This is a genomic window from Flavobacterium flevense, from assembly GCF_900142775.1.
In the GTDB taxonomy this organism is placed as follows: Bacteria; Bacteroidota; Bacteroidia; order Flavobacteriales; family Flavobacteriaceae; genus Flavobacterium; species Flavobacterium flevense.
The window spans coordinates 57,672-115,342 of the sequence record NZ_FRCC01000002.1; the positions used below are offsets into that span (position 1 = coordinate 57,672).

The window sequence follows — 57,671 nt, forward strand, 5'->3', positions numbered from 1 at the left end:
GTAGGTTCAGCCGAATAATTGATTAATGCACCTGTAGAAAGTGGTCCGTTAGGGATGATAACCAGTTTTTTATCAGGAGTGTTCAGCATTGTTGAAAAAATAGTAATTTCTTTTACGGTTCCTGTAAATCCCTGAGCTTCGATAAAATCACCCAATCTAAAAGGCTTTAGAATTAAAATAATAACTCCTCCGGCAAAATTTTGAAGGGTTCCTGATAATGCCAGACCAACAGCTAAACCAGCAGCACCCAAAATAGCAACAAAAGAAGTCATCTGAATACCTATCATTCCCATAACGGTAACAGCAACGAGTGCTTTAAGAACAATATTAGTGACACTTTTTAAAAATGGAATTAAAGAAAGGTCAATTTTTGATTTTTCTAATGAGTTCCCAACTGCTTTAGTAATGATTCGGGTTACCCATAAACCTACTACCAGAACGATTATTCCGCCAAGCAGTTTAGGTGCATATTCAAAACCAAAATCTATTGTTTTATCGATATATTTGTTTACAAGAGTTACCTGTTGATCTAGTGCCATTATTGTTGTTTTTGTTTTCTACTCTTCAGGCTTTTCGATTTCGCCCCGTTTTTTTTTAGTGGTTGCTGGACTCCACTTTCAAGAAATAAATAAACCAGATTAGTTGTCCTCTGCTTCATCCAGATGATCTAAAACATCAATTTTGGGTTCGATAAATTCCTGTTCATTAGCCAATGATTTGTTTAATGTTAAAACTAAACAAGGCAATAACATTAAATTTGAAAGCATCCCGAAAGCTAATGTTATGGCAATTAATCCTCCAAGAGCTACTGTCCCGCCAAAATCAGATAACATAAAGACAGAGAATCCTGCAAACAATACTACTGAGGTGTAAAACATACTGATTCCGGATTCTTTGATAGTAGCAAAAACAGATTTTTTTATCTTCCAGTTATTGTTTGTTAATTCCTGACGGTATTGTGCTAAAAAGTGAATGGTATCATCAACTGAAAGTCCAAATGCAATACTAAACACCAATATAGTCGATGGTTTTAAAGGAATTCCAAAATAACCCATTAATCCGGCTGTAATCATCAGCGGCAATAAATTGGGGATTAACGAAACCACTACCATCTTGAAAGAACGGAACATGAAAACCATTAACATCGAAATTAAAAATATCGCAAAAAGGATCGAACTTACCAGATTGTCTAATAAATATTTAGTTCCTTTTTCGAAAACCAATGCTTTTCCGGTCATCGAAACTTTGTAACGGTCTTTAGGAAAAATAGTATTGATTTTAGCCCAGAGCTTGTCTTCAATTTTAGCCATATTTCCGGTGCCAATGTCTTTCATAAAAGTAGTGATACGGGCCACCTGTCCTGTACTGTCCACATAGCTTTTCATGATGTTTTCTTTGGAATTTTTAGTTCCGTTTTTGGCATAGCCCAAAATAAAACTCTGCTCCTGCGAAGTAGGCAAATCATAATACTCCGGGTTTCCATTGTAATAGGCCTGCTTAGAATATTTAACCAGATTGAGAATCGAAATAGGTTTTGATAGTTCAGGAATTTCTTCAATGGTCTTTTGAAATTCATCCATTTTTCTCATTGTAGAAAGTTTCATTACCCCCTTTTTTCTTTGGGTATCAATGGTAATTTCTAATGGCATTACACCATTGAATTCTTTTTCAAAAAACAGAATATCCTGAAAAAAACCTGTATTCTTAGGCATGTCTTCAATTAAACTTCCTGAAGTCTGGATTTTTAAAGCCCCCACACAACTAATCAGGAACAAAAAGATAGCTACTGCATACACATACCTGCGGTTGTATTTGACCATTTTTTCTATCCAGCTGATAAAAACTTTGGTGTAATTACGGCTCAAATGTTCTAAATGTTTGTCTTTAGGAACGGGTTGATAGCTATAGTAAATCGGAATTACAATCAAGCACAAGAAAAACAAAGCAATAATACTTAAGGAAGAAATGATACCAAATTCTTTTAATAATTCACTTTGCGTAATAATAAAAGTAGCAAAACCGGCAGCCGTGGTTAAGTTCGTCATCAAAGTCGCCGTTCCTACCTTAGTAATTACCCGCTGTAAAGCACGTGCTTTGTTTCCGTGAGCACGAAATTCCTGCTGGTATTTATTAGTAAGGAAAATACAGTTGGGAATCCCGATAACAATTACTAACGATGGCACAATAGCGGTAAGTACTGTAATTTCATAATGGAATAAACCCAATAATCCAAACGTCCACATAACACCAATGATAACAATTAGCATCGAAATTAAAGTTGCACGGAATGAGCGGAAAAAGAAAAAGAATATCAGAGACGTAATAAACAGGGAAGCACCTATAAATAAACTAATTTCATCCGTAATACTTTTGGCATTAAGCGTTCTGATGTAAGGCATTCCGGAAACACGAAGGTCTACACCGGTTTCTTTTTCAAAAGCTTCAATTTTGGGGATAAAATCATTTAATATATAATCTTTTCGGGCGGCAGTATTTACAATTTCTTTGTCCATGTAAATCGCTGAGCGAATGGTTTCTTTGTTATTAAAAAGCAATCCTTCATAGAAAGGCAGTTTAGTAAACAAATCTTTTTTGAGTCCATTAAGATATGCCTGATCATTTGTTTTACTCTGGTCTGCAAAAGGAACTAATTCAAAGCTTTCTATAGCTTCATTTTTTTGTAGTTTCTTCAAATCACTTACGGATACCACCAGATCAATTTCTTTTTGTGATTTGAAATCCAGCATCAATTTATTCCAGGCTGTAAAAACTTTTGGTGTAAAGAAAGCTTCGTCTTTGATACCTACGACAATTAAATTTCCTTCTTCTCCAAATTCTTTTAAAAAGGCATTGTATTCTTTGTTAACGATATTGTTGTCAGGGAGTAAGTTAGCTTCGGTAAATGAAAAACGGATATTTTTCCATTGTAAACCTAGAAACAAAGTTATCAGAAAAATAAGTCCTAAAATGGCAATACGGTTTTTAAGTACAATTCGGGCTACAAATTCCCAAAATCCCACTTTTAATTTCTTTTTCATAAGAGTTTTAAAATGGGTGCAAATGTAGTGAAAACCACAGGAAAGGAGTAATTTTTTTGTAAAATTTAAATGAATTTTAGGGTTTTAGAACGCTTGTTTTTTTATTTCGAAATTAATATCGGGCATGTAAAATCAATCAAAGAATTTAGCATCTTTGCGTGTAAAATAAATCAATTATTGTGGCGAAATGGTTTTGAAAAAATATAAAAATTCGTTGTTCTATTTTGGGGTTACGGGAATGTTCTCAGTATTGATTTATTGGATAATTCAAAAAGGAAAATTACTGGAGCTAAAGAAATCGAATATAGCTGTCCATACTCAAAATGATTCTTTTGATGATTTTGTAAATTCGATGGTGCATAATTTTAAAGATCCTCTGGCAATTTTATTGGCACAAATTGTTATGATTATTTTAACGGCACGAATATTTGGATGGTTTTTTAAAAAAATCGGTCAGCCTACCGTTATTGGAGAAATAATTGCCGGAATTGTCCTGGGACCTTCTCTGGTAGGGATGTATTTTCCGGAATTTTCAGCTGCATTATTTCCCGAAGCATCTTTAGGAAACCTCAAGTTTTTAAGCCAGATAGGTTTGATTCTTTTCATGTTTGTCATAGGGATGGAATTAGACGTAAAAGTCCTGAAAAATAAGGCCAGCGAAGCCATTGTTATCAGCCACGCCAGTATCATTATTCCTTTTGCTATGGGAATTGGCTTATCTTATTTTGTTTATAATCAGTTTGCTCCGGCGGGTGTCGAATTTTTATCCTTTAGCCTTTTTATGGGAATTGCTATGAGTATCACTGCATTTCCTGTTCTGGCGCGTATTGTACAGGAGCGCGGAATTCATAAAACACGTTTGGGAGCCATTGTAATTACCTGTGCCGCTGCCGATGATATTACAGCCTGGTGCTTACTTGCGGTAGTTATTGCTATTGTAAAAGCGGGAGATTTTGTGGGATCTTTGTATGTGATTTCGCTGGCTTTACTCTATGTTTTAATGATGCTTTTTATTATAAAACCTTTTTTGAAAAGAATTGGGGATTTGTATGCAGAAAAAGAAAATATTGGAAAACCGGTCATGGCTTTGTTTCTATTGTTATTGATTCTCTCTTCGTATGCCACTGAAGTAATAGGAATCCACGCGTTATTTGGAGGATTTATGATGGGAGCCATAATGCCTGATATCGCTAAATTCCGAATGATATTTATTGAAAAAGTCGAAGATGTTTCGGTGATATTATTGCTGCCTTTATTTTTTGTTTTTACCGGTTTACACACTCATGTGGGCTTAATTAATGATGTTTATTTATGGAAAGTTACCGGAGCTATTATTGCTGTAGCTGTAATAGGTAAGTTTTTAGGAAGCGCTCTGGCGGCCAGATTTGTGGGGCAAAATTGGCATGATAGTTTGACTATTGGTGCTTTAATGAACACCAGAGGTTTGATGGAACTGATTGTTTTAAACATAGGTTTGGAACTAAAAGTATTGACACCGGAAGTTTTTACAATGATGGTAATTATGGCATTAGTCACTACTTTTATGACAGGACCGGCATTAAATGTACTTAATTTTATTTTCAAAAATAAAAACGAAACCGAATCAGTAGAAGCTGTTGATGAAAATAAATACCGGATTTTAATTTCGTTTGGAAATAACGAAAAAGGGAAATCGTTGCTGCGTTTGGCTAACAGCCTGACTAAAAAACAAAAATCGGCTTCGGTAATTACGGCGATGCATCTTTGTCAAAGTGATGAATTGCATTCATTTAATATGGAAGAAATAGAAAAAGAAAGTTTCGAACCCATATTTGATGAGTCGGATCAATTAGGCGTGAAAGTGCTTTCTATTTTTAAAGTGACGAATGATATTGAAAATGAAATTGCCGATGTGGCTAACAGTGGCGAGTATGACTTACTTTTAGTAGGTTTGGGAAAATCTATTTTTGAAGGCAGTTTGCTGGGGAAAGTCATTGGTTTTACCAGCCGGATTATCAATCCGGATCGATTACTGGATAAATTCAAAGGTAAAGAAGGCTTATTTGAAAATTCACCCTTTGATGAAAGAACCCGACAAATTGTTGCCAAAACGAAGAAACCTTTAGGGATTTTAATAGATAATGATTTTGAAGCATTAAATGAGGTTTTTGTACCTATTTTAAAATCAGATGATGCAACATTAATGGATTATGTTCAAAAAATGATTGTCAATAACAATTCTAAAATCAATATTCTGGATCGAAATGATTTTGTGAAAAATAATTTTGTGATCCAAAGCACAGTCGTTACCTTGTTGCAAAAATTCCCTAATAACATCACTGTGATTACGGATACAGATTTAAATACTACTTTTTTTAAACAACAGGATTTAATGTTGATTAGTTTAGAAAGCTGGAAAAGCATCATTGATACTGAGGCTGACTGGCTAGTGGATGTTTCTTCTGTTTTAATTATAAAATCATAAAAAATGAGTTGGATTTTATTGATAATAGGCGGATTATTTGAAGTAGCTTTTGCTTCTTGTCTTGGCAAAGCCAAAGAAACTACAGGGATGGAATCGGCCTGGTGGATGATTGGTTTTTTGTTGAGTTTAACGGTGAGTATGTTTTTATTATACAAAGCCACACAGGAATTGCCCATTGGGACTGCTTATGCGGTCTGGACAGGAATAGGAGCCGTAGGAACCGTTTTAGTGGGAATCTTTGTATTTAAAGAACCTGCCACTTTTTGGAGAATCTTTTTTATTAGTACGCTTATTGCTTCGATTATCGGGTTGAAGTTTGTGTCCACCCATTAAAATCCTAAATTCAGCACATAACTTAGTTTTATAGCAATATTGTCTTCAAATCTTGGTAATTGATTAGGACCGTAGCGGAAAAAAGTGGTTAAACCCAAGCCGTTAAAAATTTGATTTAATTCGATACCTGATTCAAAAAAACCATCGTTTAAGGTTTTAAAATCAAGTCCTGCATGTTGCTCCGGATGATCTAAATTCCCCCAGGCTGCTCGGGTAACTAAAACAAGCGAAGGCTTTACTTTCTGGAATAAAGTAACGCGGTTAAAAGCGTGTTTGAATTGGAAAAAAGCATATTTATTAGAGAAAAATTCATTGAAAAACATAGTTTCGAAACTGTTTTTGCCCCCAAAAGTGATTCTTTTTAGAATATTTTCTTTAGTAATATTGTTAGGCGAAGTATTGTATAAATGTGTCAGTGGAACATCGCCCAGAGCATAACCCGCCTGAAAGAGCAAGCTTGTTTTCTGCCCATTTAAATATTTCTTTTCATATTCGGTTTTGAAATCAAATTTGCTGAAATTAAAATCATTACCCCATAACCTGCCTAATGTCTGGCTGTACTGGAAACTGAATTTTGGGAAACGTTTTTCGGTTTCAATCCGGTCTGTGGGTGTTTGCATAAAATCACTAAACGGGCTCCATTGTATAGAAACCATTGCGGTTGTCATGGTATAGGCTGTGTATAATTTCTCCTTATGCAGAAAGGCATAATCAAATTTGGGTTCAATCTCACTATGCGTAAGTTCCCAGATGCTTTCTGTTTTTGGGATTTTTTTAGTTTCAAAATAACTTTTCCAACTTACATAGTTGTAAAAAGTACTGATGTTAATAGGTCTAGGATCGTATATTTTAAAAGGCTTTTTTTCGGTTGAAAAAGTAGTACTCGCAATTTCTCTGACATCATCCGTATAGGCAAAACCCAACCAGGAATTAGCTTCTTTGTCCATTCTTACTGCGGCTCCAATACTTCCTTTAAAAGTCCCGTCTTTAGTCCCGTAAGCATAATAACCTTCAATTCTGAAATTTTTAGAAAGCCTTTCGTTCGTTACACCTCCTAATCCTAAACGGAATCCTTCGTAGTTGTTGTAACTGAAAATTTTACGTAAATCCATGTCAAAAAAACCAATGGGTAAATAGCCGTTGATGATTTTCTTGCCTAAACGAACTCGGCTGGCAATTTTTTTTCTTAAGGCAATGCTGTCTAATTCACTATACGTTTTCTTAGAACGAATATCGATACTGTCTTTGCGATAGCTGTTCCAGAAAGACTCTTCTTTATCAAACGCATTTTGTTCAATTTCTACTGCAAAATAAGGGTTTTTAAGAACCGTGTTTTTGTTTTTTTCTATATCAAAATTATGACTTTCTGAACGCAGGTAGATATAATCAGAAGGTTGTTTTTTTCGGGATTTAAAATCATCTACGTCACCGTCAAATTGTATTGTTCCGCCAAAAATCCTGATGTCATCGTCATTTTTTCCTTTGATAATCCGGAAATTTTTATGAACAGGAAACCAGATATTTTCCTCGGGGAAATATTCAAATTCATGATTGCTGGTTATATTCAATAAACCTCTGATACGCAGCGTAGCTTTTGCAACAGCATAACTATTCTGATCAATATACAACACGCCTTCGAGCCCTTTGGATTTGCTTTTCTTTTTGTTTTTAAAGTAAACCATATAGGAATTTCTGCCGTTAATGGTTACGGTATCCAGTAATTTATAATGGTATTCCTCAGGAGCATTATCAGCAATTGGGCTGATGTACTTGGTCTCAAACAATTCGTATTTAGTATCATAAATAGAAAATGATTGCAGATTGAAAGATAAGATTTCGTACAGAGGTTGTTTTAAGCCTGCCATTTTGGTTCCTAAAATGGTTTCTTTTAAGGTGTTGTCAGTAAACTGAAACTGCGATATTTTTTCAGTTTGAAATAAATGCCTTGTGTTGACCGTGTTTTTAAATTTGTAATTCGTAGAATCTATTTTGTAATAAATCCCTTTTTTAGTCCTTCTGACAATAATAGAATCAATTTGTCCCGAAATAGAATCCGGATTTGCTGAGACAATGAGTTTATTATAGGTTTTATAAGCAAAGTGAGGCAGCCTTTTTTGCGGATTATTATTGTCTTTTAGCGCGATTGTTTTGGTTATAATAGATAAAGCTGCATTCTCAGGATTAATTACAACTTCGTTTAAATGATCTGTTTTTTGCGTTAAAGATATCGTGTAAAAACCCGTATTTTTTTGGACATCCGTTTTTATTTTGGTGTAACCAATATAAGAAACAGTGAAAAAAGTAATGGGTGTTTTTGAAATAACAGCAAATTTTCCATCTACATCAGTAATGCTGTTGATGCCATTATTTGTGGTAATGGTGGCAAAAGCCAAAGCCTGATTAGAAGCAGATTCTTTTACAATTCCGTTGATTTGAAATTGTGCCTGAAGCGAAAGCGTAAAAAAGAATAACAAAAGTAGCTGCTTCATAGGGAATGTTTGTAGCAAAACGCTTGTAAATCGGTTTTGGTATGGCAAAAGTAAGAATAAAAAATCCGTCCTGATAAACTATCGGAACGGATTTTTGAATGTTTGAAAATATTCAAAATTCCCTTTTGAGCCAAGACGGGAAGTTTTTTGTTTGAAATAGTTTTTTCTTACAAACTAAACTTAAATTTTATATATTTGGAATTGACAAAACTAAAACCAACTCCTAATGACCAGAAACGTAATCTTCCTTTTATTAGTTAGTATTATTTGCAATGCGCAAAACACAACAATAACTACAACTGGAAAAGACTCCATCTCGATTTGTCCTTTTCCTAACAATTGTGGTTATTACAAAGGAGAATACACCATTCAAAACGGAAAAAATGAAGCCAATGGAAAAGGTAAAGCAAATTTACGTGGTGGTATTGCCGAGGGCAACTGGAAAAACAATAGACTAGAAGGTTATGGAACTTATGAAGTTAAAAATGGATATAAATATAGTGGCAATTTTAAAGATGGCTATTTTTTCGGGCAAGGCTCAATAATTTATAATATTGGTACTAAATATGTTGGCGAATGGAAAGACAGTAAATTCTACGGACAAGGTGTTTTTTACACATCAAATGGCACTAAATATGCTGGCAAATGGAGTTCTGGTATAGGTAATGACTTAGGATTTGTTATTTTCATAAAAAACTCAATGTATACCGGCACCAAATATAACGGTAAAGGAACTAGAATAAACCAAAATGGAGATGTTTATACAGGCGATTTTAAAGATGGAAAATCAAATGGTCAAGGAACTAGAAAATACCCAAATGGAGCTGTTTATACAGGTGAATTTAAAGATGGAAAACCAAATGGTCAAGGAATAGAAACTTATAGAAATGGCTTGAAATATAATGGTCAATGGAAAGATGGTAAATTTGACGGCAAAGGAACGTTTATAAACATTAGTGAAAAATACAATTATACAGGCTATTGGAAAGATGGTAGAATGAATGGTCAAGGGACTATCGACTATACAAATGGAGAAAAATATTCTGGTGAATGGAAAGAAGGCAGTCGAACAGGACAAGGAACTTATACCTGGCCTAATGGTGATAAATACGTTGGTTCGTTTTTAAACTTCAAACAAAATGGGCAAGGAACTATGACTTACTCTAATGGAGAAAAATTTGTTGGCGAATGGAAAGACCACAAAGAATTCAACGGAATCCTCTATAAAGCTAATGGTGAACCGAAAGCCAGTTATAAAGATGGTGTTCTAACAGAGTAAAACCGCTACTATTTCATCAAAAAAAACACTTCTTTTTTTATAAAAAACAAAAAGAAACTTCGCAATACCTATAATTAGACAATAGTTCTTCATCGAATGGGCTGCTGTGGAAAAAAAACTTATTTTTACTCAAGACCACCTAAAAATCTCATTAAAAAGGGGTTTTAAAAACAGGTCTTAGCACTAATAATACCACTAACTAGCACATTACGATATGGGGCAAACCAATTCAGAAAAAGGAAGATTAGCCGTTACTGATAATTACAGAAATTGGAAAAAATGGGGTCCCTATTTAGCCGAAAGACAATGGGGAACCGTTCGGGAAGATTACAGTGAGCACGGAGAAGCATGGGAATTTATAGACCATGACAAAGCACGAAGCAATGCCTACCGCTGGGGAGAAGAAGGCATTGGGGGTTTTTGCGATTCAAGAGAAATTGTATGTCTGGCACCCGCTTTTTGGAACGGAAAAGATCCTATTTTAAAAGAACGCTTATTTGGTTTAACCAATAATCAGGGAAATCATGGTGAAGATGTCAAAGAATTGTATTTCCACCAGGTTTCGACACCCACTCATACTTACAACAAATACCTGTATAAGTATCCACAAAATGAATTTCCTTACGGAGAAATAGTCAACAACAACCGTCGCAGCCGCGAGGAACCTGAATTTGAACTTTTAGACAGCGAAGCCTTTAAAAACAACGCCTATTTTGATTGTTATATCGAATATGCCAAAGGTGGTGTCGAAGATATTCTGATGAAAGTGACCGTGGTAAACAGAGGAAGTGAAATTGCTAAAATTCACGTACTTCCGCATTATTGGTTTCGTAATTTCTGGAAACACAATGACAGACACCCACGACCTAATATGGAATCGGTTTCTGAAAATGTGGTGCTTTCTAAAAGCAGCCGTATTGAAGATTATTATTTATATCATGAAGACGGAAAGCAATTGTTTTGTGAAAACGAAACAAACAACGAACGTATTTACAAGTTTGACAACGAATACGATTATGTCAAAGACGGGATTAACAATCATGTCGTAAACGGAGAACCCACTGTAAACCCGAATAAAACCGGAACAAAAACTGCTATCTGGTATGAACTGGACTTAAAAGCAGGTGAGGAAAAAAGTATCAGACTCCGTTTAAGCAACCTCAAATTAGAAAATCCATGGATTGATTTTGAAAGTATTTTTGACCAACGAAAAACAGAATGCGAAGCTTTTTATAACGAAATTATAAACGAAAAAATCCCCGAAACGCATCGTGCGATTGCTAAAAGTGCTTTCTCAGGATTGTTATGGACCAAGCAGTTTTATTATAATGATGTTTTCAAATGGCTTTTTGGCGGTCCTAAAGAAGACCAGCCTAATCGTTCTAATATGCGCAATTATTCCTGGCAACACCTTACTAATCGCCATGTCATTTCCATGCCTGACAAATGGGAATATCCGTGGTATGCCGCTTGGGATTTGGCTTTTCACATGGCTTCTTTTGTCGAAATCGATCCTTATTTTGCTAAGCAACAGTTGCTGCTGGTTTTACAGGAAAGCTATATGCATCCTAATGGTCAGATTCCGGCTTATGAATGGAATTTTAGCGATGTGAATCCTCCTGTACATTCGTGGGCAGTGTGGACCGTTTATGAAAAAGACAAAAAACGCACCGGACAGGCCGATACTCCATTTCTGGAAAAAGCATTCCAGAAACTCCTGATCAACTTTACCTGGTGGGTAAACCAAAAAGATACCAGCGGAACCGATTTATTCGAAGGCGGATTTTTAGGTCTAGATAACATTGGGGTTTTTGACCGCAATCACATGCCGGAAGGAATTAAGAAAATGCAACAAGCCGATGCTACCAGCTGGATGGCAATGTTCTCGCTGAATATGCTTCGCATGTCACTCGAACTGGCAAAAACTAACAAAATTTACGAAGAAGTATCCGCTAAGTTTTTCCGACACTTTTTAAACATTGCCTGGGCGATGCACCATATTGGAAAAAAAGACATTTCGCTCTGGGACGACCAGGACAATTTTTATTATGATGTTGTCGAAATGTCCAATGGTAAAACCGAGCGTTTAAAAGTACGTTCTCTAGTAGGCGTTATTCCTCTGTTTGCTGTCGAAATCATGCATAAAGATCTGTTTGAAGAATTAAAAGATTTTAGAAAACGAGCTAATGAAATTATCCGAACCCGCCCCGATCTGGCTTCGTTGATTTCTAATTTAGAAAAAGCCAATCCCGAAGGGAATTTTCTGTTCTCCATCATGCGTGGTTTTAGGTTAGAACATTTGCTGAAACGCCTACTGGATGAAAATGAATTCCTGTCCGATTATGGAATCCGTTCGCTTTCTAAATTCCATAAAGATCATCCGTTTGTGTTTAATGGGTCGCACCAAATCCAGTATGAACCGGGCGAAAGCCGTTCGGCTATGTTTGGCGGAAACTCTAATTGGCGTGGCCCTATCTGGATGCCTCTCAATTACATGATTATTACGTCGTTACGTAAATACTATACTTTTTATGGCCCCACCTATATCTATGAATTCCCAACGGGTTCAGGCAATAAACTGAATTTAAAAGAAATTGCTAACGAATTGACCAAACGATTAATCAGGCTGTTTGAAAGAAACGGAGAAGGTAAATTTCAATACCATTCTGATGATCACGACAAGCATTTTGCTAACGATGAACATTTTAGAAACGAACATTTATTCTACGAATTCTTTGATGGTGACAACGGTAAAGGACTCGGTGCTTCCCACCAAACCGGATGGACGGCATTGATTGCTAACCTGATCTTGGAAATGGAGGATAATAGTTAAATAACTTTTATAAATTGAAGAAATCCCATCTTGTTTTTAGTAACGAGATGGGATTTTTAGTTTTTTTTTACAAGAATATTAATACTTGTATTTAAATTGATTTACAACAAAATACTGAGCAGTTTGATCTATTTCTGATTCTTTAAATTCGACCACATCTATAAATGGATAGAATATAACAACATATCCTAAATTTAATTTCTCAAAACCTTTAGATTGTTTTATTTCATCGTTAAAAAAATCTTTAAAATTAGGTGTGGCTTCTAAAATTAATGTTTTAGCCATTTCTTCTGAATACTTAACTTTTTTGTCTTTAGATTCATATAAAACATTAAATACTTCATATCTATTTTTATCCTTTTTGTTTTTTACTAATCTAATTCTTTGAGTCCATGATTTATAATCCGATTCAAATTTTATGTCAAAACCAGAACAATCATCTTCAATTAAACTTTTTAAAATATCATCTGGAATTTCTATTTCTTGATAATATTTATTTACATAAAGTTTTCTGAACAAATGATTATAAAACAAGGTGATATTTGTTGGATTTAATTTAAGAGTTGCATAATATTTAGCTATTTCTTCTTTACTCAAATTTAAATAATTTTTAACAAAAGAAATTTCTACATTCAAATAGGGAATTCCATATTCACCTTCTAAATATATTTGTAACTTATTATCCTCTATTTTGATGTAAGGATAACTATTTCCACCTGTCAATCTGGAAATCATTTCAGTTTGTGATTTTAATATTTCATTTTTAGCCTTGAGTGTTGTTTTTAAATTATCTATGATAGCTTGATAATTTTCATTATCATTTTCAAGACCTATTATAGTGTTACCATAAGTTTTTTCTAGTTTTTTATAAGCTTTATTTGCAGCTTTTTGATCAATTTTGGCTCTATCACTTAATTCATTGAGGTTATTAATTGTTTCTTCTCCAGTTTTTATTAATTCTACTGTATTTGTTCTCAATTCTTCTTTAGTTTTTCCGTCCGCTTTTGAGATAAAAAATTGACCTATTGCACTAAAAAATAATAAGAATAGGATTATTGCTTCCCAAGGTAAATTTTTAAAATATTCATATCCTGATGAAATTATATTGATTAGTTGCATAAATTTTTTCTTTATCACTTTTACTATTTTTTATCATATTCAAACATACACTTTTTTTTACAAAAAATCACTTCAACTGGTTCTCGATTACATCAAGCACCTATTTAAATAAAAACCGTAGCGTTTCTAACGCGGATAATCAAAACAGAAATAACCTGAAATATTATATTCCATACTTACGGCATTTAAAAAATGCACCTTCAATTGCGGATGGATTAAAATCCATCCCTACAAAATATTACGAGCCTATGGCTCTTGGACATGCTTTTATAAAACGAATTAAATTTTTACAATCGATTTCCACAGAAAAGTTCCGTAGGAACGATACATCTTGTAGCCCCGAAATTTATTTCGGGGAAAACATGATACGCATTAGAAAGTCCCGTAGGGACGATAAATAAATCGTTAGTAGCGTTTGTAACGTACATAATCAAAACACAAATAACCTGAATATATTCCGTACCTACGGCACTAAAACAAATTATCGTCAATTTTGGATGGATTAAAATCCATCCCTACAAAATATATCGAGCCTACGGCTCTTAGATAGCATGCTATACAACGTATTGAATTTCTAAACCAGATTTTCACAAAAAGTTCCGTAGGAACGATCCATGTTGTAGCCCCGAAATTTATTTCGGGGGAAACATGATACACATTAGAAAGTCCCGTAGGGACGATACATCCAGCGGTAATTTATTAAACCTTCGTGAATCTCTGTGTTTTGTTAGTGTGGCTTTGTGAAACAAACCTTTTTCGATAAAAAACGATAATTACACTACGCCCTAGCCCCGATAGAAATGAAAATCCTTATTGTTTTTCCTTTAAAAACAATAAGATTGAAATGTATAGCGGGATTGAGCTCCTAATTGAATGGATTGGGTTTACTGCTTTGAAAAAATGAATTATATTTGTGTCATAGAAACAGTATTATTTTAATCAATATTGATACACCAATGAGGCATACTAAAGTTAAAGACTTACTTAGCAGCACTACTACGCTTCATGAAGTAAACGCTAAAGGCTGGGTTAGAACTTTTAGAAACAATCAATTTATTGCTTTGAATGACGGTTCTACCATCAACAACATCCAATGTGTGGTGGATTTTGAAAATACAGCCGACGAAATTTTAAAAAGAATCACTACCGGAGCAGCTGTTTCGGTAACGGGAACTTTGGTTGAAAGCAAAGGAGCGGGTCAGAAATATGAAATTAAGGTTGCCCAACTGGAAATTCTGGGCGATTCGGATCCGGAGAAATTCCCGATGCAACCTAAAAAACATTCTCTTGAATTTTTGCGTGAAAATGCGCATTTACGTGTGAGAACCAATGCTTTTGGGGCAATTATGAGAGTGCGTTCGGTATTGTCATTTGCAGTACATAATTATTTTCAGCAAAAAGGGTTTGTGTATGTCAACACGCCCATCATTACGGGTGCCGATGCTGAGGGTGCCGGCGAAATGTTTCAGGTGACTTCGTTACCAATAGACCATTTGCCAAAAAATGAAGAAGGAAACATTGATTATAAGAAAGATTTCTTTGGGAAACATACTAATTTAACGGTTTCAGGTCAGCTGGAAGGGGAAACTTTTGCAATGGCTTTGGGACAGATATATACTTTTGGCCCTACATTCAGAGCGGAGAATTCGAATACTTCCCGCCATTTGGCTGAGTTCTGGATGATTGAGCCTGAAGTGGCTTTTAATGATTTGGATGCCAATATGGATTTGGCCGAAGATTTTATTCAGTATGTAATCAAATATGCTTTAGACCATTGTGGAGATGATTTGAAGTTCTTAGAAGGAAGACTTTTAGAAGAAGAAAAATCAAAACCACAGGCGGAAAGAAGCGAAATGACTTTGTTAGAAAAGTTGAATTTTGTTCTGGAAAACAATTTCAAACGCGTTTCTTATACCGAAGCGATTGACATTTTGAGAGATTCCACTCCCAACAAAAAGAAAAAATTTCAATATATCATTGACGAATGGGGTGCCGATTTACAAAGTGAACACGAGCGTTACCTGGTAGAAAAACATTTTAAATGTCCGGTAATTCTGTTTGATTATCCGGCTAAAATAAAAGCGTTTTACATGCGTTTAAACGAAGACGGAAAAACCGTTCGTGCGATGGATATTCTTTTTCCGGGAATAGGAGAAATCGTAGGAGGTTCACAAAGAGAAGAACGTTTTGATGTTTTGGTCGAAAAAATGAAAGCCTTAGGAATTGACGAAGAGGAATTATGGTGGTACCTGGATACCCGAAGATTTGGTAGTGCGGTTCACTCCGGTTTTGGACTGGGATTTGAAAGATTAGTGCTTTTTGTAACCGGAATGACTAATATTCGTGACGTAATCCCGTTTCCGAGAACACCGGGAAATGCAGAGTTTTAAGACTCGAGGATTTGCCACGAAGACACGAAGACCCTAAGCTTTTTTAAATTAAAAAAAGATTTTATTTCGGAAAATAGAATTTGCCGATAAAAACAGAATATGATTACAGAAAGAACCGAAGCCATTGCAAAAATCGTAGTTAATTCTGCGTTCAAAGTTCATAAGGAACTTGGGCCTGGTTTGCTGGAAAGGGTTTATGAAATATGTTTAGCTCATGAAATCGTAAAAGCGGGACTAGATGTAAAAAGACAGATTGATATTCCAATTATTTATGATGGTATTGAATTCAGTGAAGGTTTACGATTGGATTTATTAGTTGAAGATTCTATCATTATTGAAGTAAAAGCAGTCGAACAAATAAATCCTGTTTGGGATGCTCAAATTATAAGCCATTTGAAATTATTAAATAAAGATTTGGGCTTTTTAATTAATTTTAATGTACCATTGATAAAAAACGGTATTAAAAGATTTATCAACTCAAAAAAACAATATTAAAAACTTTGTGCCTTTGTGCCTTAGTGGCTAAAAATAAATTAGTGCCTTAACTATGCTAAAGCAATTCTTAAATTTAAAATTATCACAAAAATTATCTCCACAGCAAATTCAGCTGATGAAGTTAATTCAATTGCCTACGCAAGCCTTTGAGCAACGTCTTTTAGAAGAAATGAATGAAAACCCGGCATTGGAAACCGGAAAAGAAGAAGAGGAATACGAAAAAGACGAATACGATAATGATGAGTATGATGATTATGATGACTCCGAAAGCATTGATGCTGACGACATCAACATTGACGAATATTTAAGTGACGATGACACTCCTGATTATAAAACTCAGGCTAATAATTACAGTGATGACGATGAATCACGCGAGTCGCCACTGGCTGCACCTATTAGTTTTCATCAGGATTTAATCAATCAGCTGAACACCTTTATCTTAGACGATCACGAAAGAGAAATTGCCGAATTTCTGGTAGGAAGCATCGATGACATGGGTTACATTCGTCGCAGCATTCCTGATATTGTTGACGATATGGCTTTTACACAGGGCATTTATACCGATGAAAATATGGTAGAACGCATGTTGCAGGTCATTCATCAGTTAGAACCTTCGGGAGTTGGTGCCCGAGATTTACAGGAATGTTTATTATTGCAATTAAAACACAAAACACCAACAGACTCGGTGGAATTAGCGGCAGATATTATAGAAAATCAGTTTGATGCTTTTACCAAAAAACATTACGACAAACTGATTCAGAAATACAATATTTCGAATGAGCAACTTAAAAAAGCCATTCACGAAATAGAAAAACTAAACCCAAAACCGGGTGGCGGTTTTACCGGTAACAACAAAGTTACCGAAAATGTAGTCCCTGATTTTGCCATTCGGATTATTGATAATGAATTAGAATTGAGTCTGAATGGGCGAAATGCTCCTTCCCTGCATGTTTCTAAGGATTATCAGGAAATGATGCAGACATACAAAGATTCCCGCGATAAATCAAATTCCCAAAAAGAAGCGGTACAGTTTATCAAACAAAAACTGGATTCGGCCAAATGGTTTATTGATGCGATAAAACAACGTCAGGAAACCCTTTTTGTGACTATGAATGCCATCATGCATTATCAGGAAGAATATTTCTTAGATGGCGATGAGACCAAACTGAAACCGATGATTTTAAAAGACATTGCTGATATTGTAGGACTGGATATTTCGACCGTTTCGCGTGTGGCTAACAGTAAATATGTAGAAACTCCTTATGGAACTAAATTAATAAAGGAATTTTTCTCAGAAGCCATGAAAAATGATCAGGGAGAAGATGTTTCAACATTAGAGATTAAAAAAATTCTTCAGAATATTATTGAAGAAGAAGATAAGAAAAAACCACTTCCTGACGATCAACTGGCTGAATTATTAAAAGATAAAGGCTATCCTATTGCCCGAAGAACTATTGCTAAATATAGAGAACAACTGGATATTCCGGTAGCCAGAATGCGAAAGAAGATATAATTATTCGTTTAAAAGAATACGTCTAAAAGCTCTGTGAGACAAAAAAACACAACAAAAAAAGGCTGTTTCAAATTCATGAAACTGCCTTTTCTATATTAAAATTTTACTTTATTCCGTTTTCTTACCATCGATAATAGCTCCTGTACCAGCACCTACACCAGCACCTGCTAAACCACCAATAATGGCACCGGTTCCTTTTTTCTTACTGATAATGGCTCCCGTTGCAGCACCTACACCAGCACCAATAACGGCTCCTTTAGCAGTACTACTCCATTTTTTTCTTTCTGCCGGAGTTTGAGCTGCAGCAGGTGTTGTATTATTAATCACCGTTACCTCTTTCTCCTTAGCTGCTTTTTCAGCTTCTTGTTTAGCCATTTCTATTTTCATGGAATCAATGGTTTTTTGTTTGACCATTTCCATTTTCATTGAATCAATACTTGCTTGCTTATCGTCTAAAACACCAGCTGAATCTGCTTTTTTACAAGAAAAGATCATCAAAGAAGCTACCATTACATAAATAAATTTCATGACTTAGATTTTTTTAAAATTAATTACTTACAAAGATACGAAGAGGTATAACGCAGGTATTACAAGATTTATTTAATTTATTATATAATTTAAATTTCAGGTGTCTATTCTTCCTGACTTTTTTGCATTGCCTCAAAGTAAGCAGCTCGGCTTAAAGGCTCATATTCCTCTGTTTCACCTAACATCACTAATTTATCATTAGCTGTTTTTCTAAAACTGTAATGGGCTAAGTTTCCGGTTCTGGTACATACCGCATGAACTTTGGTTACATATTCGGCAGTTGCCATTAAAGCAGGCATGGGACCAAAGGGATTTCCTTTAAAATCCATATCTAATCCGGCAACAATCACGCGGATTCCCTGATTGGCCAGATTGTTGCAAACCGTGATGATCTCATCGTCAAAAAACTGTGCTTCGTCAATTCCTACCACATCACATCCCTGAGCCAGAATAGCAATATTTGCTGCAGCGGGAACCGGAGTAGATCTGATTTCATTATAATCATGAGAGACCACCCTGTCCTGATGGTAACGGGTATCGACTTCGGGTTTGAAAATTTCTATTTTTTGTTTGGCAAACTGGGCTCTTTTTAAACGGCGAATCAATTCTTCTGTTTTACCCGAAAACATGGAACCGCAAATTACTTCAATCCACCCAAATTGCTCTTTATGATTTACTGTATTTTCGAGAAACATTTTGTATTTTTCTAACTTAAAAAATGAATAGTTTTTATTACTTTGTAAACTTATAAACCGGCTTAAGATTTCATACTTTTACGCTTTCTCAAAAGTAGAAAATTTTTAGCAATTTGAGAGTTTGTATCTGCTTTATTAAAAAGCATTTATTCAAATTTTTCTTTGTACAATAAACAAAAGTCATTCGCCAAAACACATACTATAATTTAACTATTATGAAAAAAAGATTAGAAGCCGATTTAATTAGCATCGCTCACCGAATTTTACAAATCAAAGACAAATCTGATGTTAGCCAATTGTATTTGGAAACCCAAAAACTATATGAAAAGCTGTCCGTTTTAAAATTTGTAGAAGAAAATTACAGCGATGCAAAACCTACCATTGGCAGCTATAGTGAAATTGAAAAAGAAGTGGAAGGATTTTATGACAAAGAAGCTTCTCTTCCTGTTGAAACTCAAATAGAGATGAATGAAAGCAATTTGTATCCAAATACTGAAGAAGCGGTTGCTGAAAATGAAGAAGAAATAACGGAGCCTGAAACAACTATTGACGAAGAAGTTACCGATGAAGAAATAGTAGCAGAAGACGAGGAAAATGAAGAGGAAAATGAAGAGGATGAGGATGACGAATTAGTTTCTGTTGAAGAAACTGAGACTGAAGACAATACTATTGAGTTCCATGAATCAGAACCTGAAATGGAAGAAGAAGACGAAACTGAAGAGGATGAAACTGAAGAGGATGAAGCTGAAGAAGAGGAAAAATTCACAGCCGCATTTGAATTAACAGCAGAAGACGAAGATGAGCAAGAAGAAAAACAAGAAGAGGAAGAAGTTAAAAAACCTGAAACGGTACAAATTTCATTTGAAGACTTGTTAGGTTTAAACTATAACGAACCTGAATTTGTAAAAGTAGATGATGTAGCAGCTCCTCCCGCTGAAAATATTGTTTTTGAACCAATTGAACCAGCAGAAAGTCCTGTACAAAAAGCGGTTGAAAATACTGAAAAAACGACTTCAAAACCAACTTCCTTAAACGATAAATTTTCAAAAGAAAAAGGAATAGATATTGATTTAAACGACAGGATTGCCTTTGTCAAACATCTTTTTGGCAACAGTAATGAAGATTACAACCGTGTTATGAATCAATTGATTACCTACGATAATTTTTATGAAACCAAAAGTTTTATAGATGAGATGGTAAAACCCGATTACAATAACTGGGAAGGTAAAGAAGAATATGAAGAACGTTTTATGGAAATAATTGAAAAAAAATTCCTTTAAAAACAACATTCTGATTTATGTCAAAATTATATATCGTTCCCACGCCTATAGGTAATCTTGAAGACATGACTTTTAGAGCCATCCGGATTTTAAAAGAAGCCGATTTGATTCTTGCCGAAGACACGCGTACCAGCGGAAAACTCTTAAAACATTTTGAGATTAGCACGCACATGCACAGCCATCACATGCATAACGAGCATAAAACCATCGAAAATGTAATTGCCCGATTGAAAGCCGGCGAGAACATTGCTCTGATTTCTGATGCAGGAACACCCGCTATTTCTGATCCCGGTTTTTTATTGACACGCGCTTGTGTCGAAAACGGAATTGCTGTAGAATGCCTTCCGGGTGCTACGGCTTTTGTTCCGGCTTTGGTAAATAGTGGTTTACCCAATGACAAATTTATTTTCGAAGGTTTTCTACCGGAGAAAAAAGGCCGCCAAACCCGATATTTAGAATTAGCCGAAGAAACCAGAACGATGATTTTGTATGTTTCTCCACATAAATTAGTGAAAACTTTAGCTGAGTTTGTGACTTATTTTGGCGAAGACCGCCAAATATGCGTTTCCCGAGAACTCTCAAAACTACACGAGGAAAACCGAAGAGGAACTGCTAAAGAAGTGTTAGCTCACTTTGAAAAAACAGCACCGCGAGGCGAAATTGTTGTGGTTGTAGCTGGAAAAACCATTGTAAAAGAAGCCAAAAAGAATAAATTTTCGAAAGACGAAGAAAAAGAAGAATAAAAGTTCAGCCACAGATTAAAAGTATTAACACAAATTAAAATCCTTAAAATTTTAATCTGTGGCAAAAAATAAAATTAAAACCATGAGCATACAAGCCTTTTTAGAGAAACTAAAACAAACACCTGAAACCATTACTTTTCCCGAAACAATCGCAGTAATAGAAGAAAATTACAACTTTACTCCTACTGCTTTTCAAAACGGAAATACCCATAATGCTGCAGGAACCAATTCCGGTTCTTGTAAATTATTTGCTTTTGCCCAATTACAAAACTTATCTCAATCTGAAACCTTAGCTTGCTTTGGTGCTTTTTACCGTGATGAAGTTTTAGGAGATCCGGAAGGAACAAATCATCAAAACATCAGAAACTTTATGATTCATGGTTGGGACGGAATCCAGTTTGAAGGAACAGCTTTAGAGTTGAAATAAAAATTTAGATTTCAGAATGTAGATTTTAGATTTCTACATTTTGGAATTTAAAATCAAAATTAAAACAAATTGTTATCTTCATTCAACAGAATTTTATGAAAATTGTTAATTACAAACAACAAAAAACACACTTTTATGTTGTTTATAATTAACAATTTAGTATTTTTGTGTCAAATTTTTATCAAAATGGAAGATTTACTATTTGAATTTAATCAAAAACTTTCCTTTACTTCGTTAACGTTTCAACGGTATTTGATAAATAAAATTGATATAAACAATCGGTTAATAGCTATAAAAGGAGCAAGAGGTTCGGGAAAGACAACCCTCATTTTACAAATTGCAAAGAAAATGCTTTCTCCAAAAAGCACGTTATACGTTAGTTTAGATCACATTTATTTTTTCGAAAATAAACTATATGATTTAGCGAAACAGTTTTCTAATTTCGGAGGAAAACATTTATTACTTGATGAAGTGCATAAATACCCCAATTGGTCCAGAGAAATAAAATTGATTTATGATAATTTCCCTTCATTAAATGTAATTTTCACTTCCTCTTCGATGCTTGAAATTTATAAAGCTGAATCGGATTTAAGCAGAAGAGCGGTTTCTTATAATTTAAAAGAATTATCTTTCAGAGAATTTATTTCGCTCGAAACAGCTAAAGAATTTCCCGTTTTTTCTTTGGAAGATATTCTAAAAAACCATAATGAGATTACGCTCCAAATTCTTTCAGCAATAAAACCATTGCCATTGTTTGCCAAATATTTGCAAATGGGTGCTTATCCATACTTTAAAGAAAGTGAAGCTGATTACCCTCAAAAATTACGCAATACCATAAATCTTATTATTGAAATTGACATCAATGCAGTTGAAGATTTAAATTATGAGACTTTGGTCAAGCTGAAAAAACTTTTAATAACAGTAGCAACAAGCGCTCCCTTTACTCCAAATATTAGCAAACTGAGCGAAAAAATTGGTGTTTCTAGAAACACGCTTATTCAGGCAATCAAAATTTTAGACCGTGCAGGATTAGTGAGCGAGTTGTATAAGGATACCACTGGAATAGGAGTCTTAACAAAACCCGAAAAATTGTTTTTGAACAACACTAATTTAATGTATGTCTTAGCTAAAGAAAACAGTAATGTAGGAAATGTAAGAGAAACTTTTTTTTTAAACCAATTTAAAGGATTAAGAGAAATTAATTTATCTGAAAAATCAGATTTTATTGTAGATAAAAAATATACATTTGAAATTGGAGGAAAAAACAAGAGTAAAAAACAAATTGCTAACATCGAAGATTCTTTTGTAGCCAAGGATAACATCGAAATTGGATTTGGAAATATTATCCCCGTTTGGCTATTCGGATTTATGTATTAATCATAATGTAACTTTCAAAAAATAATCTAAAATCTAAAATAAAAATGCGTTGGACTATTAAACCAAAACCTTCGGAAGACAAAATCAAACATTTGGCGCAAGCCTTAAATGTAGAAGATTTTGTAGCCCAGTTATTAGTACAACGCGGCATTGAAACTTTTGAAGAAGCTAAACATTTTTTCCGCCCTTCGTTAGAACATTTGCACGATCCTTATCTGATGAAAGATATGGACAAAGCAATCGAACGTATTAAAAATGCCATCGAAAACCAGGAACGCATTCTGGTTTTTGGCGATTACGATGTCGATGGAACCACAGCAGTTTCGCTTGTTTCTTCTTATTTAAAAAGTTTTTACCCCAATGTTGCCACTTATATTCCGGATCGCTATGATGAAGGATACGGCGTGTCTTTTAAGGGAATTGACTTTGCCGATGACAATGGTTTTTCGTTGATTATTGCACTGGATTGTGGTATTAAATCGATCGATCATGTGGCTTACGCCAAAGAAAGAAATATTGATTTCATTATTTGTGACCACCACCGTCCGGGAGAAACTTTACCCGAAGCCGTTGCCATATTAGACCCTAAAAGAACCGATTGCAACTATCCCTATGATGAATTATGCGGTTGCGGAATTGGGTTTAAACTCATTCAGGCATTAGGCATGAACAGAGAGCAGACTATTGAAGATCTGGCTCCTTATCTTGATTTGGTTGCCACGGCTATAGCTGCCGATATTGTACCCATGACAGGTGAAAATCGCGTGCTGGCTTATTTTGGCTTACAGGTAATCAACAACAATCCCAGACCCGGAATTAAAGCTTTAATCCATCAGGTAAAAAAACAAACTTTAGATATTACGGATGTTGTTTTTATTGTCGCACCCCGAATTAATGCAGCCGGACGGATCAAACACGGTAATCATGCTGTTGAATTATTATCCGAATTTGATTTTGAACAGGCACAGCAATTTGCATCTGAAATTGAAAAATACAACGCAGACCGAAAAGATTTAGACAAACACATTACCAGAGAAGCTTTTGAACAAATTGAACAAAATCAGGAGCAGGAACGTTTTACAACCGTTGTTTTTCAGGAAAACTGGCACAAAGGCGTTATTGGGATTGTAGCTTCCCGATTGATTGAAACCTATTATCGTCCTACCTTAGTTTTTACTAAAAGTGGTGACAAATATGCTGCTTCGGCACGTTCCGTAAAAGGTTTTGATGTCTATAATGCCTTAGAAGCCTGCTCAGAACATTTGGAGCAATTTGGCGGACACATGTATGCCGCAGGAATGACTTTAAAGGCGGAAAATTATGCTGTTTTCAAAGAAGCATTTGAAAAACAAGTACAAAAAACGATTCATCCTGACCAACGAATTCCTGAAATAGAAATTGATGCGGAAATCAACTTTTCGGATATTACGCCTAAACTTACCCGTATTTTAAAACAGTTTGAGCCTTTTGGCCCCATGAATATGACTCCTGTTTTTTTAACTAAAAACGTAATAGATACTGGTTATGCTAAAAAGCTGGGAGCAGCTGACGAACATTTAAAATTATTTGTAAAACAATCCCGAAGTCCCGGTGCCGAAGGTATTGCAGCTATCGGTTTTGGACTGGGAAATAAAATAGATTTAACTACGAATCAAAAACCTTTTCAAATCGCTTATTGCATTGATGAAAATGAATGGAATGGTCAAATTTCGACTCAGTTACGATTAAAAAGCATTCGATAATGAATTCAAAAAAAATAAAAAAAGATCCTTACGCAGCTTTACGATACAAAGAATTTAATACTTTTTTATTCCTCCGTTTTGCTATGGTTTTTGCCTGGTCCATGCAATTTATAGTAATCGAATGGCAAGTTTACAGTATTACTAAAGATGCACTTTCTCTGGGAATTATTGGATTAATGGAAGTCATTCCAGCCGTTTCATTGGCTTTATTTGCAGGTCATATTGTGGATCAAAAAGAGAAAAAAGGCTTATTGATGAAATGTATCTTTGGCTTTTCAGTAATAAGTTTCGGACTGTTTTTACTCACATGGCCGGCTGTAGTCGAAGGTTATTCGAATCAAATTATTTTATATTTTATTTATTTCCTGGTGTTTTTAGGCGGATTAGTAAGAGCTTTTCTGGGCCCCACAATCTTTTCGCTTTTATCGCTTATTGTACCTAAAAAAGTATATCCTAATGCTGCTACCTGGAGCAGTACTGTCTGGCAAATTGCTGCTGTGGTAGGCCCTGCTGTTGCTGGGTTTTCAATTACTTTAATGGGAGTACACTGGTCTTTATGTTTGGTTTTTGCCTGTTCCCTAATGGCTTTGCTTGCTTTGTCTCAAATAAGTGAAAAACCTATTTTAAATCCAAAAATTGGTGAACCTGTCATGCAAAGTTTAGCCGAAGGAATCAAATTTGTTTTTAACAATAAAACCGTTTTAGGTGCTATTACATTAGATATGGTTGCCGTACTTTTTGGTGGTGCCGTTGCACTTTTACCCATTTTTGCACAGGATATTTTAAAAGTAGGTCCGGAAGGTTTTGGTTTTTTAAGAGCCGCGCCTGCAGTTGGTGCTTTTTTAACGATGCTAATTACAGCTTATGTGCCGTTGAGTAAAAATGCCGGAATGAAATTATTAGCAGCCATTTTTGGTTTCGGAGTTTGTATCATCATTTTTGGGCTTTCAACTTTATTCTGGGTTTCCCTTTTTGCCTTATTTTTCAGTGGTGTTTTTGATGGAATTTCGGTGGTTATTCGTCAAACCATTTTGCAAATAAAAACTCCGGACAATATGCGTGGCCGGGTTTCGGCGGTAAATTCTATGTTTGTGGGTTCTTCGAATGAGCTGGGTGCTTTTGAAAGCGGATTAACGGCCCGATTAATGGGAACAGTAACAGCGGTAGTATTTGGCGGAAGCATGACACTTTTAGTGGTGTTAACTACCGGAATTATTTCTCCCTCTTTTAGAAAATTAGATTTAACAAAAGACATTGAAGAACACGAAAAAGAGGATTAAAAAACCTCACTTTCTTAAAATTCAGATAAAATAACCTTCAAACACGAAGCTTAATTTATAAATTAGGTTTAAAATTGTATTTTCACAGCATATTTAAACCAAACTATGAGCTTTAAAACCAAAATAAATTTAGTAAGACGAAAAATCACCCGCAGTTTAACCCAAAATATTGGGAGTACTAAATGGAATACCAATCCCAATGCTGCCGTCGAATTTAAGCAACTATTGATCTCCCGCCCTAACCATCGTTTAGGAAATTTGCTGATGATAACTCCGCTGGTTCAGGAAATTAATGCTGCATTTCCTGATTGCAAAATTGATTTATTTGTAAAAGGGGGATTAGCTCCAGTTATTTTTAAAAATTATCCGTCAGTACAGGAATATATTATTTTACCACGAAAGCCCTTTAAAGAACTGGTTAAATATTTTATGGTTTGGTACAAAATCAAGCGAAAAAAATATGATTTAGTCATCAATATTGACAAAGGTTCCTCTTCCGGGCGATTATCAACTCAGTTTGCAAACGCTAATTTTAAATTTTTTGGGGAATTAAATGATGAAATCGTTCAGGAATATGCCGATTATAACCACATGGCAAAATACCCTGTTTACGAATTTCGGTATTATTTAAAGAAGTTAGGAATAGCTGTAAAAAACAGCGAAGTTCCCAGCATTAGTATGAATCTTAGTGCTAAAGAAATTGAAGATGCCAAATTAGTTTTAGACCAACTCGTTCCTGATTCTAAAAAAACCATTGCCATTTTTACATTTGCAACAGGAGCCAAATGTTATACTTCTGAGTGGTGGAATACTTTTTATAAAAAATTACAAGAGAATTTTGCTGATTACAATATCGTTGAAGTTTTGCCAGTCGAAAATGTTTCCCAAATAGATTTTAAAGCACCTCATTTTTACAGTAAAGATGTTCGTGAAATAGCTGCTTTTATTGCTAATACTGCTATTTTTATTGGTGCCGATAGCGGTATCATGCATCTTGCCTGTGCCTCACAAACTACTGTTTTGGGACTTTTTCATGTCACAAAACCCGAAAAGTATGAACCTTATGGCAACGGTAGTCAGCCTATTGATACCAGTACAACCAGTCTTGAATCCATGATAAACATTATTAAAGACAAGTTGAGTCAGTCCTAATCTCCAAATTAAATTATTTTTTATTTAGAATTAATATAAATAATATTTATATTTGTTTCATACAATATATCATTATGGAACAAATACACCAAATATATTTAAACAGTCTGGGAATTGCTTTTTACTGGGAAAAAGAAGAAGGAGTTATTCCTAATAGAATTCAATTGATATTTAAGGAAATTGGATTGTTTTTTACCCTTACTGAGCTTAAAGATTTCAACTATCTAATTGACGAAAGTATAGCCAAAAACAGCTGTTGTGAAGCCTGTGCTTTTAAAAATGGAAATTGCAAGTTTCTGCTAAAAACACCTATGTATCCACTGGATTTATCGGTTTCAATGGAAGAATTAAAACACATTAAGGATTTAGTAAACGGAACTTTGTTTAAAATAAATATGGAAATATATTTAAATGGAGAAGGTAAAAATTAATTTTCGAAAGTTTTAATTTCAAAATTTTCTCCGTCGAAAACACCATAGGTAAAGTATGAAATCCAGTCACCCAGATTGACATAATCCGAGTTTTCGCCAACTGGATGAATCATTGGCAAGTGACGGTGACCAAAAATCAGGTAATTATAATGTTTGGTTTCTAATTTACGTTTGGCGTATAAAATCAGCCATTCCTTATCTTCTCCCAGAAACTTAACATCCGATTCTCCTGAAATCAATTTGTTTTTTACCGAAAGATATTGCGCCAAACGCACGCCAATGTCGGGATGCAACCATCTGAAAAGCCATTTGGAAAACGGATTCGTAAACACTTTTTTCATGCGTTTGTACCCTAAATCGCCGGGACCTTTTCCGTCTCCATGCCCAATAAGAAAGGTTTTTCCATTAAAAGTAAACTCCTTATTGTCATGAAAAACAGGAATATTCAGTTCCTTTTTGAAATAATCATCCATCCATAAATCATGATTTCCTACGAAGAAATAAATTGGGATTCCGCTGTCGCGAATTTCGGCCAATTTGCCTAAAACCCGAACAAAACCCTTAGGAACAACCGTTTTATATTCGAACCAGAAATCGAATAAATCACCTAAAAGAAAAATAGCTTCGGCATCTTTTTTCACTTCGTCAAGCCAGGCAACAAATTTTTGTTCTCTGGGAAAACTTAATTCGGCTGTTGGCGCTCCAAAATGCTGGTCAGAAGCAAAATAAACTTTTTTCATTTAGATAAACTTGGAATTTGGAATTTAAAAAATTGGAATTTCTACAAATTATCACTGGCAAACCATTCGGCAAACGAAGATTCGGTTTCTTGCAATTTTAAAGAAAATAGTGTAATTCCTGCCGGTAATCTGCCGATTATTCTTTGCGCAAAATCAACTACCATATTTTCACTGGTAGGCTGATAATCAACTAAAATTACGTGATGCCCACGATTTTTTAATTCCATAGCCAGTTCAATATGTGGCGTGGTTTCGTTAAAAACAGTGGCGTGATCAAACTGATCTACAATTTCTTCTTTGACAATTTTTTTCAAATCCGAGAAATCGATAACCATTCCAAATTTCACATCATTACGGTTTGTAATTGGTTTTCCGATAACCGTTACAGACAATTTATAACTATGACCATGTACGTTTTTACATTTTCCGTCGTAACCGTATAAGGCATGACCTGTTTCGAAACTAAATTGTTTTGTAATTCGGATATTACTCATTGTAGATTTTATTTTGACTGCAAATTTAATGAATTGATATGAGAAATGAGTTGAAAATTGTTCGTTTGAAATTTAAGCAGCTTCTAGCCCCGGTAGCAGCGGCATCCTTTTATCTCTTTCTCAAAAAGAGATAAAAGATATAGCGGATGACGGGAATAGCTACTTAAAAAAATTATTTTTTGAATTGGGTTAATGCTTTTTTAGTAAAATCTGACAATACTAATTGTCCCGTAATGGCTGCCCTTTCGAGCAAAAGTGAATCCCAGTTTTCAGTTCCTTCCCAAATAACTTTCTTCATTTCGAATAAAGCATCAGGATTATAGGACGCTAATTTGGAGCTGAACTCAGCAATAGCAATATCTAATAATTCAGTAGTTTCAAAAACGGCAGCATACAAACCTTTTTGTTGTGCCCAAGCCGCCGGTTTCCATTCGTGAGCTGCTAAAGTCATTTCGGTCATAGCCGTTTTACCTATTTTCCTGCTCACGGCAGGTTCTATCACAAAAGGACCAATTCCGATAGCTAATTCGGATAATTTTACAGAAGCATTCGCTGTTGCAAAAACATAATCGCAAGCTGCAGCAATACCTACTCCTCCTCCTACTGCTTTGCCATGAATACGTCCCACAATCAGCTTCGAACAGCGACGCATGGTATTAATCAAATAAGCAAAGCCTGAAAAAAATGCCAATCCTTCTTCGGGATTGGAAACAGCCAAAAGTTCCTCAAAAGAAGCTCCGGCACAAAAAGCTGCTGTTCCTTTGCTCTTTAAAACAATGACATTAACGGCATCATTAACGCTTAAAGTATTGATTTCGGAAGTCAGTGAATCCAATAAAACGCGGGGAAAAGAATTACTTGCCGGATGTCCAAACTCGACTGTAGCAATACTATTTTCAATAGTGGTAATTAAGGAACCATTAGAACTTGGCATATTCATTGCAGTTTTTAGGTAAAGTTAAAAATATTAGACAAAAAGCATAGTTTTTTTGAAAGTTGTTTTTTTAATCCGATAAAATACTATATTTGCCCCGTAATTGGGGGATTAGCTCATTTGGCTAAAACGTCCCGATAGCCTCGGGAAGGTGACCTATCGTTAAAATAAAATTGGGGGATTAGCTCATTTGGCTAGAGCGCTTGCCTGGCAGGCAAGAGGTGACCGGTTCGAATCCGGTATTCTCCACCAATAAAATCAAGCCTTGCAGAAATGTAAGGCTTTTTTATTTTACCTAAGTGTACTTTTAGAGTCTAGTTTTTAGAATATAAATTATGATTTTATTAGTCTTCATCAGATTGAGATTTTATCTTCTCAAAACTAAAAACCAAAACAAGCAAGAGACATCCTATTGCCCAGATTGATGATAGAAGTGTAGTGGCTGAAATAAAACACAAGAAATCAATCTATGCCTTTAAAATTAATTATTTATTTAAAGCTATAGGTTTAAAATAAATTTGTATTATTCAAGTTATAGGTTTTCTGTATCAATTTCGTGTTAACATTATTTACATCTCCCATTTTTTTGAGTTAAATAACCATACATAAATACTTTTTTTAAATCGACACAATTGTTATACTTTTACTACAATTATTAATTGCCAATGCCAATCGAAAGAACTAACCTTGTCTTTAAAGAATAATATAATGAGTTGATTGAAAGGCTTAAGGAGATAATTAAAAACACATATTTATGGATGAAAATGAAAATAAAGAAACAAATGTAAATTCTACTATTAATGCCGTGGCTGGATTAGTAGCAGCTATACCAGTTTATCAAGATGCAGTTCAACCTGCAGCAAAGCAAATAGGTAGCGCACTTGAAACCGTTACTAAAACGGTAAATATAGCATTAGCACCAATTAAATTTTTAGTTTGGGGATATGAAACAATCGAAGGTTTCATTAGTATTAAAGTTACAGAAAAATTGAAAAATGTACCGCCTGAAAATATTGTAAGTCCTCCAACATCAGTTGCAGGCCCTGCTATTGAAGCCTTAAGATTTTGCGGTGAAGAAAATGAAGTAAGAGAATTGTACGCTAACTTATTAGCTGCTGCAATGGATTCATCAACTCAAGATTTAGTACATCCTGGATATGTTGAAATACTTAAAAATTTATGTAGCGACGAAGCCTTATTGTTACAATCTTTTTTAGATAAAAAATCATATCCATTATTAAATATTAGAGCAGAGTTCGATAATGGCGGTACGAAAATGATATATAATAATTACTCCCATTTTGATAGAATTACGAAATTGAAAAATAAAAAATTAACTCCTACATACATTGACAATTTAAATCGACTAGGTATTACAACAATTCCGGAAGATGTATGGCTACACGATGAAGGTATTTACAAACCTTTAGAAAATGATAAATCTATGGCTGTATTTAAGAAAGGAATTGAAAATTTTAACGCAAAAATGAAGCTAGAAAAAAGATATATAAAATTGACAAATTTCGGTAAACACTTTGTTGAAAATGTAGTTAAAGAAAAAGAGTAAATGAAGCTTAAGCTAGTAAAAACAAGAGTTCCTCTCTGCTGACCTGTGTTATATTTGTATCAAAACAAAAACAACAAAAATCTAAAAATATCATAGCGATAATCAGATTTTTACAAAAAAAGTGATAGTAATATTAAAATTCCTCCACAAAAAAAGCCTCAAACATCACTGTTTAAGGCTTCTTCTATTTCGAATAAAAATAAACTTTACAATTTAACCGATTTTTCTTTTCCGTCGTAGCTTACTACTTTATCGGAATTAGTTGTATCAGTCATTCCAGTTCCTTTTTCCTTAGTTGCAAGTACAATAGTAAACGTTCTGTTTTTTATCATTCCTTTAAAGTCTCCTTTTCTTTTACCAATAGTTAAGGTTTGAGATTTATCATTCCATTTAAAAGTTATGGTAGAATAGGCTCCTTTTTCATAATTGTAATTGTCGTTTTCATCTTCGTACAAGGTGAATTCGCCATTAGCTCCCGGATAAACACGAATTGCTAATTTATCCCATTTTTTCTCCGTAGCATATTGCACTTTTGGACCAAAAGGAATAATACTTCCTGCTTTAATATACAAAGGAATTTCATCGATAGTTGTTGCTTTTTCAATTTCCTGACCACCATTAATTTTTTCATTTGTCCAGAAATCAAACCATGCTGTTCCTTCCGGTAAATACACTTTTGTCGATTTAGCCTGAGTAAAAGTTACCGCCTGAGCTTTAGTACCATTGGCATTATTATCTTTATTCCAACCTGTTTCTTCGTTAGATTTTACAATAGTTTCAGGAGTATATTGCGCATTAACAACTGGTGCAACCAATATTGATTTACCAAATAAATACTCATTATTCATATCTACAACCTTCTTATCATCAAAATCCATCACCAAAGCACGCATCATAGTCGATTGACTATTGGTAATATCCCATGAAGCAGAATAAATATAAGGTAACAGTGAATAACGCAAATCAATTGTTTTAGTAATCGCATCATAGATTGGTTCGCCTTTTTTTCCAAAATTGTATATTTCGCGTGGAATATCTGTACCATGCGAACGCATCATAGGAGTGAATGCGCCAAACTGCATCCAGCGAACATACAATTCCTGAAAGGATGGATTCTTAGTTCCGTCACCCCATCCTCTTTTATAAGCACCTGCAAAGAATCCGCCAATGTCCGTATTCCAATACGGAATGGCACTCATAGAAAAGTTAAGTCCTGCCGGAATTTGATTGCGTAATGATTCCCAGGATGAATTCACATCGCCTGACCAGGTATTCGCTCCGTAACGTTGCTGTCCGGCAAAAGCAGAACGAGTTAATATAAATATACGCTTATCAGCGCTTTCTGCACGTTGGTGTTCTGAAACTCCTCCTACTGTCATCAATGGAAAGGCATTGCGTACTTTTCTAAAAGAACCAAGGTAGGTTTTTAAATCAAAATCAGAAGGTTTGAAATCCAGGTGATCCGGTTCTGATGAATCCATCCACCAACCATCAATTCCTACAGACAAAAGACCTTTGCTCAGGTACTTCCAATAAATATTACGAGCTTCAGGATTGTACGGATCATAAGGCTGAACACCTGATGGATAGTCACGATTTGGCGGCCATGTTTCTACTCCTGATTGTGGCCAGGTACCAAAATTTAAAAGCATACCTTTAGGTTGCATTTCTCTAAATTGTTTGGTTTGTGGTCCAAAAGAATTCCAAATAGAAATAATCAAGTGGGCATTCATATTGTGGATATCATCCACCATTTTCTTCGGGTTAGGAAATTCAGGATTGAGAAATTCCATCGCATTCCATAAGTAATTATTACCCCAATATTGCCAATCCTGAATAATTCCATCCAGCGGAACACCCAGTTCACGGTATTTACTCACTACCCCAACCAATTCGTTTTGACTCTTGTAGCGTTCTTTACTTTGCCAATACCCAAATGTCCATAAGGGAAACATAGGTGCCTGCCCGGTAAGTTCACGCATACCTGCAATGGAACCGTCAATGTTTCCACCCACCATAAAATAATAATCAATACAATCACCAACTTCTGACTTGAAGGAAGCACTTTCCGGCTTATCTTCAAAAGTAGTAGGCGAATAATTATCCCAGAACAATCCGTAGCCTTTTGTAGAAACCAGGAAAGGAACATAATCATCAACATTGCCTTGTACCATGTTGATTTTTGCATTACGAAGTGATAATTTACCTCGCTGTTGCTGACCCAAGCCATAAATAGCCTCGTCTTTATCTAATGCAAACAATTGATTGATGCTATAGGTTTTAGATCCTGCATCATCAAAATCAGTAAACTTTGATCCTGATGCTGCCTCACTTAAAAGTGCTGCTCCGGCAATTGTGTAGTAGGATATTTTACCTGATTTTACATCAACATCCACTTTTAATTTGTCGCTTTTTAGCGAAAGAATAGCTCCATTTTGCTGGATTGTGAATTTAGTTTGCTGTGGTTTTTTAATTACAGACAGGCTTTCTTTTTTGAAAGCAACTCCTTCAGGTGATTTTAGAATTCGAACAATAGTTGGGCTGTAAAACTGTACCTCAACATCCATCGACTGCGATTTAGTTTTTACACCTAAAGCCGTTTTTTGATAATTTTGAGCTGCTAATGACGAAAAAGAAAACAGCGCAAGTAACAGCAAGTACTGGCGGTTTCTACTCAGAAAGGCATTTTTCATTTGGTTTATTTTTAGTTAATCAATACCTGCCAAAGCTATTCATATTCACTTAAACGAATGGGTATGCTATGTTGTTTTCAGGGGTACATTTCGTTGTTTATTCCTTTATTCCAACTCATTATCAGCATTTTTATCATTTTGTGCATACTTTGACGGACTCACTCCAAAAGCTTCTTTAAAATATTTGCTGAAATATTTCTGCGTATTGAAACCCACTTTTTCGGCTACTTCAGCTACGGGATATTGTCCCTGAATTAAAAGTTGTGCAGCGCGTTTTAATCGAATGGAACGAATAAATTCCGAAGGAGCCAGTCCGGTAATGGATTGCATTTTTTTATACAAAACCGTTCGATCCATTCCCAAATCCTGACTAAACTGCTGAACAGAGTAATCCGGATTATCCATGTTTTTTTCCATGTAGCCAAGCGCTTTTTCGATTAACTGTTCGTCAATGGAAGTAATGGTGATCTCTTTTGGATTCACTTCTAATTTTTTCGAAAATGCCGATTGCCGTTGGTTTTTTTGTGCAATCAATTTCTCTATTCGAAGCAACAGAATTTCCAAATTAAACGGCTTAGCCAAATATTCATCGGCTCCCGATTGATATCCTGTCAGTTTTAAATCTTCAGATGTGCGAGCCGTCAATAATATTACGGGAATATGCGAAGTCAGTACGTTCGATTTGATGCGTTTGCATAATTCCACACCGTCGACTTTAGGCATCATCACATCACTTATGATCAAATCGGGAGATTTTGACAAAGCCAGTTTTTCTCCTTCTTCACCATCAGCAGCTTCAAATACTTCGTATTTAGAAGACAATTCCGTCACCAGAAAACGTCTCAAATCATCATTGTCTTCTACTACTAAAAGAGTCTCTTTTTTTGATGTTGTTTCAATATTTTGATTGTCGATTGCATCTTCCGAATCAATAATAAGAATTTCAGAATCTGTTTTTGGAGGAACAAGATTAGTTGGAATGATAACCGAAAATACCGTTTTTACATTCGGTTCACTTTCCACCATTATAGCTCCCGAATGCAATTCCACATATTCTTTTACCAGATGCAATCCAATGCCGCTTCCGCCCTGAGTTGTCGAAGCCTGATAAAAACGGTTGAATACATTTGGTAAATCATTTTCCGAAATTCCCGAACCTGAATCGATAACTTCTAATTGTACAGAATCCGGACTTTGATTCTCTAATGACTGCGAAAGTCGCACCGTAACTGTTCCTCCGGCTGGGGTAAACTTAAAAGCATTCGACAGCAAATTATTAATAACCTTGTGTAATTTATCTTTATCAAAATACATAAACAGCGCTGATTTTTCGGATTCTATCGAGAAATCAATCTGTTTTTCCTGAGCCAGTTTGCTAAATAAATCTTCGAATTGCATTACAAAATCCACAAAATCGCCAAAAGTCAGATTCAGTTTTTCGCCCGAAATTTCCAATCGCCTAAAATCCAATAACTGATTGACCAAATGCTGCAAATTTAATGCATGACGATGCACTAATTGAATTCTGGATTCGATTGCAGTTCCTTTTATTTCTTTCAAAATGGATTCCAGCGGAGTAATAATCAACGTAAGCGGGGTGCGGAATTCATGGCTGACATTGGTAAAAAAACTAAACTTCATTTCATTTAGTTTTTCTTCATTCTTTCGCATTAATTGCTGATTGGTCCATTTTTTATAATAGGACAACGATAAATAAAGCAACATCGAAGCAATTATAAAATACAAAATATAAGCGATTGGTGTTTTCCAAAAAGGCGGATTTACAACAATTTTGATTTCGGCATATTCTTTCGACCATTCTCTGCTATTACTGGCCGCTTTTACTTTCAAAACGTAAGTTCCGGGAGCCAAATTAGTATAAGAAGCAGTTCCGGTACCATTTTGTGCCACTATTTCACGCCAATTCTCATCAACACCTTCCAAACGATAACGGTAATAGGTTTGCGTAGGATTGACATAATTCAATGCCGAAAAATTAACACTTATAAAGTTTTGATTGTAATTTAACGTTATGCGATTGGTTGTAGCAATTGCATTTTTCAATATAACATTGCCATCATAGGATTCGCCCGTTTTCACATGAGTTCCAAAAAGCATCAAACCCGTAAACAAAGGCTTTTGCAATTGTTTAAACGACCAGGGCTTCTGTAAATCGATGCTGTTAAAACCATTCACACCGCCCATATACAACTGTCCATTATTAGAAGCAAAAACTGCCGAAGCGGTAAATTCATTCTCGATTACGCCATCCAAATGATTAAAATTAGCTATCGAAAAACGAAGTTGTTTCCCTTTAGTATCCACCGCAATCCGGGAAACTCCTCCCGCCGTGGTAACCCAAATAAGTCCTTGTTTGTCTTCTGTAATTCCTTTAATACTGTTATTTACTAATCCGTCATCGGTAAAAAGCGTATGCAGTTCGACTTTTGACGGCTGCCAGACATTTAATCCATCCTGAGTCCCAATCCACACAATCCCACGACTGTCCTTGAAAATAGCGGTGTAATGTTGGTTTTCGTTTTTCAGTAATCCTTTTAGCGGTTGGCTGATCTTATTCTTTTTATAATTATAAACAAACAATCCATCGTTACTTCTTCCAAAAAAAGATTGGGTATCAAATGGAATCAACTGCGAAACGGAACGCAAGGCTTCTCCATTCAATGGCACTTTCGAATGCTCAAATTTTCCAGTTTTAGCATTAAAATTAGCTAATCCGTCAGATGTTGCTACTAAAAATTGTCCATCTGGTTTTTCAACCATGGAACGACAATTACCACCAAGGCTAGCAATAGGTTTGAGCTGATTATTTTGTAAACAATACACTCCTTTATTTCTGGTACATATCCAAATCCTGTTTTGGGAATCTTTTTTCATAGAAAGACAATCAGCATCGGCTGGAAAACCCGTAAAAACGGAAAGTTTTGAAGTTTCAGTTGAATAACTGTACAATCCGTTTTTAGTTCCAACCAAGATTGTATTTTGTGCTATTTGCTCAAAGCAGCTAACATCAATATCTTTTAATTGTGTTCCAAAAAAAGTTTTTCCAACATTCTTAAACTTGAATCGGTCGGGATGATAATACAATAATCCATGATTGAATGTACCAATCCATAGTCCGCCTTGTGAATCGTTATAAAGTGTACTGGCTTCGGTATTTACTGCGGTTCCGTCAACCAGCCGGAACGATGGAATCAATTGTTTTTCCTTTAGATTTTTATCGATAAACCACAATCCGATGGCACAACTTACCCATAAATTCCCTTTATTATCCACCGAAATGGTATTGAGCCAATAATCGGTTTCAAGTATTTTAGTATGCGTTCGCCTTTTAATATCGTAAGCCAGCATAAGGCCTGTCGATCCATTTCGTATTTGGTACAATGCATTGTCAGACTGCACCACCATCAACGTATTATTGTATTTCGATTGCTGCTGATTAGATAACGAATTGGTTTTGTACAACTCTTTAGCCGTATTTAAATCGTAACAAACGATTAATCCATTTTTATAAAAAAGAAAGAGTTGTTGCCGGATAACAGCCACATCATAGAGTTGGTCTTTAACTCCATTTCGGGTAGATACATTTTTAAGAAAAACAGAAATTTTTCCGTTTATAGCATTTCGAAATAACAACTTATCGGAAGAAGTAAGTACCCAATAATTCTGAGAAGTATCGACAAAAAAATCGGCAATGGGTTCCTGAATTCCCAATTTAGATAAAATGCTATCCAGTTTCGACACAAAACGTTCCTGCCTGATGTCAATCCCCATCAGCTTTCCTTTGTCTTTTATCCAGATATAATCTTTATCGACATAGCCGTGGTGAAATCCTGAATAGCCAGTTAATCGGGAAATGTTATTGCCTTTTAAATGCAAATATTTAAAGGAAGTTCCGTCATAAATATTGGTGACACCTTCGGTAGTAACAACCATTCGTCCGTCCTGAAGCTGCAAAATAGTACGCACTCTGTTTTCCGAAAGTCCGTTTTTAGCATCGATAGCAGTAAATACAAAAGACTGTTGCGCATTTAGAAAAGCACAAAAACACAAAAACAGCCCCAGTAAAATTCGACGAAAATTGCTATTCATAATTATTGTTGGAATTACCAATAACGAAACTACAAAAAAACCGTCTCGCTTTTTTTAAAACGAGACGGTTTTATAGTTATACCGTTTCAAAATCAATTTTTTTGAAGCATCTTCAAATCAACAACTGTCCTAAATCCCACATGATTCGAGCTGGAACCTTCAGCCATTCCCATTCGGGCAGAAATCCTAAAACTGGAACAATAGGATTCATTACATAAAAAAGAACCGCCTTTTATAATTCGCTCTTTTTCATATTGATTGGCAGGATTCCAAGCTTCGGTAGCTCCCTGAGGATTTCTGGTAGTTTCCCCTTTCGAAAATAGCTCCTGATAATAATTTACATTATACCAATCCTGGGTGTATTCCCAAACATTTCCGGCAATATCATAGATTCCCAAAGAATTTGGAGCAAATGATTTCACCACAGCTAGAGCCGAATAACCATCACTTTTTGCATTGTAATTGGGGAAATCACCTTGCCAGGTATTGGCCTTTTGATCCATTTTTGAAGCATCATTACCCCAGGTGTAAACCGAATTTTTTAAATTCCCCGTAGCGGCTAATTCCCATTCGGCTTCTGTAGGTAATCTGCGTTTTGCCCATTTGCAATAAGCCTGAGCATCTTCATAAGAAATATGCACCACCGGATAATTGTCTTTTCCTATGATATTAGAATTTTTCCCTTCCGGATGTCTCCAATTAGCTCCTGTTTGCCATTTCCACCATTGGCGAAAATCAGTATAATCAGTCACATTTTTCACCTCATCATTAAAAACTAACGAACCGGGCTGTAATATAGAATCAGCAGGTTTAGGAGTTCCAGGAGGTAAGGATTTTTTGAATTCTTCCCATATAATTGGTCTTTCGGCAGTGGTTACATAATGGGTTTCATCTACAAATTTTTTAAAACTGGCATTAGTCACTTCGGTGATGTCCATAAAAAAACCATCCACTGCAACACTATGTGCCGGTTTTTCATGTTCGAGCGCTAATCGATCATTTTCTTTAGCTCCCTGTGTAAAAGTATTTCCGGAAACCCAAACCATATTAGGAGGAGTCGCAATATTTTCGGGTTGTTCTTTGACAACTTGCTCTTTATTATTGCAAGCAAAAATGACCGCCAACAAAGCCCCAAAAATCCATTTGTTTATCTTCATATCAACTGTAATTTATCTAAAAAAGCGAAAAACACTTATAACATCTAAGGCAAATGCATGAGTTTTATTTTGCCACGAATTACACTAATTTGCACCAATTTTAATAACTCAAAAAATTACACTAATTAAAGTTGGTGGAAACTGATGCGTTTGCCCTGTTATAACATCCTAAAATTTAGGATCAGACAAAACTACTATTTTTTTTAATGACTATCAGTTTCCTTACAAATGATTGAGAATAGCACACAGGTGAAACCGATTGTAACGGATTATTGCAAATTGTGATTTACAAATAACTATGAAAAATCGGTTTTTATCTGTTCCATCAGTATTATCTGTGGTCTGTCTTTTTATTTAGTTTACTTAGCGGATAATTCTGTTTTTTATTCTAATTCGAGTATCAAAACTGATTGGGCTTCCAAGGTAAATTCCTTTTTCAAATCTATAGCTATTCCGGACAAAACATCTTTACCCACTTTGAAATCTTTTATACTTTCCTGAAAGCGTTTGGTTTCGATGTTTTTAGAAGTCAAATTATTATTTACAACAACCATCACCGTTTTCTTATTCGTAAATCTAAAATAAACATAGACATTGTTTTCCGGGATATAATGCGTCATTTTTCCCAGATGTACCGCTTCATTCGTTTTTCTCCATTGGAACAATTTGGACGTAAAATCAAAAAATTGTTGTTGTTCAGCTGTTCTTCCCTTTTTGGTAAAAGCATTATTACTGTCGCCATTCCATCCTCCGGGAAAATCAAGACGAATTGCACCATCGCCTTCATTTTTATTTCCTGCCATCCCAATTTCGGAACCATAATAAAGCTGTGGAATTCCGCGTACCGTAGCAATCAACGCTATTGCCATCTGGTATTTTTTAAAGTCTTTTTTGTAGATTTCGTTAAAACGCTGCGTATCGTGATTTTCGACAAAAGTCAGGATATTATCCGGATTTGGATACAAGAAATCATTGGTAAAATTATCATAGATTCGCATAAGTCCTTTGTCCCAATCAGCCTGATTTTCGTTGAAAGCCACACTTGTAGCATTGTGTAAGGTAAAATCCATTACACTGGGCAAATGAGAATTATAGTTTTGAATCGCACCCAGTTTACTGTCTTTTTGCCAATACGCCATTTGTGCCTGATCGTGCATCCAGATTTCGCCCACAATATTAAAATCCGGGTATTCATCGGTGATGGCTTTGGTCCATTTTGCAATTCCCACCTTATCATTATACGAATAAGTGTCCACGCGAAATCCATCTAAATCAGCATATTCTATCCACCAAATGGCATTTTGAATCAAATAATTCAATACCAAAGGATTCGACTGATTCAAGTCGGGCATTGATTTTACAAACCAGCCGTCCATGCACATTTTTGCATCAATTTGGGAAGCATTGGTATCAAATTGTGTTGCCATACGGTAATTGGTTTGGGCATAACCCGGAAATTGATGAATCCAATCATAGGTTGGTAAATCATTTATCATCCAATGTTGTGATCCCCAATGATTGGTCACATAATCCATGATGAGTTTCATGCCTCTTTTGTGTAATTCGGCAGCCAGTTTCAGGTAATCTTCATTGGTTCCATATCGCGGATCAATTTTATACACATCCGATTGACCATATCCATGATAAGAACCCTGTGGATCATTGTCTTCGCAAAGCGGTGTTGGCCAAAGCGCCGTAACACCCAATTCCTGCAAATAATCCAGATTTCGAATAATCCCTTCAATATCGCCTCCATGTCTTCCGGATGAATTATTTCTATCGGCTTTTTCTGCCAGTGCTTTTTGGCTGTCGTTTTTAGGATTTCCATTTGCAAAACGATCGGGCATAATCAAATAAATCATGTCCGAAGCATCGTAACTTTTGCGTAAAGCGGAATTATCTCTCCGCTGTTTTAAGGCGTATTTCCTGGTAAAAGTCACTTTTTTATTTTTCGAAAATGAAAAGAGAATTTCCTGTGCAGCTACTCCTTTAGTATCAATGGTTACAAAAAGATAATTGGGATTTTCTGTTTTTTCAATAGATTTTATGGAAATTCCATTCGAAACAGCCACTTCATTTTCGGCAATATTTTTACCATAAAATAAAATCTGTAGTTCGGGATTGTGCATTCCGGCATACCAAAACGGAGGTTCCACTCTTTGTATCTGAGCGAAAGTGCTTAATGAAAACAAAAGCAGTAACAATAAGACCGGTTTTACTATTTTCGACTTTTTATTATATCTTTTTAAATCCATTTTTATAGTATTTAGAATTAATTTAATTGGTTTTAAATTGCCAAAGCTGACCGATGGTTTCTCCTCCTTTATTGTCTTTAACCACCACTCTCCAATAATAATTTGTGGCAGCCTGCAAGCCGTTTTTCGCTAAAGAAGCTGCTGTTAAATTGCTTCCGACTTTGGTAAGCGGAGGATTTGCTGTTCCCAGATACACATCGTAGCTAAGAATATCATTGGCATCCACATCAGAAGCTGACCATTTTAAATTTACTGTTGCCGGATTGACTAAAGAATTAATTTCCGGCTGTAACAATTGCGGTAAAAACGGTAAATGATTGGCCACTGCCATCGCCTCAGTATAAAAACTATAAGTCGCAGAATAATTGCTGGAAGCATTCTTATTATCGGTTGCTTTCACTCTCCAATAGTAAGCCGTTCCTTTGTTTAAAGTTACTGTTTGCCCAATTGCAGCGCCTTCAGTCGTTTTTACAATTTGTGTAAACTGATTGTCTGTTGCAATTTGTAGCTGATAAATTATCGAATTTTTTTCTGCATCAGTCGAGGCGTTCCATTCTAAAGTAACAACATTGCCGGTACAAAGAGTAGCATTTGCAGGAGACAATAATGCAGGAACACTTGGTGCCGTATTTTCAGGTTCCTGTGCCGGCGAATCCTCTTTTCCACAGGAAAACAATACGAAACTCATACAAACGGAATAGATTATATTTCTCATATTTACTTTTTTATGACGGTTATATTCACAGGATTTTCTAAATCTACTTTGGCTATATAAATTCCACTAGCCAATTTTTCTACATCAAGTTGTACTTTTTGGTCAACCACAGCATAACTCTCTTTTGAAATTAACTGTCCAGTTGTTGAATACAATTCGATCATTACTTTTTTCTTCGAAGTTGGAGTCAAAATGGTAAACAAATTCTGAGTAGGATTTGGATAGCCAACAGCGTTTTCCATTTCGCCAACAATCTTTTTGGTATAAATTCCCTCACAAGCTTTAGCCGACTTCACTTCCAGCAAATCGCCTTGTTGTGCTGCAACCGTAAAATGTGCCGATTCGGTTTCAAATTGTGGACTGCCATTAATAAAAACCTGGTATGGAAATGTTCCTTCGGTAATTTCTATCGAAAGCTTATCAGAAGAAAATGTTGATTTTCCGGCGAGAGTAGCGCCTTTATTGATAGTCACATTATAACATTGTTCGAATGTTTTTCCGTCAATAGTGATACAAATTGTATAGTTTCCTGAAGCTAAATTGGGAACAGTCAGACTGTTGTTTGTAAAGTTGTAATTCACCCCATTAATTCGGGCTGTATAATTATAAGTCTGTGCTGCGGTAATGATTATTTCGCCATTATTTTTGTTCAGACAAGTTTCCGCTTTAGCTTCTACTGTAAAATTATCCGCTGGCAACACAAATGGAACATCTGCAGAAAAAGCGGGTTTATTGCCATAAATCCTAAATTGTCCAGCCGGAATTGCAATAGGAGTATTCACATTAGTTACATTCAATGTTGAATTATCCATCAAATTGTACCATTCTCCGGGAAAAGGGAATCCGGTGGCTACCTCTTGAGTGGTTACATCAAAATTAGACAGTATTACTACCTCTTTCAAACTATTGGCAGGCAAAGAAGCATCGGAAATTTTTATGTTTTTAGTTAACGAACTGGAGTTTGTCATTGTTACTGTTCCTGAAAATACCGCTTCCTGCGTCTTCAATTTGATTATTCGAGCCCAATCAGCATAAATTTTATAGCGGTTATCATTGTTCAGCCAATTAGCGGTCCACTGATTTTGTGGTTTGGTATCCAATTTACAATCGCCCGAACTCGCATCTGTTGGTGTGTTTACAGTTCCGTTATTGCAGGTAAATATAGAATCGTCATAGCCTAATTCGCCAAAATGCCAAATCATTTTAGGTCCCGGAATCAATAACGATACCGCTCCTATTGCAGACATTCGGGATAATGCCGTATTTTGGTTTCGCACATTGTGAGTAGCATTGGTATTATTACCAAATTGCAAATTTTTATACATCAGGCGTTCCTCATCATGACTTTCGGCATAACCCATCAGTCTGTTTTTAGTAAAACCCCTGCTGCTGCTGTTCATTCTTGCAATGTTTGAAGTATAGCCCATTGAAAGTTCGTTGTATTCATTGGTCATTTTACCCCATAACATAATCCCTTTACTTGGCGTTTCTGCAATCCGGTAGTTCGCCCATTGTTGCTCTTCTGCATCGGTTCCTAAGTGTTCGAAAATAGTATAATGGGTTGGATCTAAACTCCAGGAATAATCCGCATAGGATTTTAAAACATCTACCCGGTCCTGCTGAAAAGCATTGGTACAACTTTCATCAGAAGCGGTACAATTTTGCGTAAAACCTTTGGTTAAATCCCAACGCAATCCATCAATTTTATACTCTTCAATCCAATGTTTGATGACACGATGCACATAATATTGAGTTCTGGATTGTTGGTGGTTAAAATCTTCTCCTACACTATAGGAATGCTTAGCCGTCGTGTTAAAATAAGGATTTTCAGTCGAAGGACTTCCCCAACCATCGCCATCAGGGTCATACATCCACATTCGATTCATCGGATTTCGACCAAAAGCATGATTTAAAGCAACATCCAGAATCACGGCAATTCCGTTTTGATGGCATTTATCGATAAGCTCTTTTAATTTTTCTGAAGTTCCGTAAAATTTATCCAGAGCCATGTGAAAAGAAGTATTGTAGCCCCAACTTTCGTTGCCTTCAAATTCCATTACCGGCATTAACTGAATCGCGTTTATTTTTAAGTTTTTGAAATAATCAATTCGGTCAATTAAACTTTGATAGTTTCTTTTTGCATCAAAATCTCTTACCAGAACTTCATAAACTACTAATTTCTCTTTATCCGGTTTTACAAAATTAGTGGTCGCTGTACTCCATGAATAAGGGATTTCTCCTGTTTGTAAAACAGTGACTTCACGTTCCTGCCCTGCCGGATAAGCCGGTAAGTCAGGATAGGTTACAGCGGGAATTGCAGGATCATCAAAAGGTGATAAAACCAGAGTAGAATAAGGATCGGCTGTTTTGACCATAGCAGGAGAATTTGCCAGAGGTGTCGCATCAACAACCCAATATTGATAACTGTATTTTGTTCCAGGTGTCAATCCGCTTAATTCCAACCAAAATTTCCCTGAAACAGGATCTTTTTTCATGGCGTAGTTGCTGCCGGGCTGCCAATTATTAAAACTTCCGGCTACATAAACAAAATCTTTTAAAGGAGCATCAAGTACCAATGTTGCTTTGGTTGCATCCGAATTATTGTAATTAATACCGTCTTCTAATCCCGAAGGCATTGCTTGCGAAACAGTAGCGGGATTGACAATAACGCTAAATTTTTTAGTTATAGTCGTCGCTCCCTGAGTGATTTCTAATACATAATTTTGATTTGCCGTTAGGTTCGAATGCGTAAAATTATATGTAGTTGTAGTTGCTGTATTGATGTTAATTCCGTTTGCCGAAAGCGTATAGACAGCATCTCCATTTGTATTTGTTGCCGATATGGTGAAATTTTGCCCGGAAGTAATAATTGTGCTGCTGTTTTGCAAAGGAGCGGTTAATGTTGCCTGAAAAGCACCTACATTAAAAAAAGTATCAGCAGTTTGCATGGTACCGGCATCGTTTCTGATCACCACGCAGATTTCCGTAATGGCATTGGATGCAGGCACACCAAAAAAAGCATACAAATCAGGTGTTATTTCTAATTTATAAGTAGTTCCGGAAACTAAAGTTAACGCAGGTTGTGTGGTATTATTTCCCCAGTTCCCTTTTACATTCTGCCATCTAGTTCCGTTTACAGTTAAACCAATATGTGCATACAAAGTACCTGAATAAGCTGCTAAAGGAGTTCCCGTTTTATTAAAATTAAGGGTAACAGTTCCATTTGCTACAGCAGGAGAAGGAGTAGTGGTAAATTGCGCAAAACAAATGGATGAAAACAGTAAAAATAATATCGTAATTTTTTTCATAATTAGTCAGATAAAAAAAGGGCTACCCATTAGATAGCCCCTTATAATTTTACAATTAATATTATTGTTGATTAGGCAACATCAGATAACTTCCGTCTAAATCATTAAAGTAGATTTGGTATTTTGATTTGGCCACCGGAATATCACCTCCACTAGCTCCGTTAGCAGTAAATCCTGAAAAAGCAGTATCACCTCCCCAGTTTACATCCCAGGCATTATTAGCTCTGAACTTTCCTTTTCCGTCAAACAGACTGATGGTAAGTGTCCAGATATGAGGATCAAAAGCAGACTGAACCATATCCGTATCTTCTCCCCATCCTGCATCAGTTCCTGTTCTTGAAGAACCTATGAAACCAATAGTTGGAAATGAAGTTGCTGCCGAAGCATTATAAGAAACCAAAGTATAAGAAAGGGTTTCCGTATTCATGGTAAAAGTATAATAACCCGCTGTTGGGATGTTCAAACTTGCCGGATCGGCATCAGCATCTGTTCCTCTGTACGCTAAGTTTCCTCCTGCACCTCCATACATAGGAGCCCATTTTCCTAAAGTCGAAATTACTTTGAAATAACCCGCTTTGAAATAACCGGTATATTTATATAATTTCGGATTTACTCCGCTTCTAAACAGCGGTTGGTTTCCTTTATTATTATCCCATCCCGCAACTGTAGCATCACCTACCAGATACCAGTCGGTAAACGGATAAGTTACTAATCCGGAATAAGCAGTGATACTGATGGTAATAATTTCCTCAGTTTCCATTGGTACACCTCCGGAAACACTGCATTTCACCTTTACATCAAACATTTTAGCAGTTCCTGGTACTGCACCCAATTCGATTGCCGCCTGATTTAACGTTTTAACAGTAATTGATGCCTGACTGATATCACTTGTAGTAGCCAGTGTTTGAGCATTTGCAAAATTACCGTCTTTTGCATCCATAAGTAATGAATAACTCACTACTACATTATTAGAATATTCTGCCGCAGTCCATTGGAACAAATCGGCTTCCTTATCCGCATTATTTTCGGTAAGTACAAATGTTTTTCCTGTTACAGGTAAGGTCATTTCGGGAGCTGAAACACTCTCAAGAACGGGTCTGTTATCAACATCATCAGCGTTACATGAAACGGCTAAGATGCTAATAAACGCGATTATAATTTTAGATATATTTTTCAATTGCATCGTTTTAAAAATTAGAAATTAGTTTACGTAACCTGTATTTTGTTCCAATGTTGGGTTTGCCTGAATAATTCGGGAAGGAATTGGCATTAAATCTCTAAAAGATTCCGTTGCTGAACCATTTACGGAACCGCCTTTCCATTGCCAGATTTTACTTCCTCCGGTAAATTTTCCAAAACGGATTAAATCAGTTCTTCTGTGACATTCCCAGAATAATTCTCTTCCTCTTTCATCCAGGATAAAATCCAAGGTCAAATCGGAAACACTTATTGTTGCAGCATCAGCTCTGTCTCTCAATTGGTTAATATAACCCACAGCAGTAGCAATATTTCCTGAAGCAGCACCTCTTACAGTAGCTTCTGCATACATTAAGTACACATCTGACAATCGGTACATTGGAAAATCAGTATCGGGAATATCATTTCTTTGGGCAGCTGAACCGTCTGCTTTTTTATTGATGTATTTAGTAACCGCATATCCATTGGTAAAAGTTCCCACATTAGCAATATCCAGTGTTTGTCCATCAGTATAAAAAGTACCTCGTTTATCAGCAGTGGCAGTAGCATCCGGGAAAAGCTGCACAAGCTCTTTACGGGTTCTGATTCCCTGCCATCCTCCGTCCATACCTCTCGAAGCTGCATCCATACTTCCTCCAATTGAGGCATGTAAAATAAAACTCATACCACCACCAGTAGCTCTAATGGCATTTCCATCACTCACAATTGGAAAAATAAATTCGTTTTGAGCACCATTAGTATTATTATCAGCAGAGAATAAATAGCGATAAGGAACATTCGCAAAAGTATATCCTGAATTGTTGATGATATCTGCACATACAATAGCCGCCTCATTAAATCTTTCGGTTCCGGTATACACTTTTGAATTCAGATAAATTTGTGCCAATAAAAATTTAGCTGCCGTTTTATCCACCCTTCCATATTCATTAGCTCTTGAATCCACCAGACTATTATCTAAATCTTTTAATTCTGATTCGATGAAAGCAAAAACTTCAGCTCTTGTTTTTTGTTCCGGATAGAAAAATCCAACCGGATCATTCTCAGTAGTAATAGGCACATTGCCAAACAAATCCATCAAATTATAATAGGAGAATGCTCTTAAAAAACGGGCTTCAGCTCTAAAAGTGGCTATTTCTGCTTTTAGATTTGCATCCACACCTCTGCTGGCTAATTTCTCATCCGTTGTTTGTCTTAAAAATTCATTAGCCACACTAATATGATAGAAAGCTCTTGAAAAAGTTCCTGCCAAAAACTCATTGGCTGGTGACCAGTTTTGCGTATTCATGGTAGGCAAAGTTCCATCAGCCCAGGCAATAATAGCCTCGTCAGTAGGCAATTCCTGCACCACAAAAAGCAATCTTAAATAACTACTGAAATCACCTCCAATTCCTGCAATATCAGCGGTTCCATCACCGTCATTTCCTCCTACATACAAACCTGCATAAAGCTTAGCCAATACTTGTTTATAAGATTCCGGATTTTCAAAAAACGTCTCTGACAAAAATTCATCATCGTCCTTCGGGGTTACTTCTAAGTCATTAGTACAAGAAGTAAGTGTCATATTTAGTCCTAGAATAAGCAGGAAAAAATAAGATATATGTTTAAATGATATTTTCATTTTATTTCTTTTTAATTTGTTTTCAGTTCACTTATTAGAAATTCGCATTCACTCCAAAAAGGAAAGTTCTTGCTCTTGGATACACATTATTATCAATTCCGTTGAATTTCTCAGGATCTAATCCGTTGTATTTAGTAAGTACAAAAACGTTTTGAACTCCGGCTGTAAATCGTAATGAAGCTGCTTTTAATATTTTTTTATCGAAAGTGTATCCTAACGTAATATTGTCCAGTTTTATAAAAGAAGCGTCTTTTACAAAATAGTCAGATAAGTATCTTGAAGTACCGTTATCTTCAAAAGTGAAACCTGTATTCAGATAATCAGCACTTACATTTGATAAATCAGTTTGTCTTCTTAAACCTGCATCAGAATATCCTAAATTAGAACTTACGTTATCAAAAATATAGTTCCCTAAACTGGCTCTCCAGTTCATCGTGAAATCAAAATTCTTGTAGTTTACAGTTGAGAATAAACCAAAAGTATAGTCAGGTGCCGGTTTGTTAGCTCTATAACGATCACCATCATCTAATGTTCCGTCATTGTTTCGGTCAACATAAGCACCTGCGATTGGTTTTTTGTTGGCATCATATAATTGTTCGTACACAAAAAATGAATTAGGTGTAAATCCTACTGAGTTAATCTGGATTTTATTTCCACCACCACCAGCAATATTATCTCCGGTAAAATAACCTTGGAAACCAGGAACTGTAATTCCTAACTTATCGATTTTCTGGTCAATATAAGTAGTATTGAAAGCCAGATTCCAGGTCAGATTTTCAGTTTTAACAATATCAGACTGAATGTTAAATTCAATTCCTTTCGTTCTCACGCTACCAATATTAAAGAAACCCTGATTTCTAATGTTTGCTCCGTCAGGAACCGCAATTTCTGCTAATAAATCAGTTGATTCTTTATCAAAATAGTTGATAGATCCTGTTATTCTGTCATTAAAAAATCCGTAATCAATACCCAGATTCATCTCCGCTAATTCTTCCCACTTAATGTTTTCATTATAACCTTCCGGTCTGGCAGTTGAATAAATGGTGTTTCCAAAAATATACTGTGAACTGATTGTACCCAGCGTTACTCTTCGCAAATAATCATACTGAGCCGAAATATCCTGTTGTCCTGTTGTTCCGTAACCTACTCTTAATTTAAGGCTTGACAAGGTTTCATTATCAGACAAGAAAGCTTCTTCAGCTACATTCCATGCAAAAGCAGCTCCTGCAAAATTTCCCCAACGATTCGCTTCAGAAAAACGGGAAGTTCCGTCTCTTCTGTAGTTTAACGTCAATAAATAACGGCTGTCATATCCTAAATTCAAACGTCCAAAATAAGATTGAAGGTTAATATCCGGATCTGTAATCACATCTTCTTTAGGATTTGGCTGTCTTGTTTCTCCGGTTTCATATTTCTCTTTTTCAAATAACTGATAGTTATAACCGGCGGTTGCATCAATTTTAAACTTGCCTAAATCTTTCGTATAATTAAAATAAGTATTTAAGTTTTTATTTTGAAGCATATCAGTATAGCTGGAGTAATTCCCTAAATTAACCCAGTTTCCTGAAGTAAAAACATTTGGCTGAAATCCTAAAGGACTTTGCGTACTCACTTCAGTATGCCCTTCGCTGTCAAACCTGTCAATACCTGCTTCAGCAACTACTCTTAAATCTTCAAAAAAGTGCAATTTATAATCTAATCTTACATTCCCCCATTTTCGGGTAGAAGTAGCTCTTCTTTCATCCATATTAAGTCTTGATACAGGATTTCTTGCCGGTAATAAAGGTAAATTTCCATTCGCTTCTAACCATTCGAAATAACCTCCGTAACGGGAATTTGCATCATAAACCGGTTGTGTTGGATCAAAACCAATAGCACTTCCAATTACAGGACCTTCATCCTGAAATTGATTTTTACCAAAAGACATATTTCCGCTGATATCAATTCTTAAATGATTATCAAATAAAACCGGATTTAAGGAGATAGAAGTTGTCGTTCTTTCAAAAGAAGTATTTCTTAAGAGTCCTGAATTGTCAACATTACCCACAGATAAACGTATTGGTAATTTATTAAACAAAGCACCACTTACTGAGATGTTATTATTCATGGTCAGCGAAGTGTGGAAAATTTCATCCTGCCAATTTGTATTTGCTGTTCCTAATAACGCTTTTTGAGCATCAGACCCTTTCTCGTTTACCAAAGCGCGAAACTGATCAGCACTTAAAACATCCACCTGATTAGCTACTGTATTCACCCCTAACTGAGAACTGAAATTCACTTTTATGCCTCCTTTAGTTCCTTTCTTAGTCGTAATTACGATTACCCCATTGGCTGCACGAGAACCATAAATTGCCGCTGCCGAAGCATCTTTCAAAACCGTAAACGATTCGATATCATTAGGATCAATTGTCGAAAGAATACTGGTAGCACCACTAGGCACTGCATTACTCAAAGGAAGTCCGTCTAATACAATTAAAGGTTCATTCGACGCTGATAAAGAAGATCCTCCACGGATTCTAATATCTGCTTTTGCACCCGGAGCACCTCCGCCTGTAACATTCACACCCGAAATACGACCGCTGATTAAACTTTCCGGAGTTACATTAACTCCTTTATTAAATTCTTTTGCAGAAATTTGAGATACTGAACCTGTAGCATCTTTTTTCTTTACCGTACCATAACCCACCTGTACCACTACCTCTTTCAATTCATTAGAATCTTCGGTCAATACAATACGTAGATTTTGTCCACTGGCAGGAATTTCTTTAGAAGTAAATCCAATAAAAGAAACCATTAATACTGAAGAATTACCTGATGAAGGCAATGCAAAAGCACCGTTTACATCCGTAATTGTTCCAATATTTGTTCCCTTAATTAAAACACTTGCACCTATTAGCGGTTCTCCTTTTTGATCTACAACAAGACCGGAAATTTTGTTTGTTGCATTTTGAGCAACGAGGCTTGGCATAATAAATAGCATGTTACATAATAGTAAAATGTAATACATACTGTTTTTCATTTTGACCATAATCTTTTTTGTTTTTGGTTGTTAATAATTTTGGTTTTACAAAATCGGGACAGACTTTAAAGTCATCATCAAAGACCCTTCTTTTGATTTCGATAATGTAAAATTATGTGGATTTAACAGCCTCTATTTTAACAACAATAAAAATGTAGTCAAAACAGTAATAATTTAAGCCAAAAACCCTTTAAAAACAAGTACTTAAGCGTTTTTTGGTTTGTAAAAAAAGTAGTGATTATGTAGTAAAAAAAACGGAATTTCAACCCTTTTCAGCCTCATTACTAAATAACCATTCTAATAATCAAATAATTGTACTATCAACAATTATTTATTCTTTAATTTATATTAAATTCAATTTAAGTTACGAAAAAATACAGACTTAACAAGAATCCGTTCCAAATAATTTATTAACTAAAAAGACACGAAAAACATCCCTAATCAGACCATAGAACAAACAATTAAGCAGATAAAAACCAATTATTAACCACAATTTAATCCATAAAAAAACCTCCCAAATTGCTTTGAGAGGTTTTGTCATAATAAAAGCACCATATTAATTAACCATTAACCAACTTTATTATGAGATCTTATTTAACTATTTAATTTCAATCACACTAATAGCATATCCGCCACCAGGAGCAGAAAACTGCGACAACTTAGAATTACTGTTTACTTTTATTTTTCGAATAGTATAAGCCTGCGGATTGGTTTTATAATGAGCCTCTTTTGCATCAGCATAAATAGTGGCTTCATATTTTTTACCTTTTTCAAGAAAATCGAATTTAATATTGGAAACACGAGGCGTTTCCCCATTTACATTCCCAATGAACCAATTAGCTGTCCCTTTGGCTTTTCTGGCAACCGTAATATAATCACCCGGTTCTGCTTCGAGATATTTACTGTCACTCCAGTCTACCGCCACATCTTTGATAAACTGAAAAGCATCTGCAAATCGCATGTAATTTTCCGGTAAGTCGGCCGCCATTTGCAACGGGCTGTACATGGTTACATACAATGCCAGTTGGTTAGCCAGTGTACTGTTTAAATGCGAAGTGTTTTCAGGATTTAATTTACTAATATCCATTTCGAAAATACCAGGCGTATAATCCATTGGCCCACCAATTAAACGTGTAAATGGCAAAATAGTAACATGATTAGGTTTTGATCCGCCAAAAGCCTGGTATTCGGTTCCTCTGGCTGATTCGTTTCCAATTAAATTCGGATACGTTCTGCAAATCCCTGTTGGTCGGATGGCTTCGTGTGCATTGACCATAATTTTATAATCGGCTGCTTTTTCGATAGCATATTGATAATGGTTTACCGTCCACTGGTTGTAATGATTTTCGCCACGCGGAAGAATTGGTCCCACATAACCACTTTTTACAGCATCATAACCATTGTCCTTCATAAACTGATATGCTTTATCCATGTGACGCTCATAATTGCGGGTAGAACCGGAAGTTTCGTGGTGCATAATCATTTTTACGCCTTTGGATTTTGCATAATCACGAATGCCTTTCACATCAAAATCCGGATACGGAGTGGTAAAATCAAAAACATAATCTTTAGAATTCCCAAACCAGTCTTCCCAGCCTTCATTCCAGCCTTCTACTAACACAGCATCAAATCCGTTAGTGGCTGCAAAATCAATGTATTTTTTCACATTAGCCGTATTGGCTCCGTGCTTGCCATTTGGTTTTGCATTCGCATAATCAGTTACTCCCAATTGTACCGTTGAAAAATCATCAGTATAAGCCCACGAACTTTTTCCTGTAATCATCTCCCACCAAACCCCAACATATTTAACGGGTTTTATCCAGGAAGTATCTTCGATTTTGCAGGGATCATTTAAGTTTAAAGTCATTTTTGAATCCAAAATCTCCGTAGCATTATCACTAACCATAATAGTTCTCCATGGCGAATGATCCGGTGCCTGCATATAGCCTTTATCGCCATTAGCATCAGGTGTTAACCAGGATTCAAAAACCATGTTTTTATCATCCAGATTCAGGTGCATACAGGAATAATTAATTAAGGCAGCTTCGTGTAAATTAATGTACAATCCATCAGCGCTTTTCATCATCAAAGAAGTTTGTACTCCGGTAGGGGAAAACGTTTTTTGAGATACATTTTCGGTAGTCGCTTTTGTTGTTAAACCTCTAATTTCAGATAATTTGGAAGTAGTATAATCGTATTCCTGAGTGTCATAATCACCTGGTAACCAAAAAGCAGTGTGATTTCCGGTCATGGCAAATTGAGAACGCTCTTCTTTGATGATAAAATAAGTCAGGTTCTTTTGTGCAGGAAATTCATAGCGAAACCCGAGTCCGTCATTAAATAAACGAAAACGAATAAGTAACTTTCTCTCACTCACTTTTTGATTTAAAGTTACCACTAACTCATTATAGTTGTTACGAATAGATGCTACTTCGCCCCATACCGGCTTCCATACCTCATCAAATGTACTGGTCTTCGAATCTATAATTGTAAAATCATTAAGTAATGATTTCGCATCGTTTTTTAATTCTAATCCTAATTTACTGGGTTTTACAACAACCTTTCCTTTGTAGTTCAAACTGTAAACAGGTGTACCGTCACTTTGCAAAGAAAACTCCATTTGCAATTTTTGATTGGGTGATTTTAACTGTTGTGCAATAGTGGTATGAACTACGACAAAACAGCACAGCGTTAATAAATAGAAATTCTTCATTTGGTTATATTAATAGATTAATAATTTGCTTAAAAAAGCATTCGATAACCAAATTTATATTGATTTTATCCGACTAATTTTTATTGATAAAAAATGGTAGTCAAAAACAATACAAAAAGAACACAAATAACTGAATTACAGCATATTAATATTTTTTTCAAAAATAAAAAAAGTAGTAAATCTGTAGTTTAAAATAGTAAAATACCAACACAAAAGAGAACAAATAACAGCAGCAAAAATCAAATTACTTATTTGTAGAACCGATACGCATTACATTTGCTTCAAATTCATCCCGGGGACCTACAGCTTTATTCCTTAATTTAGTCCGGTAATTGTATATGGTGGATAGTGAATAACGCAGGAATTCAGCTATTTTAACACTATCTGAAATTCCTAAACGAATCAATGCAAAAATTCGCAACTCGGTATTCATCAACTCGCCTTGTTTGAGTTTAATATCGTCAGCATCGGTTAGTAAGCTATTGAATTCCTCAATAAAATCAGGAAAAAGCAATAAAAATGTTTTATCAAAATTATGATAGAAATCCTTTAATTCTTCTTCGATAAATTCTTTGGATTTAATCAGTTTTACCAGTTCGGCTGTTTTTCCGCTAGTGACAATAACATTCAGTTTTCGTCGGTATTCATCTAATTTACTGATATAAACGGAACACTGATCCATGTAACGGCCAATGTATATTTCTTTTACCAAATTAGCTTCTTTCAGCGTATTATTCGTTTCATTCAGTTTTTCGTTAAAAAGATTCAATTCATTATTCAGTGTAATTAGTTGCGCATTTGTGGAACTGATTTCCTTTTTGGCTTTAGACAATTTTTTCATTTGCCTGAACAATAAAAACAAAACAGCCATCAGGAACAAGGACAAAATACTGACACACACTAAAAACACAACCAACTGTTTTCTGTTAGTATCATTTTGTTTTTGATACGCATCATTGATGATAGGCATCATTTTCGAAATTTCAAATGTTCTGAGGCGGGCGTTACAAAAGAGTGCATCTTCAAGTGTTCTTTTAGTATACTTATAGGCACGATCTATATCACCTTCCTCATATAACATGTAGGCCAGAGAACGAAGCGAGATGTATTCCTTTTTTTCTAATTGCAAGTCGGATATTGCCGAAAGAATTAACCATTTTTTCTCTAATTCGTAGTCATTTTTACGGAGATAGGCCTGCGAAATAATATAAGCGACTACTGCTTTATCAGGATTATTTTGGTTGATTTTAGAAAAATAATCACTCAGCAAAGCAATCGTTTCATCGTACTTTTTATTTTGAAAAAGCTTGTTTGAATGATGGATTATAAAAGGTTCTGAATTTTTTGGATAAAAATAATAACTTGAATCTCTGTATTGTTGCGTTAATCTTAAGTAGTTATCTTTTTCCTGTGAAGTAGCCGCAAAGTCAGCCATGGAGAGATAAAGCGTACTGCAAACACCAAAATAAGCTCCTTTAATTTCAGGGGTAGCATTGATATTTATTTTATTCAATACATCCGTTGCTTCCTTATACATCCCTAAAGTCCCCATTGTGGAAGACAGGTTCAGCTTAGAAGTATTAATTTTTGCCAAATCATTCAATTGAGTTGCAATTTTCATGCTTTTCTTAGCATAACTTAAAGCCGAATCAGATTGATAAAATTTGTATTCTCCATACAATTTTTCATAAATCTCATATTTTTGTACCTGTGTTGAAGTAAGTTTTAACAGGCTACGAAGTTTATTAATTTCACCTTCTTTCCTACTATGATACAACTCACTTTTATCTAAAGTGTTGTCCAATTCATTTAATAATGAATCCATTTCAACTTGAGAAAAAAGAAATAATGGAGAAAAAGCAACAAGGATTGTAGTCCAGAATTTAAGCATTGTACAATTTTTAGTGTATGTTAAATTAAAACTAATTTATCAGATATTTTATATTTAGATGCTTTTTTTTAGTCTTAAATAATCTTATTTATAAAAAAATTAATTTTAATCGAAGTATTAACTATTTAAAAAGATAAGAGATGCCTATTGAACCATAAAAATACCCTATATTTCTATAAAACTTTACTTCTTTTCCCCTGTAAACAAAAGCATAGGAAAGATTCCAATTGTTGCTTCGATAACGCAAACCGACTTCCCCATTTAATCTCAAAGGAATAAGATCAAAAGTAACCGGACTGTTATCATTAAAAAGACTGCCTTGAATAGTGGCATCGTAAACTTGTAAATTTACAGAAGGGTTTAAATAAAGATACAATTCATGTTCCACTGGTTTAGCAGCACTACTTATTGAAGCTCCATAAAAATTAGAATCCGAAAGAGGAACTAATTTCTTAAAACCAATTCTTGTAACAAACCCCGTAGAAAAAGACGTAAATATGGTACCCAATTTTGCCTCAGACTGCCAATGAAAATCAACTTTGGCATTTTGTTTATTACCTGAAAAAGCTTTGGCAAACAATACATTAAATTGGAGTCCGAACGTATTATGAATTTGATAATCCCATTCTTTAAAAGCTGTATAATTAAATAAGCGGTGGGTTCCTTTTTGTATCTTATCTGCAAAAGAAGCCGGTCCAAGAATACCTACCTGAAGCTGTTTTTTAAACACCGATTGATTGCTGTAGAAGGTGGCTCTGCCAAACTGACCAAAAAGATAACCCGCAAAAGGCCTGTCAAACATCTGTTCTTCATCTACATAAATGAATCTGGGACTATACATATATTGTCCTGCCTTAATTTCATTGATTCTTTTTAAAACATTCGGTTTGTTTTTTGAAGATAAATAACGGTAAAAAATTTCCAATCCATTGGTATAATACTGGTCATTTTTAGTGGAGGTGTACAAATCATTATCGGTAACAATACCTATTTCAAAAGTAGCTTTCTGACCTACTGCATTTGCCGAAATCAATAGAAAAAAACAGAAAGAAAGTACTTTTATTGCTTGCATTTAATATTCTATTTTGCCTACAGTACGCATCACACGTACAATTTTGTCTTTTCTTCTGTTTATATAAGACGAAGAACTTGTAGCAGTATATTTTCGGGGATTAGGTAAAATGGCTGCTATTCCTGCTGCCTGTCTGGATGTTAAATTAGCGGCATCTTTTCGGTACCAATGTTCAGCAGCAGCCTGAGCTCCATAAACGCCATTGCCCATTTCGATACTATTGAGATACACTTCCATAATGCGTTCTTTTCCCCAAATCAACTCAATCAAAACCGTAAAATAAGCTTCAAGACCTTTTCTAATATAACTTCTTCCCTGCCAGAGAAAAACATTTTTTGCCGTTTGCTGGGAAATGGTACTTCCGCCTTTTATTCTTCTGCCACGCTCGTTGTTTTTATAGGCTTTTTGCATGGCTTTAAAATCAAAACCATTGTGTTTTAAAAACAAACCGTCTTCACTGGCAATAACTGCTTTTTGCAAATTAACCGAAATATTTTCCAGGGGTTCCCAATCATGATTAAAATAAACAGGTTTTCCCGCCGCCTTATTTTCGATAGCACGAATAAGCATCAGCGGAGTA

The 57,671-nt window shown here is 35.4% G+C and carries 38 protein-coding genes and 1 tRNA gene (2 of these 39 cut by a window edge); 17 read left to right on the forward strand and 22 right to left on the reverse strand.

The window, feature by feature from the left end; all coding sequences use genetic code 11:
• Together BUB89_RS03455 and BUB89_RS03460 are read right to left on the reverse strand one after the other, a co-directional pair.
• Positions 1-539, reverse strand: partial view of a mechanosensitive ion channel family protein gene (locus tag BUB89_RS03455; RefSeq protein ID WP_073242014.1) — the 5' portion only. It extends 301 nt beyond the left edge of the window; 539 of the gene's 840 nt are visible here — the first part of the coding sequence; it begins with the start codon at positions 537-539; the stop codon falls past the left edge of the window.
• A 99-nt stretch (positions 540-638) separates the two neighbouring features.
• A complete protein-coding gene (locus BUB89_RS03460; RefSeq protein WP_073242017.1) occupies positions 639-3,038 on the reverse strand; it encodes an efflux RND transporter permease subunit in 2,400 nt (799 codons plus the stop codon).
• Between the two features lie 193 nt (positions 3,039-3,231).
• On the opposite strand from BUB89_RS03460, the gene BUB89_RS03465 reads away from it, so the two are divergent.
• The gene (locus tag BUB89_RS03465) at positions 3,232-5,502 is read left to right on the forward strand and encodes a cation:proton antiporter (protein WP_141384440.1); all 2,271 of its coding nucleotides are present in this window, start codon (positions 3,232-3,234) and stop codon (positions 5,500-5,502) included.
• A gap of 3 nt (positions 5,503-5,505) precedes the next feature.
• Positions 5,506-5,835, forward strand: a complete 330-nt coding sequence (locus BUB89_RS03470) for a DMT family transporter (protein ID WP_073242021.1) — start codon at positions 5,506-5,508, stop codon at positions 5,833-5,835.
• Here the strand turns inward: BUB89_RS03470 and BUB89_RS03475 are convergent.
• Positions 5,832-8,324 (reverse strand): DUF5686 family protein, encoded by a 2,493-nt coding sequence (locus tag BUB89_RS03475; RefSeq protein ID WP_073242022.1) that lies wholly within the window; start codon positions 8,322-8,324, stop codon positions 5,832-5,834. The genes BUB89_RS03470 and BUB89_RS03475 overlap by 4 nt on opposite strands.
• Before the next feature lie 226 nt (positions 8,325-8,550).
• Here BUB89_RS03475 and BUB89_RS03480 point away from each other — a divergent pair, with 226 nt between their 5' ends.
• Both BUB89_RS03480 and BUB89_RS03485 read left to right on the forward strand, forming a co-directional pair.
• Complete coding sequence (locus BUB89_RS03480) at positions 8,551-9,603, forward strand: MORN repeat-containing protein (protein ID WP_073242024.1); 1,053 nt, start codon at positions 8,551-8,553, stop codon at positions 9,601-9,603.
• Between the two features lie 214 nt (positions 9,604-9,817).
• The gene (locus tag BUB89_RS03485; RefSeq protein ID WP_073242026.1) at positions 9,818-12,436 is read left to right on the forward strand and encodes an MGH1-like glycoside hydrolase domain-containing protein; all 2,619 of its coding nucleotides are present in this window, start codon (positions 9,818-9,820) and stop codon (positions 12,434-12,436) included.
• Between the two features lie 78 nt (positions 12,437-12,514).
• On the opposite strand, the gene BUB89_RS03490 is transcribed toward BUB89_RS03485, so the two are convergent.
• Complete coding sequence (locus tag BUB89_RS03490) at positions 12,515-13,573, reverse strand: hypothetical protein (protein WP_073242028.1); 1,059 nt, start codon at positions 13,571-13,573, stop codon at positions 12,515-12,517.
• Between the two features lie 938 nt (positions 13,574-14,511).
• On the opposite strand from BUB89_RS03490, the gene asnS reads away from it, so the two are divergent.
• The 3 genes from asnS to rpoN all read left to right on the forward strand — a co-directional run bounded on the left by asnS (position 14,512) and on the right by rpoN (position 17,953).
• Positions 14,512-15,945: an asparagine--tRNA ligase gene (gene asnS / locus BUB89_RS03495; protein ID WP_073242030.1), complete on the forward strand. Its 1,434-nt coding sequence runs from the start codon at positions 14,512-14,514 to the stop codon at positions 15,943-15,945.
• A 99-nt stretch (positions 15,946-16,044) separates the two neighbouring features.
• Positions 16,045-16,440 (forward strand): GxxExxY protein, encoded by a 396-nt coding sequence (locus BUB89_RS03500; protein WP_073242032.1) that lies wholly within the window; start codon positions 16,045-16,047, stop codon positions 16,438-16,440.
• A gap of 52 nt (positions 16,441-16,492) precedes the next feature.
• Positions 16,493-17,953, forward strand: a complete 1,461-nt coding sequence (gene rpoN / locus BUB89_RS03505) for an RNA polymerase factor sigma-54 (protein ID WP_073242034.1) — start codon at positions 16,493-16,495, stop codon at positions 17,951-17,953.
• 108 nt (positions 17,954-18,061) lie between these two features.
• On the opposite strand, the gene BUB89_RS03510 is transcribed toward rpoN, so the two are convergent.
• Both BUB89_RS03510 and BUB89_RS03515 read right to left on the reverse strand, forming a co-directional pair.
• Positions 18,062-18,481 (reverse strand): YMGG-like glycine zipper-containing protein, encoded by a 420-nt coding sequence (locus BUB89_RS03510; RefSeq protein ID WP_073242036.1) that lies wholly within the window; start codon positions 18,479-18,481, stop codon positions 18,062-18,064.
• A 104-nt stretch (positions 18,482-18,585) separates the two neighbouring features.
• Entirely contained in the window at positions 18,586-19,176 is a 591-nt protein-coding gene (locus tag BUB89_RS03515) for a thymidine kinase (protein WP_073242038.1), read from the reverse strand.
• Between the two features lie 215 nt (positions 19,177-19,391).
• Here BUB89_RS03515 and BUB89_RS03520 point away from each other — a divergent pair, with 215 nt between their 5' ends.
• The 8 genes from BUB89_RS03520 (at position 19,392) to BUB89_RS03555 (ending at position 27,608) form a co-directional block, all read left to right on the forward strand.
• Entirely contained in the window at positions 19,392-20,456 is a 1,065-nt protein-coding gene (locus tag BUB89_RS03520; RefSeq protein ID WP_073242040.1) for a hypothetical protein, read from the forward strand.
• 17 nt (positions 20,457-20,473) lie between these two features.
• A complete protein-coding gene (gene rsmI / locus BUB89_RS03525; protein WP_073242042.1) occupies positions 20,474-21,199 on the forward strand; it encodes a 16S rRNA (cytidine(1402)-2'-O)-methyltransferase in 726 nt (241 codons plus the stop codon).
• An 82-nt stretch (positions 21,200-21,281) separates the two neighbouring features.
• Complete coding sequence (locus BUB89_RS03530) at positions 21,282-21,626, forward strand: HopJ type III effector protein (RefSeq protein WP_073242962.1); 345 nt, start codon at positions 21,282-21,284, stop codon at positions 21,624-21,626.
• Between the two features lie 186 nt (positions 21,627-21,812).
• Positions 21,813-23,003, forward strand: coding sequence for an ATP-binding protein (locus BUB89_RS03535; protein WP_073242044.1), 1,191 nt, complete (start codon positions 21,813-21,815; stop codon positions 23,001-23,003).
• A gap of 44 nt (positions 23,004-23,047) precedes the next feature.
• Positions 23,048-24,745 (forward strand): single-stranded-DNA-specific exonuclease RecJ, encoded by a 1,698-nt coding sequence (gene recJ / locus BUB89_RS03540; protein WP_073242046.1) that lies wholly within the window; start codon positions 23,048-23,050, stop codon positions 24,743-24,745.
• A complete protein-coding gene (locus BUB89_RS03545; protein WP_073242048.1) occupies positions 24,745-26,025 on the forward strand; it encodes an MFS transporter in 1,281 nt (426 codons plus the stop codon). The genes recJ and BUB89_RS03545 overlap by 1 nt, the downstream gene beginning before the upstream one ends.
• Before the next feature lie 105 nt (positions 26,026-26,130).
• A complete protein-coding gene (locus BUB89_RS03550; protein ID WP_073242050.1) occupies positions 26,131-27,177 on the forward strand; it encodes a glycosyltransferase family 9 protein in 1,047 nt (348 codons plus the stop codon).
• 74 nt (positions 27,178-27,251) lie between these two features.
• Complete coding sequence (locus tag BUB89_RS03555) at positions 27,252-27,608, forward strand: hypothetical protein (protein ID WP_073242052.1); 357 nt, start codon at positions 27,252-27,254, stop codon at positions 27,606-27,608.
• Here the strand turns inward: BUB89_RS03555 and BUB89_RS03560 are convergent.
• The 3 genes from BUB89_RS03560 to BUB89_RS03570 all read right to left on the reverse strand — a co-directional run bounded on the left by BUB89_RS03560 (position 27,605) and on the right by BUB89_RS03570 (position 29,782).
• On the reverse strand, positions 27,605-28,348 hold the full coding sequence (locus tag BUB89_RS03560) for a UDP-2,3-diacylglucosamine diphosphatase (RefSeq protein ID WP_073242054.1): 744 nt from the start codon (positions 28,346-28,348) through the stop codon (positions 27,605-27,607). The two genes, BUB89_RS03555 and BUB89_RS03560, sit on opposite strands and share 4 nt — an antisense overlap.
• A 41-nt stretch (positions 28,349-28,389) precedes the next feature.
• Positions 28,390-28,842, reverse strand: coding sequence for a 6-pyruvoyl trahydropterin synthase family protein (locus BUB89_RS03565; RefSeq protein ID WP_073242056.1), 453 nt, complete (start codon positions 28,840-28,842; stop codon positions 28,390-28,392).
• Between the two features lie 172 nt (positions 28,843-29,014).
• On the reverse strand, positions 29,015-29,782 hold the full coding sequence (locus tag BUB89_RS03570; RefSeq protein WP_073242058.1) for an enoyl-CoA hydratase/isomerase family protein: 768 nt from the start codon (positions 29,780-29,782) through the stop codon (positions 29,015-29,017).
• A 169-nt stretch (positions 29,783-29,951) separates the two neighbouring features.
• On the opposite strand from BUB89_RS03570, the gene BUB89_RS03575 reads away from it, so the two are divergent.
• Together BUB89_RS03575 and BUB89_RS03580 are read left to right on the forward strand one after the other, a co-directional pair.
• Positions 29,952-30,028, forward strand: a tRNA-Ala gene (locus BUB89_RS03575).
• A gap of 502 nt (positions 30,029-30,530) precedes the next feature.
• A complete protein-coding gene (locus tag BUB89_RS03580) occupies positions 30,531-31,343 on the forward strand; it encodes a DUF4393 domain-containing protein (protein ID WP_073242060.1) in 813 nt (270 codons plus the stop codon).
• 206 nt (positions 31,344-31,549) lie between these two features.
• Here the strand turns inward: BUB89_RS03580 and BUB89_RS03585 are convergent, their stop codons facing one another.
• The 13 genes from BUB89_RS03585 to mtgA form a co-directional block, all read right to left on the reverse strand.
• Positions 31,550-34,036 (reverse strand): glycoside hydrolase family 31 protein, encoded by a 2,487-nt coding sequence (locus BUB89_RS03585; protein ID WP_073242062.1) that lies wholly within the window; start codon positions 34,034-34,036, stop codon positions 31,550-31,552.
• Between the two features lie 105 nt (positions 34,037-34,141).
• Positions 34,142-38,146 (reverse strand): hybrid sensor histidine kinase/response regulator transcription factor, encoded by a 4,005-nt coding sequence (locus BUB89_RS03590; RefSeq protein ID WP_073242064.1) that lies wholly within the window; start codon positions 38,144-38,146, stop codon positions 34,142-34,144.
• A 92-nt stretch (positions 38,147-38,238) separates the two neighbouring features.
• Positions 38,239-39,303, reverse strand: coding sequence for a formylglycine-generating enzyme family protein (locus tag BUB89_RS03595; protein ID WP_073242066.1), 1,065 nt, complete (start codon positions 39,301-39,303; stop codon positions 38,239-38,241).
• A 383-nt stretch (positions 39,304-39,686) separates the two neighbouring features.
• Positions 39,687-41,558, reverse strand: a complete 1,872-nt coding sequence (locus tag BUB89_RS03600; RefSeq protein ID WP_073242068.1) for a glycoside hydrolase family 13 protein — start codon at positions 41,556-41,558, stop codon at positions 39,687-39,689.
• A gap of 22 nt (positions 41,559-41,580) precedes the next feature.
• On the reverse strand, positions 41,581-42,273 hold the full coding sequence (locus BUB89_RS03605; RefSeq protein WP_141384438.1) for a DUF4962 domain-containing protein: 693 nt from the start codon (positions 42,271-42,273) through the stop codon (positions 41,581-41,583).
• 2 nt (positions 42,274-42,275) lie between these two features.
• Complete coding sequence (locus BUB89_RS03610) at positions 42,276-45,581, reverse strand: alpha-amylase family glycosyl hydrolase (RefSeq protein WP_073242072.1); 3,306 nt, start codon at positions 45,579-45,581, stop codon at positions 42,276-42,278.
• Between the two features lie 61 nt (positions 45,582-45,642).
• Positions 45,643-46,758, reverse strand: a complete 1,116-nt coding sequence (locus BUB89_RS03615) for a SusE domain-containing protein (RefSeq protein WP_073242964.1) — start codon at positions 46,756-46,758, stop codon at positions 45,643-45,645.
• Positions 46,759-46,782: 24 nt separating this feature from the next.
• Positions 46,783-48,396 (reverse strand): RagB/SusD family nutrient uptake outer membrane protein, encoded by a 1,614-nt coding sequence (locus BUB89_RS03620; RefSeq protein ID WP_073242073.1) that lies wholly within the window; start codon positions 48,394-48,396, stop codon positions 46,783-46,785.
• A 34-nt stretch (positions 48,397-48,430) separates the two neighbouring features.
• Positions 48,431-51,424 carry a SusC/RagA family TonB-linked outer membrane protein gene (locus tag BUB89_RS03625; RefSeq protein ID WP_234982514.1) on the reverse strand — a complete coding sequence of 998 codons (2,994 nt, stop codon included), beginning with the start codon at positions 51,422-51,424 and terminating at the stop codon, positions 48,431-48,433.
• A 589-nt stretch (positions 51,425-52,013) separates the two neighbouring features.
• Positions 52,014-54,128: a glycoside hydrolase family 97 protein gene (locus BUB89_RS03630; protein WP_073242075.1), complete on the reverse strand. Its 2,115-nt coding sequence runs from the start codon at positions 54,126-54,128 to the stop codon at positions 52,014-52,016.
• A gap of 244 nt (positions 54,129-54,372) precedes the next feature.
• Positions 54,373-56,019 carry a DUF6377 domain-containing protein gene (locus BUB89_RS03635; RefSeq protein ID WP_083552481.1) on the reverse strand — a complete coding sequence of 549 codons (1,647 nt, stop codon included), beginning with the start codon at positions 56,017-56,019 and terminating at the stop codon, positions 54,373-54,375.
• A gap of 121 nt (positions 56,020-56,140) precedes the next feature.
• Positions 56,141-57,091: a lipid A deacylase LpxR family protein gene (locus BUB89_RS03640; RefSeq protein WP_073242077.1), complete on the reverse strand. Its 951-nt coding sequence runs from the start codon at positions 57,089-57,091 to the stop codon at positions 56,141-56,143.
• Positions 57,092-57,671, reverse strand: partial view of a monofunctional biosynthetic peptidoglycan transglycosylase gene (gene mtgA / locus BUB89_RS03645; RefSeq protein WP_073242079.1) — the 3' portion only. Its footprint extends 164 nt past the window's final position; the window shows 580 of its 744 coding nt (coding positions 165-744); its start codon lies off the right edge, out of view — the gene reads right to left on this strand; the stop codon is at positions 57,092-57,094.

What these genes read in the sequence shown, in the direction of transcription:
- BUB89_RS03460 (WP_073242017.1), bottom strand. Translation starts at nt 3,038, where the DNA reads ATGAAAAAGAAATTAAAAGTGGGATTTTGGGAATTTGTAGCCCGAATT.
- BUB89_RS03470 (WP_073242021.1), top strand. Translation starts at nt 5,506, where the DNA reads ATGAGTTGGATTTTATTGATAATAGGCGGATTATTTGAAGTAGCTTTT.
- BUB89_RS03475 (WP_073242022.1), bottom strand. Translation starts at nt 8,324, where the DNA reads ATGAAGCAGCTACTTTTGTTATTCTTTTTTACGCTTTCGCTTCAGGCA.
- BUB89_RS03480 (WP_073242024.1), top strand. Translation starts at nt 8,551, where the DNA reads ATGACCAGAAACGTAATCTTCCTTTTATTAGTTAGTATTATTTGCAAT.
- BUB89_RS03485 (WP_073242026.1), top strand. Translation starts at nt 9,818, where the DNA reads ATGGGGCAAACCAATTCAGAAAAAGGAAGATTAGCCGTTACTGATAAT.
- asnS (WP_073242030.1), top strand. Translation starts at nt 14,512, where the DNA reads ATGAGGCATACTAAAGTTAAAGACTTACTTAGCAGCACTACTACGCTT.
- BUB89_RS03500 (WP_073242032.1), top strand. Translation starts at nt 16,045, where the DNA reads ATGATTACAGAAAGAACCGAAGCCATTGCAAAAATCGTAGTTAATTCT.
- rpoN (WP_073242034.1), top strand. Translation starts at nt 16,493, where the DNA reads ATGCTAAAGCAATTCTTAAATTTAAAATTATCACAAAAATTATCTCCA.
- BUB89_RS03510 (WP_073242036.1), bottom strand. Translation starts at nt 18,481, where the DNA reads ATGAAATTTATTTATGTAATGGTAGCTTCTTTGATGATCTTTTCTTGT.
- BUB89_RS03515 (WP_073242038.1), bottom strand. Translation starts at nt 19,176, where the DNA reads ATGTTTCTCGAAAATACAGTAAATCATAAAGAGCAATTTGGGTGGATT.
- BUB89_RS03520 (WP_073242040.1), top strand. Translation starts at nt 19,392, where the DNA reads ATGAAAAAAAGATTAGAAGCCGATTTAATTAGCATCGCTCACCGAATT.
- rsmI (WP_073242042.1), top strand. Translation starts at nt 20,474, where the DNA reads ATGTCAAAATTATATATCGTTCCCACGCCTATAGGTAATCTTGAAGAC.
- BUB89_RS03530 (WP_073242962.1), top strand. Translation starts at nt 21,282, where the DNA reads ATGAGCATACAAGCCTTTTTAGAGAAACTAAAACAAACACCTGAAACC.
- BUB89_RS03535 (WP_073242044.1), top strand. Translation starts at nt 21,813, where the DNA reads ATGGAAGATTTACTATTTGAATTTAATCAAAAACTTTCCTTTACTTCG.
- recJ (WP_073242046.1), top strand. Translation starts at nt 23,048, where the DNA reads ATGCGTTGGACTATTAAACCAAAACCTTCGGAAGACAAAATCAAACAT.
- BUB89_RS03545 (WP_073242048.1), top strand. Translation starts at nt 24,745, where the DNA reads ATGAATTCAAAAAAAATAAAAAAAGATCCTTACGCAGCTTTACGATAC.
- BUB89_RS03550 (WP_073242050.1), top strand. Translation starts at nt 26,131, where the DNA reads ATGAGCTTTAAAACCAAAATAAATTTAGTAAGACGAAAAATCACCCGC.
- BUB89_RS03555 (WP_073242052.1), top strand. Translation starts at nt 27,252, where the DNA reads ATGGAACAAATACACCAAATATATTTAAACAGTCTGGGAATTGCTTTT.
- BUB89_RS03560 (WP_073242054.1), bottom strand. Translation starts at nt 28,348, where the DNA reads ATGAAAAAAGTTTATTTTGCTTCTGACCAGCATTTTGGAGCGCCAACA.
- BUB89_RS03565 (WP_073242056.1), bottom strand. Translation starts at nt 28,842, where the DNA reads ATGAGTAATATCCGAATTACAAAACAATTTAGTTTCGAAACAGGTCAT.
- BUB89_RS03570 (WP_073242058.1), bottom strand. Translation starts at nt 29,782, where the DNA reads ATGAATATGCCAAGTTCTAATGGTTCCTTAATTACCACTATTGAAAAT.
- BUB89_RS03580 (WP_073242060.1), top strand. Translation starts at nt 30,531, where the DNA reads ATGGATGAAAATGAAAATAAAGAAACAAATGTAAATTCTACTATTAAT.
- BUB89_RS03585 (WP_073242062.1), bottom strand. Translation starts at nt 34,036, where the DNA reads ATGAAAAATGCCTTTCTGAGTAGAAACCGCCAGTACTTGCTGTTACTT.
- BUB89_RS03590 (WP_073242064.1), bottom strand. Translation starts at nt 38,146, where the DNA reads ATGAATAGCAATTTTCGTCGAATTTTACTGGGGCTGTTTTTGTGTTTT.
- BUB89_RS03595 (WP_073242066.1), bottom strand. Translation starts at nt 39,303, where the DNA reads ATGAAGATAAACAAATGGATTTTTGGGGCTTTGTTGGCGGTCATTTTT.
- BUB89_RS03600 (WP_073242068.1), bottom strand. Translation starts at nt 41,558, where the DNA reads ATGGATTTAAAAAGATATAATAAAAAGTCGAAAATAGTAAAACCGGTC.
- BUB89_RS03605 (WP_141384438.1), bottom strand. Translation starts at nt 42,273, where the DNA reads ATGAGAAATATAATCTATTCCGTTTGTATGAGTTTCGTATTGTTTTCC.
- BUB89_RS03610 (WP_073242072.1), bottom strand. Translation starts at nt 45,581, where the DNA reads ATGAAAAAAATTACGATATTATTTTTACTGTTTTCATCCATTTGTTTT.
- BUB89_RS03620 (WP_073242073.1), bottom strand. Translation starts at nt 48,396, where the DNA reads ATGAAAATATCATTTAAACATATATCTTATTTTTTCCTGCTTATTCTA.
- BUB89_RS03625 (WP_234982514.1), bottom strand. Translation starts at nt 51,424, where the DNA reads ATGGTCAAAATGAAAAACAGTATGTATTACATTTTACTATTATGTAAC.
- BUB89_RS03630 (WP_073242075.1), bottom strand. Translation starts at nt 54,128, where the DNA reads ATGAAGAATTTCTATTTATTAACGCTGTGCTGTTTTGTCGTAGTTCAT.
- BUB89_RS03635 (WP_083552481.1), bottom strand. Translation starts at nt 56,019, where the DNA reads ATGCTTAAATTCTGGACTACAATCCTTGTTGCTTTTTCTCCATTATTT.
- BUB89_RS03640 (WP_073242077.1), bottom strand. Translation starts at nt 57,091, where the DNA reads ATGCAAGCAATAAAAGTACTTTCTTTCTGTTTTTTTCTATTGATTTCG.